57 protein-coding genes, 1 pseudogene and 1 other annotated feature (1 of these 59 running past the window's edge) are annotated in these 57,671 nt (G+C 36.4%); of the genes and pseudogenes, 8 read left to right on the forward strand and 50 right to left on the reverse strand.

The features are described 5' to 3' along the window. Positions 1 to 144: 144 nt before the first annotated feature. The 6 genes from trxA to zapA all read right to left on the reverse strand — a co-directional run bounded on the left by trxA (position 145) and on the right by zapA (position 6,091). On the reverse strand, positions 145 to 459 hold the full coding sequence (gene trxA / locus GGQ92_RS13235; RefSeq protein WP_184249819.1) for a thioredoxin: 315 nt from the start codon (positions 457 to 459) through the stop codon (positions 145 to 147). Positions 460 to 670: 211 nt separating this feature from the next. Continuing rightward, positions 671 to 1,075: a DUF350 domain-containing protein gene (locus GGQ92_RS13240; RefSeq protein WP_184249824.1), complete on the reverse strand. Its 405-nt coding sequence runs from the start codon at positions 1,073 to 1,075 to the stop codon at positions 671 to 673. Positions 1,076 to 1,100: 25 nt separating this feature from the next. Beyond that, positions 1,101 to 3,452, reverse strand: coding sequence for an endonuclease MutS2 (locus tag GGQ92_RS13245; RefSeq protein ID WP_184249827.1), 2,352 nt, complete (start codon positions 3,450 to 3,452; stop codon positions 1,101 to 1,103). Positions 3,453 to 3,482: 30 nt separating this feature from the next. Continuing rightward, positions 3,483 to 5,198, reverse strand: coding sequence for a DNA polymerase/3'-5' exonuclease PolX (gene polX / locus GGQ92_RS13250; protein WP_184249832.1), 1,716 nt, complete (start codon positions 5,196 to 5,198; stop codon positions 3,483 to 3,485). A gap of 75 nt (positions 5,199 to 5,273) precedes the next feature. Continuing rightward, positions 5,274 to 5,822, reverse strand: a complete 549-nt coding sequence (locus tag GGQ92_RS13255; protein ID WP_184249835.1) for a CvpA family protein — start codon at positions 5,820 to 5,822, stop codon at positions 5,274 to 5,276. A gap of 8 nt (positions 5,823 to 5,830) precedes the next feature. Next, positions 5,831 to 6,091 carry a cell division protein ZapA gene (zapA, locus tag GGQ92_RS13260; protein WP_184249838.1) on the reverse strand — a complete coding sequence of 87 codons (261 nt, stop codon included), beginning with the start codon at positions 6,089 to 6,091 and terminating at the stop codon, positions 5,831 to 5,833. A 148-nt stretch (positions 6,092 to 6,239) separates the two neighbouring features. On the opposite strand from zapA, the gene rnhC reads away from it, so the two are divergent. Further along, the gene (gene rnhC, locus GGQ92_RS13265; RefSeq protein WP_184249841.1) at positions 6,240 to 7,160 is read left to right on the forward strand and encodes a ribonuclease HIII; all 921 of its coding nucleotides are present in this window, start codon (positions 6,240 to 6,242) and stop codon (positions 7,158 to 7,160) included. Between the two features lie 182 nt (positions 7,161 to 7,342). Here rnhC and pheT read toward each other — a convergent pair whose 3' ends face one another. The 3 genes from pheT to GGQ92_RS13280 form a co-directional block, all read right to left on the reverse strand. After that, positions 7,343 to 9,769 (reverse strand): phenylalanine--tRNA ligase subunit beta, encoded by a 2,427-nt coding sequence (pheT, locus tag GGQ92_RS13270; protein WP_184249844.1) that lies wholly within the window; start codon positions 9,767 to 9,769, stop codon positions 7,343 to 7,345. A gap of 17 nt (positions 9,770 to 9,786) precedes the next feature. Next, entirely contained in the window at positions 9,787 to 10,821 is a 1,035-nt protein-coding gene (gene pheS, locus GGQ92_RS13275; protein WP_184249848.1) for a phenylalanine--tRNA ligase subunit alpha, read from the reverse strand. A gap of 415 nt (positions 10,822 to 11,236) precedes the next feature. Continuing rightward, the gene (locus tag GGQ92_RS13280) at positions 11,237 to 11,986 is read right to left on the reverse strand and encodes a TrmH family RNA methyltransferase (RefSeq protein ID WP_184249851.1); all 750 of its coding nucleotides are present in this window, start codon (positions 11,984 to 11,986) and stop codon (positions 11,237 to 11,239) included. 95 nt (positions 11,987 to 12,081) lie between these two features. On the opposite strand from GGQ92_RS13280, the gene sspI reads away from it, so the two are divergent. Both sspI and GGQ92_RS16540 read left to right on the forward strand, forming a co-directional pair. Then, positions 12,082 to 12,288 (forward strand): small acid-soluble spore protein SspI, encoded by a 207-nt coding sequence (sspI, locus tag GGQ92_RS13285; protein WP_184249855.1) that lies wholly within the window; start codon positions 12,082 to 12,084, stop codon positions 12,286 to 12,288. Between the two features lie 176 nt (positions 12,289 to 12,464). Beyond that, the gene (locus tag GGQ92_RS16540; protein WP_281380468.1) at positions 12,465 to 13,091 is read left to right on the forward strand and encodes a lytic transglycosylase domain-containing protein; all 627 of its coding nucleotides are present in this window, start codon (positions 12,465 to 12,467) and stop codon (positions 13,089 to 13,091) included. Between the two features lie 45 nt (positions 13,092 to 13,136). Here GGQ92_RS16540 and GGQ92_RS13295 read toward each other — a convergent pair whose 3' ends face one another. Both GGQ92_RS13295 and GGQ92_RS13300 read right to left on the reverse strand, forming a co-directional pair. Further along, on the reverse strand, positions 13,137 to 14,219 hold the full coding sequence (locus GGQ92_RS13295) for a M42 family metallopeptidase (protein WP_184249858.1): 1,083 nt from the start codon (positions 14,217 to 14,219) through the stop codon (positions 13,137 to 13,139). Positions 14,220 to 14,233: 14 nt separating this feature from the next. Further along, positions 14,234 to 14,719 (reverse strand): dUTP diphosphatase, encoded by a 486-nt coding sequence (locus tag GGQ92_RS13300; protein WP_184249861.1) that lies wholly within the window; start codon positions 14,717 to 14,719, stop codon positions 14,234 to 14,236. A gap of 118 nt (positions 14,720 to 14,837) precedes the next feature. On the opposite strand from GGQ92_RS13300, the gene GGQ92_RS13305 reads away from it, so the two are divergent. Further along, positions 14,838 to 15,224 carry a sigma-w pathway protein ysdB gene (locus tag GGQ92_RS13305; protein WP_184249864.1) on the forward strand — a complete coding sequence of 129 codons (387 nt, stop codon included), beginning with the start codon at positions 14,838 to 14,840 and terminating at the stop codon, positions 15,222 to 15,224. On the opposite strand, the gene GGQ92_RS13310 is transcribed toward GGQ92_RS13305, so the two are convergent. The 24 genes and pseudogenes from GGQ92_RS13310 to GGQ92_RS13425 form a co-directional block, all read right to left on the reverse strand. Beyond that, a complete protein-coding gene (locus tag GGQ92_RS13310) occupies positions 15,221 to 15,796 on the reverse strand; it encodes a TVP38/TMEM64 family protein (RefSeq protein WP_184249868.1) in 576 nt (191 codons plus the stop codon). The genes GGQ92_RS13305 and GGQ92_RS13310 overlap by 4 nt on opposite strands. Before the next feature lie 46 nt (positions 15,797 to 15,842). Further along, the gene (locus tag GGQ92_RS13315; RefSeq protein WP_184249872.1) at positions 15,843 to 16,109 is read right to left on the reverse strand and encodes a DUF1294 domain-containing protein; all 267 of its coding nucleotides are present in this window, start codon (positions 16,107 to 16,109) and stop codon (positions 15,843 to 15,845) included. A gap of 348 nt (positions 16,110 to 16,457) precedes the next feature. Then, a complete protein-coding gene (rplT, locus tag GGQ92_RS13320) occupies positions 16,458 to 16,814 on the reverse strand; it encodes a 50S ribosomal protein L20 (RefSeq protein WP_184249875.1) in 357 nt (118 codons plus the stop codon). A gap of 41 nt (positions 16,815 to 16,855) precedes the next feature. Beyond that, positions 16,856 to 17,047 carry a 50S ribosomal protein L35 gene (rpmI, locus tag GGQ92_RS13325; RefSeq protein ID WP_184249878.1) on the reverse strand — a complete coding sequence of 64 codons (192 nt, stop codon included), beginning with the start codon at positions 17,045 to 17,047 and terminating at the stop codon, positions 16,856 to 16,858. A gap of 49 nt (positions 17,048 to 17,096) precedes the next feature. Beyond that, on the reverse strand, positions 17,097 to 17,690 hold the full coding sequence (gene infC / locus GGQ92_RS13330; protein WP_184249880.1) for a translation initiation factor IF-3: 594 nt from the start codon (positions 17,688 to 17,690) through the stop codon (positions 17,097 to 17,099). Between the two features lie 46 nt (positions 17,691 to 17,736). Beyond that, positions 17,737 to 17,881: a sequence feature (ribosomal protein L20 leader region), on the reverse strand. Positions 17,882 to 17,995: 114 nt separating this feature from the next. Beyond that, positions 17,996 to 19,939 (reverse strand): threonine--tRNA ligase, encoded by a 1,944-nt coding sequence (gene thrS / locus GGQ92_RS13335; RefSeq protein ID WP_184249883.1) that lies wholly within the window; start codon positions 19,937 to 19,939, stop codon positions 17,996 to 17,998. 414 nt (positions 19,940 to 20,353) lie between these two features. Continuing rightward, positions 20,354 to 21,178, reverse strand: coding sequence for a putative sporulation protein YtxC (locus GGQ92_RS13340; protein WP_184249886.1), 825 nt, complete (start codon positions 21,176 to 21,178; stop codon positions 20,354 to 20,356). An 88-nt stretch (positions 21,179 to 21,266) separates the two neighbouring features. Next, positions 21,267 to 22,202, reverse strand: a complete 936-nt coding sequence (gene dnaI, locus GGQ92_RS13345; RefSeq protein ID WP_184249889.1) for a primosomal protein DnaI — start codon at positions 22,200 to 22,202, stop codon at positions 21,267 to 21,269. Positions 22,203 to 22,212: 10 nt separating this feature from the next. Continuing rightward, on the reverse strand, positions 22,213 to 23,577 hold the full coding sequence (locus tag GGQ92_RS13350; protein WP_184249892.1) for a replication initiation and membrane attachment family protein: 1,365 nt from the start codon (positions 23,575 to 23,577) through the stop codon (positions 22,213 to 22,215). A 21-nt stretch (positions 23,578 to 23,598) separates the two neighbouring features. After that, positions 23,599 to 24,060, reverse strand: coding sequence for a transcriptional regulator NrdR (nrdR, locus tag GGQ92_RS13355; RefSeq protein WP_184249895.1), 462 nt, complete (start codon positions 24,058 to 24,060; stop codon positions 23,599 to 23,601). A gap of 23 nt (positions 24,061 to 24,083) precedes the next feature. Beyond that, positions 24,084 to 24,473, reverse strand: coding sequence for a cytosolic protein (locus GGQ92_RS13360; protein ID WP_184249898.1), 390 nt, complete (start codon positions 24,471 to 24,473; stop codon positions 24,084 to 24,086). Positions 24,474 to 24,671: 198 nt separating this feature from the next. Further along, on the reverse strand, positions 24,672 to 25,043 hold the full coding sequence (gene speD / locus GGQ92_RS13365; protein WP_184249902.1) for an adenosylmethionine decarboxylase: 372 nt from the start codon (positions 25,041 to 25,043) through the stop codon (positions 24,672 to 24,674). Between the two features lie 28 nt (positions 25,044 to 25,071). Then, positions 25,072 to 25,668, reverse strand: a complete 597-nt coding sequence (coaE, locus tag GGQ92_RS13370; protein WP_184249905.1) for a dephospho-CoA kinase — start codon at positions 25,666 to 25,668, stop codon at positions 25,072 to 25,074. A 17-nt stretch (positions 25,669 to 25,685) separates the two neighbouring features. After that, on the reverse strand, positions 25,686 to 26,264 hold the full coding sequence (locus tag GGQ92_RS13375; protein ID WP_184249908.1) for a manganese efflux pump: 579 nt from the start codon (positions 26,262 to 26,264) through the stop codon (positions 25,686 to 25,688). Positions 26,265 to 26,356: 92 nt separating this feature from the next. Then, positions 26,357 to 27,181, reverse strand: a complete 825-nt coding sequence (mutM, locus tag GGQ92_RS13380) for a DNA-formamidopyrimidine glycosylase (protein ID WP_184249912.1) — start codon at positions 27,179 to 27,181, stop codon at positions 26,357 to 26,359. 16 nt (positions 27,182 to 27,197) lie between these two features. Next, the gene (polA, locus tag GGQ92_RS13385; RefSeq protein ID WP_184249915.1) at positions 27,198 to 29,834 is read right to left on the reverse strand and encodes a DNA polymerase I; all 2,637 of its coding nucleotides are present in this window, start codon (positions 29,832 to 29,834) and stop codon (positions 27,198 to 27,200) included. A 189-nt stretch (positions 29,835 to 30,023) separates the two neighbouring features. After that, positions 30,024 to 30,959 (reverse strand): protease modulator HflC, encoded by a 936-nt coding sequence (hflC, locus tag GGQ92_RS13390; protein WP_184249918.1) that lies wholly within the window; start codon positions 30,957 to 30,959, stop codon positions 30,024 to 30,026. After that, positions 30,940 to 31,932, reverse strand: a complete 993-nt coding sequence (gene hflK, locus GGQ92_RS13395; RefSeq protein ID WP_184249921.1) for an FtsH protease activity modulator HflK — start codon at positions 31,930 to 31,932, stop codon at positions 30,940 to 30,942. Before hflK ends, hflC begins: the two co-directional genes overlap by 20 nt. 192 nt (positions 31,933 to 32,124) lie before the next feature. Further along, a complete protein-coding gene (pnpS, locus tag GGQ92_RS13400; protein ID WP_184249924.1) occupies positions 32,125 to 33,510 on the reverse strand; it encodes a two-component system histidine kinase PnpS in 1,386 nt (461 codons plus the stop codon). Continuing rightward, positions 33,510 to 34,205, reverse strand: a complete 696-nt coding sequence (locus GGQ92_RS13405) for a response regulator transcription factor (RefSeq protein WP_184249928.1) — start codon at positions 34,203 to 34,205, stop codon at positions 33,510 to 33,512. The genes pnpS and GGQ92_RS13405 overlap by 1 nt, the downstream gene beginning before the upstream one ends. Before the next feature lie 144 nt (positions 34,206 to 34,349). Further along, positions 34,350 to 34,565, reverse strand: a pseudogene (locus GGQ92_RS13410) (IS200/IS605 family transposase); the annotation flags it as partial. Positions 34,566 to 34,768: 203 nt separating this feature from the next. Further along, positions 34,769 to 36,034: an NADP-dependent isocitrate dehydrogenase gene (gene icd, locus GGQ92_RS13415; RefSeq protein ID WP_184249931.1), complete on the reverse strand. Its 1,266-nt coding sequence runs from the start codon at positions 36,032 to 36,034 to the stop codon at positions 34,769 to 34,771. A gap of 55 nt (positions 36,035 to 36,089) precedes the next feature. After that, a complete protein-coding gene (gene citZ / locus GGQ92_RS13420; protein ID WP_184249934.1) occupies positions 36,090 to 37,205 on the reverse strand; it encodes a citrate synthase in 1,116 nt (371 codons plus the stop codon). Positions 37,206 to 37,413: 208 nt separating this feature from the next. Continuing rightward, entirely contained in the window at positions 37,414 to 37,881 is a 468-nt protein-coding gene (locus GGQ92_RS13425; protein WP_184249937.1) for a DUF441 domain-containing protein, read from the reverse strand. Positions 37,882 to 37,960: 79 nt separating this feature from the next. On the opposite strand from GGQ92_RS13425, the gene ytvI reads away from it, so the two are divergent. Next, positions 37,961 to 39,091 (forward strand): sporulation integral membrane protein YtvI, encoded by a 1,131-nt coding sequence (ytvI, locus tag GGQ92_RS13430; protein WP_184249940.1) that lies wholly within the window; start codon positions 37,961 to 37,963, stop codon positions 39,089 to 39,091. Here the strand turns inward: ytvI and GGQ92_RS13435 are convergent. The 7 genes from GGQ92_RS13435 to GGQ92_RS13465 form a co-directional block, all read right to left on the reverse strand. Continuing rightward, a complete protein-coding gene (locus GGQ92_RS13435) occupies positions 39,072 to 39,467 on the reverse strand; it encodes an FxsA family protein (protein ID WP_184249943.1) in 396 nt (131 codons plus the stop codon). The two genes, ytvI and GGQ92_RS13435, sit on opposite strands and share 20 nt — an antisense overlap. Before the next feature lie 115 nt (positions 39,468 to 39,582). Next, on the reverse strand, positions 39,583 to 41,346 hold the full coding sequence (gene pyk, locus GGQ92_RS13440) for a pyruvate kinase (protein WP_184249946.1): 1,764 nt from the start codon (positions 41,344 to 41,346) through the stop codon (positions 39,583 to 39,585). Positions 41,347 to 41,375: 29 nt separating this feature from the next. Next, complete coding sequence (gene pfkA, locus GGQ92_RS13445) at positions 41,376 to 42,335, reverse strand: 6-phosphofructokinase (protein ID WP_184249948.1); 960 nt, start codon at positions 42,333 to 42,335, stop codon at positions 41,376 to 41,378. A gap of 277 nt (positions 42,336 to 42,612) precedes the next feature. After that, entirely contained in the window at positions 42,613 to 43,578 is a 966-nt protein-coding gene (gene accA / locus GGQ92_RS13450; RefSeq protein ID WP_184249951.1) for an acetyl-CoA carboxylase carboxyl transferase subunit alpha, read from the reverse strand. Beyond that, the gene (accD, locus tag GGQ92_RS13455; protein WP_184249955.1) at positions 43,556 to 44,434 is read right to left on the reverse strand and encodes an acetyl-CoA carboxylase, carboxyltransferase subunit beta; all 879 of its coding nucleotides are present in this window, start codon (positions 44,432 to 44,434) and stop codon (positions 43,556 to 43,558) included. The genes accA and accD overlap by 23 nt, the downstream gene beginning before the upstream one ends. A 133-nt stretch (positions 44,435 to 44,567) precedes the next feature. Then, positions 44,568 to 45,125 carry a FadR/GntR family transcriptional regulator gene (locus tag GGQ92_RS13460; RefSeq protein WP_184249957.1) on the reverse strand — a complete coding sequence of 186 codons (558 nt, stop codon included), beginning with the start codon at positions 45,123 to 45,125 and terminating at the stop codon, positions 44,568 to 44,570. A 308-nt stretch (positions 45,126 to 45,433) separates the two neighbouring features. Next, a complete protein-coding gene (locus tag GGQ92_RS13465; protein WP_184249962.1) occupies positions 45,434 to 48,721 on the reverse strand; it encodes a DNA polymerase III subunit alpha in 3,288 nt (1,095 codons plus the stop codon). 241 nt (positions 48,722 to 48,962) lie between these two features. On the opposite strand from GGQ92_RS13465, the gene ytrH reads away from it, so the two are divergent. Together ytrH and ytrI are read left to right on the forward strand one after the other, a co-directional pair. Continuing rightward, on the forward strand, positions 48,963 to 49,295 hold the full coding sequence (gene ytrH, locus GGQ92_RS13470; RefSeq protein WP_184249965.1) for a sporulation membrane protein YtrH: 333 nt from the start codon (positions 48,963 to 48,965) through the stop codon (positions 49,293 to 49,295). Beyond that, positions 49,295 to 49,804: a sporulation membrane protein YtrI gene (ytrI, locus tag GGQ92_RS13475; RefSeq protein ID WP_184249968.1), complete on the forward strand. Its 510-nt coding sequence runs from the start codon at positions 49,295 to 49,297 to the stop codon at positions 49,802 to 49,804. Before ytrH ends, ytrI begins: the two co-directional genes overlap by 1 nt. Before the next feature lie 111 nt (positions 49,805 to 49,915). On the opposite strand, the gene GGQ92_RS13480 is transcribed toward ytrI, so the two are convergent. After that, positions 49,916 to 50,860: a DHH family phosphoesterase gene (locus tag GGQ92_RS13480; protein WP_184249971.1), complete on the reverse strand. Its 945-nt coding sequence runs from the start codon at positions 50,858 to 50,860 to the stop codon at positions 49,916 to 49,918. Positions 50,861 to 51,070: 210 nt separating this feature from the next. Between GGQ92_RS13480 and GGQ92_RS13485 the strand changes: the two genes are divergently transcribed. After that, the gene (locus GGQ92_RS13485; RefSeq protein ID WP_184249974.1) at positions 51,071 to 51,376 is read left to right on the forward strand and encodes a YtpI family protein; all 306 of its coding nucleotides are present in this window, start codon (positions 51,071 to 51,073) and stop codon (positions 51,374 to 51,376) included. A 62-nt stretch (positions 51,377 to 51,438) separates the two neighbouring features. On the opposite strand, the gene GGQ92_RS13490 is transcribed toward GGQ92_RS13485, so the two are convergent. From GGQ92_RS13490 to GGQ92_RS13520, 7 genes are all read right to left on the reverse strand, one after another. Further along, positions 51,439 to 52,752: a DRTGG domain-containing protein gene (locus tag GGQ92_RS13490; protein ID WP_184249977.1), complete on the reverse strand. Its 1,314-nt coding sequence runs from the start codon at positions 52,750 to 52,752 to the stop codon at positions 51,439 to 51,441. A gap of 267 nt (positions 52,753 to 53,019) precedes the next feature. After that, a complete protein-coding gene (locus GGQ92_RS13495) occupies positions 53,020 to 53,700 on the reverse strand; it encodes a metal-dependent hydrolase (protein ID WP_184249980.1) in 681 nt (226 codons plus the stop codon). 99 nt (positions 53,701 to 53,799) lie between these two features. Next, positions 53,800 to 55,353 (reverse strand): polyamine aminopropyltransferase, encoded by a 1,554-nt coding sequence (locus GGQ92_RS13500; protein ID WP_184249983.1) that lies wholly within the window; start codon positions 55,351 to 55,353, stop codon positions 53,800 to 53,802. Between the two features lie 34 nt (positions 55,354 to 55,387). Continuing rightward, the gene (locus GGQ92_RS13505; RefSeq protein ID WP_184249986.1) at positions 55,388 to 55,783 is read right to left on the reverse strand and encodes a DUF350 domain-containing protein; all 396 of its coding nucleotides are present in this window, start codon (positions 55,781 to 55,783) and stop codon (positions 55,388 to 55,390) included. Positions 55,784 to 55,807: 24 nt separating this feature from the next. Then, a complete protein-coding gene (locus GGQ92_RS13510) occupies positions 55,808 to 56,461 on the reverse strand; it encodes a DUF4247 domain-containing protein (protein WP_184249989.1) in 654 nt (217 codons plus the stop codon). A 155-nt stretch (positions 56,462 to 56,616) separates the two neighbouring features. Then, positions 56,617 to 57,282, reverse strand: a complete 666-nt coding sequence (locus GGQ92_RS13515) for a PspA/IM30 family protein (protein ID WP_184249992.1) — start codon at positions 57,280 to 57,282, stop codon at positions 56,617 to 56,619. Between the two features lie 12 nt (positions 57,283 to 57,294). Further along, positions 57,295 to 57,671, reverse strand: the 3' portion of a protein-coding gene (locus tag GGQ92_RS13520; RefSeq protein ID WP_184249995.1) for a DUF4178 domain-containing protein. The gene runs 133 nt beyond the window's last position; only the last 377 of its 510 coding nucleotides appear in the window; its start codon lies off the right edge, out of view — the gene reads right to left on this strand; the stop codon is at positions 57,295 to 57,297.

The raw sequence follows: 57,671 nt of genomic DNA on the forward strand, positions 1-57,671 counted from the left end.
ACGGACACCCTTACGATTAGCTAACCACTACTTCTGCCTTCGTGGCTCGGGACTCTCACCCTAGAGATTACACCCATGCCGGGCACACTAAAAAAGTCCCTTATTACAGCACAAGGCTATAATAAGGGACTTTGTCATTCTGTTTTAAGCATGTTTGTTGATAAGTTCAACTAATGCTTCTTTTGGTTGGTATCCAATTGCTTGGTCTACAACTTTTCCATCTTTGAAAAGAAGAAGTGTAGGGATACTCATAACTCCAAATTTACCTGCAGTTTCTTGATTTTCGTCAACATCTAGCTTCACGATTTTAACTGTGTCGCTCATCTCACCATCTATTTCCTCAAGCACAGGTGCAATCATTTTACAAGGTCCACACCAAGTTGCCCAAAAATCTGCTAAGACTAAACCTTCACCAGTTTCTTGACTAAAATTACTGTCAGTTGCGTGTACAATTGCCATTTAAAAGGCCTCCTTTATCTATCCATTTTCCATTTCAAGTATACCATCCATTGGAAAAAGGACATAATACTTTGCTTATAGTTTACCTTTGTTTACAATTTATAAACATTATATTGAATAAAGAAAATATATTCCAAGTCCTATAAATAAAATCGCTACAACAATTAAGACATAGGCTAAAGTTCTCACCTAGCTATCACTCCTTTGATTGTTAGATACTGGCGCCGATAATGTATGAAAGACCTACGGATATTATTAGCGAGATGAAAGCAACAGCCCGATTGTCCTTACCGATTTCTTTATCCACATCAATCGTTGGAGTTAAAAATTCGAAAATAAAGTAACCAATTAGTAACATAACAAAACCAAAAGATCCCCATGCCATCATCTCAAGGACGGAATCGTTGTGCGCTATCGAGTATCTAAAAATATTTGCGATTCCGAACATTTTACCGCCTGTTGCCATCGCTACACTTAAATTACCTTTTTTAATCTCATCCCAATTTTTGTAGGATGTCACCAATTCAAAGACAACTAAAAAAACTAAGATACAAAGGATGGCTACACTGTAGTTTGCAGCAGTTTCCACGTACGTATTTGTCCAAAAACCTGTCATGATTCTTTCTCCTCCTAGTGATACACTATTTCAATTCTAAAACAGTAACACCAAGTCCACCTTCGTTCATGTTCCCATCCTTTGCTGTAGCGATGCGTGAATGTGTTCGTGCAAAATCCTTTACTCCTTTTCTTAGAGCGCCTGTACCCTTTCCATGGATAATAGAAACTTTATGATAGCCAGCTAATAACGCATCATCAATATACTTTTCTAGCTGCTGGAGCGCATCTTCAAAACGCTCTCCTCGTAAATCCAGCTCCGGCTTAACATGATAACCTGATCCTTTTATCGATGTTAAAGGCTTTTCTAATGTTTTTTCTTCTCTTCGAATAAATAATAAATCATCGCGTTTTGCCTTCATTTTCAATATCCCGATTTGAATTTGAAATTCATTTTTTCCTGTTTGTTCAACGATTGTACCTTTTTGATCAAGTGTAAGAAGCTTCACTTCGTCTCCTGGTTGTAGTGCTTTCTTTTTAGCGTCTGCGGTTTCTTTCGGTTTTTTATTAGACGTTTCTTTAGCCAAATTCGGAGATGCCTGATCAAGTAATTTTTTCGCCTCAATCCATACATGTTCCTTAAAGTCAGCAGCTTCTTGTCGTTCTCTAAGTTCAGCAACAATTTGTTCCGCTTCTTCTCTAGCTTTCTCCACTGCTTTTGAGGCCTTCTCTTCTGCCTTCTTCATTAACTGATCTTTCTTCATTTCGTAATCAGACCATTGCTTCGTTAAATCGGCTCGTAATTCCTGCGCTTCTTCTAGGATAAGACTCGCTTCCTCATAAGCCTTTTCCGCTTCCTTACGAGATTTCTCTAGGGAACCAATCATTGTCTCTACACTTCTTGAATCTGTGTCAATATGCTTTGTCGCCTCTTTAATAATCTCGTCACGTAATCCTAATCGTTTTGAAATTTCAAAAGCATTACTACGACCTGGAACGCCAATCAATAAACGATAGGCTGGTTTTAACGTTTCTGTATTGAATTCGACAGACGCATTCACTACATTCGGACGGTTATACCCGTATGCTTTTAATTCTGGATAGTGGGTTGTAGCTACAACTCGAGCATCTTTCTGTATTGTATGATCCAAAATAGCCATAGCTAATGCAGCACCTTCTTGCGGATCTGTTCCAGCACCTAGCTCGTCAAATAACAATAAAGAATTTTGATCAAAATTGTCTAATATATCCACAATATTGGTCATATGAGAAGAAAACGTACTTAAACTTTGTTCAATAGATTGTTCGTCTCCTATATCTGCGAATACTTGTGAAAACACGGCCATTTCGCACCCATCTAGAGCAGGTATTTGTAACCCAGATTGCGCCATTATAGTACATAAGCCAATCAGCTTCAATGTGACGGTCTTCCCTCCAGTATTCGGACCTGTAATCACGATTGCAGTAAAGTCCTTTCCTAAATCAATATCGTTAGGTACGACTTCGTCCACTGGTATAAGCGGGTGCCGTGCTTGTCTTAATTTAATTACACCATCTTGATTCATCTTTGGCTTACTAGCTTTCATTTCATGACTCAATTTTGCTCTAGCAACGATAAAGTCTATATCTGCCAATATCTCCACATTGCTTCTTAAAATAGCTTCATCCTCTGCAATACGTGCAGACAATTCTCTTAAAATACGTTCTATTTCTAATCCTTCTTCTGATCTAGCTTCTTGAAGTGCATTATTTATTTCCACAACCGCCTGTGGTTCCATAAATAAGGTCGCACCTGAAGAAGATTGGTCATGAACAATGCCGCCAATTGCAGATTTGTACTCCTGTTTCACTGGTAACACATATCGATTATTACGAATCGTGACAATAGCATCTGATAACATTTTTGATTTCGTTCTTGTAATATTCTCTAAGCGATCTCGCACCTTACTCTCGCTTGTTCTTATTTTTGAACGTAAGCTTCTTAACTTACTAGAAGCGCCATCCATCATATGCCCATGATCATCAATTCGATTTTTTATTTCACGTTCCAATTCTCTTAATGGAATATAGTTATCAAGTTTTTCGTTTAATAGCGGTGTATCCAAATCCTCTATCTGTTCAATGAATTGTTTCAATTGTCTGCCACTGTACATCGTCTGAGCGATTTCTAAACATTCATGCGTATTTAAAATACCGCCAATTCCTGCTCGCTTGATACTTGGCTTGATATCGTAAATTGTTCCGAGTGGCACCTGACCTTTAAGACGCAGGATTTGGAACGCTTCATCTGTTTCATTTTGCAAATGTATTACGTGATTAAAGTCGTGAGAAGGAACTAATTGTACTACTTTTTCTTTACCAAGAGGAGATACTGCTTTTTCCTCTAGTTGACTCTTAATTTTATCAAATTCTAGCACCTTCAGTATTCGTTGGTTCATTCTCGAACCTCCTGTGTTGTTCATTAATTACTACTCGTTTTTTAAATATGACATTAAGAATTCCTTCGTCCAAGTGTTTACAACAGTTTTCTTTTTTAGTTTACCTCTTCTAGCTGTTCCACATCCATATTTCATATGCTCAAGCATCGAGTAGCTATGTGCATCCGTATTAATAGCAATAGATACACCTTTTTCTTGAGCAAGTTCTACCCATTTTGCTGCTAAATCTAAACGATTAGGGTTTGCATTTAACTCTAGAATGGTATTTGTTTCTTTTGCTTTATCTATTAACCATTCTACATCAATTTGGTATCCATCTCTTCTTCCAAGTAATCGTCCTGTTGGATGTGCAATCATGTCTACATGTGGGTTATTCAACGCAGTCTCAAATCTCTTTTTTATTGTGTCCATATCTTGATTAAAGCTAGAATGAATCGATGCAATTACGAAGTCTATCTCTTGTAAAATTTCATCGTCATAATCAAGTGAACCATCTGGTAAAATATCCATTTCAATCCCCGTAAATATATGAATATCATTATATAGCTTTCGGACTCGTTCGATTTCTTCCCTTTGCTTATACCATCTTTCTTCTGTTAATCCATTGGCAACACGTAAAAATTTAGAGTGGTCTGTTATTGCAATGTATTCATAACCTTTCTTTCTCGCATATTGAACCATTTCTTCAACCGATTGACCACCATCGCTCCATGTAGTGTGCATATGAAGGTCGCCTACAATATCATCCTCCGAGATCAATTCAAGTTCTTCTTTAGTGAATTCTAATTCTTCTTTACCTTCTCTTATTTCTGGTGGGATATATTGCAAACCAAAGCTTGCAAAGAAATCCTCTTCCGTTTTGAATGTCGTGATTTCATTCGTCTCTATATCTTCAACACCGTACTCGCTAATTTTCTTTCCTTGCGATTTAGCTAGCTGTCGCATAAGGACATTATGATCCTTCGAACCAGTGAAATGATGCAATGTCGTAATAAATTCTTCATCTGTCACTAAACGAAAATCAACATTTATAGGGTATTGACCAGTAGCTATGATCGAAATTTTAGTATCGCCTGCAGCGATTACCTCTTCCAAATCTTCAAATGCCAATAATTTTTCTTTAACTGTTTGTGTATCATCTGTTGCAATGATGAAATCAAGGTCTTTCACGTCTTCACGATACCTTCTCATACTTCCAGCGATCGAATACCTTTGAATTTCTTTTATCGTATCTAAATAATTCTCCACTCGCTCTTTAATCGTTAAGGCGATTGGCAGCGCAAGCCTAGCTGGTCTTTTCCCAACATTATCTAGTGCCTCTAGGATTTTTTCTTCTGTCTTCTTTCCAAAACCTTTTAATACTTGAACTTTACCTTGTTCACAAGCTTGTCGTAAGGAAGTCTCGTCAGTAACTTGTAACTCTTGATATAGCTTAGATAATTTCTTACCACCAAGTCCCGGTAACGTTAGTAGTGGAATTAAGCCCTTAGGTATTTCATCTTCTAACTGCTTCAGAGTTTCGGATTGATTCGTCTGGATGAATTCCGTTATTACTGCAGCTGTTCCTTTTCCAATCCCAGGTAAAGCTGTAAAGTCATCAATCTCTGAAAGTGAGCGATCATCTCTTTCCAAAGCTTGAGCTGCCTTGCGATATGCTGAAATTTTAAATGGGTTTTCTCCTTTTAACTCCATGTATATTGCGATTTTCTCTAGTAATCGAATGACATCTTTTTTATTAGTAGACATTAAATTCCTCCTCCGAATACAAACATAAGTTGCGATTTAAATACCCTTGCAGCATCTTCGTTGCAAGGGCACAGTTTAGTTACTAAACGGGTTGTTTTCAAACCAATACGTCATCATTTTCTCTGATAAGACTGGTGTTTTTTCAATCATAAACGTAGCTAAGCTCGATTGGTCTATCATAGATTGAATGAATGGGATAGGAGCTAGTGCTATGATAAAAAGGATGATGAATGCAATAAGATATACTTCAAGAAAACCTAACAAGGCACCTAGCCCACCATTTACAAAACGAATAAAAGGTAAATCCGCAATAAAATCTAACATTGTAGCTATTATTTGCAAAATAATCTTCGTTACAAAAAATAGTGTCCCGAAGGCAATCGCATTATAAAAAGCACCTTCTAGTGGAAATGAAGATAAAAACACACTCCAATCAGAATCCTCTAATAAGTTAGGGTATGGTATCCACATTTCTAACTTTGAAGCCAATGAACTATAATATCTTGCTGCTACAATAAATGCTATAATAAAACCTGTTAAATGGAGAACTTGTAGAATAAAACCTCTCCGTAGTCCGATGAGAACACCAGACAATAATAAAAATAATAATATGATGGTTAACATAACTTTTTTTAATCCTCTTTCTCATCTATTAGTTTCTGCAAAATCTCATAATCTTCTTGTAGTTTCATATAATCGTTCATTGTATTTAAGGCTGTTAGAACAGCTAACTGCGTTGTATCTAATGATTTATTTTTTTCATGTATTTCTTTCATCTTATCATCTACTAAACCTGCTATTAATCGAATATGCTCCGATTTTTCATTTCCTACAATTGTATAAGAGCGTCCCTTTATATGTACTGTTGTACGTTTCACTTTATCCTGGGTCATCATTATACCCCTTTCCGACAAATAACCTCAAAAATAATATTAACATGAAGCACCCATTATGAAAACTATCTTGTTAAAGAACTTCTTTGATATACTAGTGAAAGTAAGACATTTTGTATATGGATTTATTGATTTGGGAGGTATCCAAATGAGCAATACGGTCGTCGTTGTCACAAATGATACAATAGAAAAAATGAAACAACACTACCATTCCTTTCTTGTAAATGCACCGAGTCACGCACTGTTTATGGCAAAGAAAGGTAATGTAACGATTACTGCATATCGTTCCGGTAAAGTACTCTTTCAAGGTGGCGGAGCAGAAAATGAGGCTTCACCATGGAAATCTGAAGGAGCAATCGACAAGAAAAAAACTACTACAGTCGCTTCTTCAAACATCCCTTCTAGTTTATTACAGAGTAGCCACATTGGAACCGATGAAGCAGGGACAGGAGATTATTTCGGACCAATAACGGTTGCAGCAGTGTATATTAAACAAGCATCCATCAATTTACTGAAAGAGATCGGTATTGCAGATTCAAAAGTGTTAAAGGACCAACAAATTAGCGAGCTAGCCAAAGAAATCGTCAGCCAAAAAATACCTTATTCTCTGCTTACATTAGATAATGTGAAGTACAATAAACTTCAAAGAAAAGGATGGAATCAAGGTAAGATTAAGGCGATGTTGCATCATCATTCCATCGAAAAACTTCTTGTAAAAATTAAAGGCATGCCTTTAGACGGAATATTAATTGATCAATTTTGCGAACCACATGTTTATAAAAGATATATCGGTTCGGAAAAATTATCTTTACATGATCATACATACTTTATGACGAAAGCAGAGAGTCATTCCATCTCAGTAGCAGCAGCTTCTATTATTGCACGTGCAAAATTTGTAAAAGAAATGGACGCACTCTCCAATAAACTAGGAATAACAATTCCAAAAGGTGCCTCTCGTAAAGTTGATGAAACAGCTGCTTATATTATGAAAAAATATGACGAAGATGTGTTAGCATCCGTTGCAAAGTTGCATTTCGGTAATACGCAAAAAGCAAAAAAGTATATGTAAACTCCCATACTCTGTTTAAAAGAAATACTCGGGGTAATTTTCCCCGAGTATTGTTATACGTAATTAAGTTTATAGTGAGCAAGGCGCATACACTTTTCTTACTGTCTAGTTTCTGCGCCTACCCCCTCGAGGTCTTAAGTAATGCTAGTCGGGGGTGAATAAGGCGCATACACTTTTCTTTGTTAGCTTCTTAGTTCTGCATTAAATTCATTTTTCACTGCTTCTAAAATACGTTCATATGATTCTTCTACTTCTTTATCTGTTAAGGTGTGCTCTGGGTCTTGGTAGAATAAACTAAATGCCATTGATTTTTTAGTTTCTTCAAGATGTTCCCCTTGATATACGTCAAACACTCGGATGGACTGTAAAATGTCACCACCAGCATTCTGGATAACTCGTTGTATGTCTCCAGATTGAATCGTATGTTCCACTACAAGCGCTATGTCTCTCGTAATTCCCGGATATCGTGGAATGTCAGAAAAACTAGGTTCATTTTCGTGGATATCAACTAAATAGTCATAATCTATATCGAACACATACGTTTCATTCAAATCATACTCTTTTTCAAGTAATGGATGCAGCTGGCCTGCAAATCCGATGACCTTATTATTTATCGATAGCTCTGCTGTTCTACCTGGGTGCATATTCTCTATCTTTGTTGCTGTGTACGTAACATTCACATTTAATCTTTCAAATAATTCATCTAAGATACCTTTCACAACGAAAAAGTCAACCTTTTTCTTCTCCTGTTGCCAAGGGTGTGTCACCCATTCTCCTGTTAAAACACCTGATAAACGAAGATTTTCTTTCGGCTGTTTTGTTACTTTCTCTTCATTGGAAATAAAGACACTGCCAATCTCATACATCGCGATATTTGTCTGCTTTCTAGCTATGTTATAGGATGCAGAATCAAGCATCTCTGGTAATAAACTTAGACGAAGAACACCATGATCCTCACTCATTGGCATCGCTAATTTGACCTTTGATACTGCTACATTCTTCACATCTGGACTTATTAATTGTTCGGATCTAGCTTCGCTCGTTAACGAGTAGGTAACCGTCTCAGATAAACCAGCACCTTCTAAAAATCGTTTAACATATCGCTTGAGCTCCTGCTCTTTCGTTAGACCACCAGCATTCCCCTCACCCGTAGGCAATGTATAAGGTAAATGGTCGTATCCATAAATTCTTGCTACCTCTTCGACCATGTCTTCAAATATACGAATATCCTGACGGCGAGTAGGTGCATGAACAATGATTTCTCCGTCTGTCTTTTCATAGTTAAATTGCAATTTTCTAAGGATATCTATGATTTCTTCTTCGGATATTTCTGTACCAAGTCGATTGTTGATTCTTGAAGTTTCAATCGTTACCGTTTTTTCTGTTTTATCCAATTGATCGAATTCGGCATTTCCAGCAAGCACGCTACCATTCGCGTATTCACTCAATAGCTGACAAGCGCGTTCACCCGCAAGTCGAACACGATTTGGATCTACACCTTTTTCAAAGCGAGTGCTCGATTCACTTCTTAAATCAAACTCCTTTGATGCACGACGAACGATTTGACCTTCAAAATATGCTGCTTCCAACAGTACATTCGTAGTTTCTTCTGATACTTCTGTGCTCTGTCCACCCATTACACCTGCAAGTGCAACAGGATCTTTGCCGTCAGTAATTACGAGATGTTCTGTATTAAGTTTACGCTCTTGACCATCTAAGGTAACCAATGTTTCGTTTTCCTTTGCTTTACGAACTACTACTTCGTCAGACGAGAATTTATCAAGATCGAATGCATGTAATGGTTGACCATACTCAAGAAGTACATAGTTCGTAATATCGACCACATTGTTAATTGGTCGAATACCAGAAGCCATTAGATAGTTACGCATCCATAGAGGAGATGGGCCAATCGTTACGTTTTTTATTACAAATGCTGCATAATAAGGATTCTCTTCTTTCGCTTCAACCTTAACGGAAATAAGATCTGTTGCCTTCTCTACAGTCTCTTCGTAGCTTGGCTCCGGTAATTTTACAGGTACATCTAATATTGCCGCTACCTCATATGCCATTCCTAACATACTTAACGCATCAGATCTATTCGGTGTTAAATCAAGTTCCAAAATATAATCATCTAAATTAAGTAATGGTGTAACATCTGCTCCGATTTCCGCATCCGCATGAAATACGTAAATGCCGTCAGCACTTTCTTTTGGTACATATTTCTCATCAATTCCTAACTCCTGTAGAGAACATATCATCCCATTTGATTCAATTCCACGTAATTTCACTTTTTTAATTTTGAAATTACCGGGTAAAACAGCTCCAGGCTTTGCTACCGCTACTTTCTGACCTTGCTTCACATTTGGTGCACCACAGATAATTTGGAGTGTTTCTTCACCTGTATTTACTTGACATACATTCAATTTATCCGCGTCAGGATGTTTTTCACAACTTTCCACGTAACCAACTACTACATTTGTAGAAGGGCTAGCAAATCGCTCCATTCCGTCAACTTCGATTCCCGATTTTGTGATTTTTTCTGCAAGTTCTTCTGGTGATATACCATCTATATCTACATATTGTTTTAACCAATTTAATGAAACTAACATATCTCGTCTTCCTCCTTCTAAGCTTTATGATATTGATTTAAGAAACGCACATCATTCGTATAGAAATGACGTATATCGTTCACACCATACTTCAACATTGCAATACGTTCTGGTCCCATTCCGAATGCAAAGCCAGAGTATACTTTCGGGTCATATCCTGCCATTTCTAATACTCGTGGATGAACCATACCGCCACCTAAAATCTCTATCCAACCAGTTTGTTTACAAACGTTACATCCTTCACCATGACAAACTTTACAAGAAATATCCATTTCAACAGAAGGCTCTGTAAACGGAAAATAACTTGGACGTAAACGTATTTCACGATCTTCACCAAATACTTTCTTTGCAAATCGGTCCAAGACACCCTTCAAATCACTCATTCTTACATTTTTGTCTACATATAGTCCCTCGATTTGTGTAAACTGATGAGAGTGTGTCGCATCATCTGTATCACGACGGTACACTTTTCCTGGACAAATCATTTTTACTGGTTTATTACCACCTATTGCATTCATTGTACGTGCCTGTACAGGGGAAGTATGTGTACGCAATAAAAGCTCTTCCGTAATATAGAAGGAATCTTGCATGTCACGTGCTGGATGTCCTTTTGGTAAATTTAAAGCCTCAAAATTGTAGTAATCTGTCTCAACTTCCGGACCTTCTCTAACCTCGAAGCCCATTCCAATAAAGATATCTTCAATTTCTTCGACAATACTAGTCAGTAGGTGTGGTCCTCCGGAAGGTGCAGGTCTTCCAGGCAATGTAACATCTATCGTCTCTTCTGCTAATTTCTTTTCTATTTCCTGCGCTTCAAAAACTGTCTTTTTCTGTTCAATTGCTTGTGCTATTTTTTCACGAACTTTATTTGCTAGCTCACCTATAACCGGTCTTTCCTCTTTCGATAATTTCCCCATACCTCGGAGTACTTCAGTAATCGGTCCTTTTTTACCTAAATATGCAACTCGAACATCCTGTAATTCTTTTGCATCAGATGCGTCGTCTACCTTTTGTAACGCTTCGACTTGCAATTCTTCTAATTTTTCTCTCATCTTTTTAACCTCCTATTATTTCATCGTTTCTTTACCAATTTTCTTTACCAAATAAAAAAAGCCTCTATCCCTTGATAAAATATCAAAGGGACGAGACTTCGTTCGCGGTACCACCCTTGTTGATACATCCACTTAAATAGAGAATATATCCACCTTCATTCGATAACGGGACGAACCCGGTACACCTTTACTCTTATGAGGTCCTGGTGCCTGCTCCAGAGTGAAATTTCAATCTATGTGCGCCAGCAGTATTTTCAGTCTGGATCCTGCTTCCCTTTAGACGCATGGTCATAGTTTACTTGCTCTTTCAATGCATTATAGTTATTTATATGAATATGTACTACTATAGTATAAATCAAGCTTGCCTCTAGTTTCAAGTTTATCTTCTTTGTTTACTTTATTCAATACGTTTTTATCATTTTGCTGTTGAATTTGCAATATGATACATTAATATACCAGCTGCCACACTAACATTTAGTGATTCAGCCTTTCCGTACATTGGGATTTTCACATTTTTTGACGCCTTCTCTAATATAGATGTAGAAACTCCTGCTCCTTCATTACCTAAAATGAGAGCTAATTTTTCAGGTACTTTTACGTCCGTATAGTACTCCGCATTATCCAACGAAGTCGTCCATATTTCAAATCCAGCTTCTTTGAATTCGCCAATATAGGAATGAAGATCTCCCTCCATTACAGATAAATGAAAAACCGAGCCCTGCGTTGAACGGATTACTTTATCATTATACAAATCGACCGTTCCTTTACCTAGAATTACGGTATCAAAACCTGCCGCATCTGCAGTTCGAATTATTGTTCCTAAGTTGCCAGGATCTTGTATGCCATCCAAGAGCAAATGTTTTGAGCCCGTTGCAGCCGATACGGATTGTTTGCGTACGATTGCCGCTATTCCTTGAGGCGTTTTTGTTTCGGTTATCGATGTAAAAACATTATCTGTAACAGCATAGCAAGTATACATATCTGCCCACTCTGGTAAGGAATAGCTTTCCTCATAGATAATTTCACTTATTTCCCAATCACTCGAATGAGCTTCTTCAACTAAATGAGTACCCTCGATTAAAAAGATACCTAATTTGTCCCGTTCCTTTTTCTGTTTTAATTTTCGCCATTCTTTTACTTTTGGATTTTGTACCGATGTTATCATCATAATCACCCTTTATTAGCATTGTTCATATCATACATATTTTCTAACCTATTGGTCAAACTATGAGCGACGAATTGATAACGAGGTGATGAATGATGGATTTAAATTTACGGCATGCTATTAAGTCCAATATTAACGGAAATGATGTTTCTCAATTACAAGCAACTATTGTAGACGCAATTGAAAGCGGCGAAGAAAAAATGCTACCAGGCTTAGGGGTATTATTTGAAATCTACTGGCAGCAGGCAAGTGAAGACGAGAAACAAGCAGTATTAAAAGGGTTAGAAGATGCGGTAAATTAATAAAAAGCAACAGTTGTTAATGAGCAAATTGCCATTAATAGTCTGTTGCTTTTTTATATGTCTAGATGTATAGTAAATATAGTAGAAAGTGACTAGTGATGTAAGTACTTTTACCGTAATAAAGAATTAATATAGGTTAATTTATTCATATGTAAAAAATAAAGGAGGACTAGCTGTTGAATATTAGAGCCATCGTTCAGCAAATGCAACCACCTAGTCTTAATAATGTTTTTCCAACAACGACAAACAATTCAAATTTCAATCAAATATTCTCACAACTTTTGAGTTCACCAACTATATATTCAAACCAAAATATACCGGCAGCTTACTTTTTAGAAAACTCTCCATCCCAGAGACAACAGGCAACAAATATGATGAACTTTTTTCAGACTGATTTTCAGTTAAACCCTACTGCTACCTCAGTTCCTCAAGATATAGAAGGAATTGTCGAGCAAGCATCTCAGCAATATGGAGTAGATAAAAAATTAATTCATGCTGTCATTCAACAAGAATCAAATTACAAGGCAGATGCTGTAAGTCATGCTGGTGCACAAGGCCTAATGCAATTAATGCCAGGTACAGCACGTAGTCTAGGTGTTCAAGATCCTTTTAATCCAGTTGATAATATTTTTGGTGGTACTCGTTACCTAAAGGATATGCTTGAACGATATGACGGTAACAAAGCTATGGCTTTAGCAGCTTATAATGCTGGACCAGGAAATGTAGATAAATACAATGGAATACCACCATTTAAGGAAACACAGCAATATGTACAAAAAGTTATGGGAAACTATTTGGCATAAAAAAAGAACTTCACGGCGGAAGTTCTTTTTTTGTGTCATCTTTTATTATTCAAACGTAATTGTATGAACTTGATCTTTGTCTAACTTTTTAATTACTTCAACAATTAATTTAACTGCATTTGCAAAATCATCATAATGAAGAATTGCTGCGTGTGTATGAATATAACGAGTAGCAATCGTAATCGAAAGTGCTGGCACACCATTTGCTGTTACATGAATCGATCCAGAGTCGGTTCCTCCACCAGGCATAGAAGAATACTGATAAGGGATATTGTTTTCATCCGCCGTTGCAATCACAAAATCTCTTAAACCTTTATGCGAAACCATAGAAGCATCATAGAGAATAATCTGTGGACCTTCGCCTATTTTACTGTCTGCTTCTTTTTCAGAGATACCTGGAGTGTCCCCTGCAATTCCGACATCTACTGCAAACCCAATATCTGGCTGAACTGTATACGTTGCAGTTTTTGCTCCACGTAGTCCTACTTCTTCTTGGGCAGTAGCTACACCGTAAACAACGTTCGGATGGTTCTCATCCTTTAATTTACGCAATACATCAATTGCAATTGCACAACCAATTCGGTTATCCCATGCCTTTGCTAATAATAGTTTATCATTTTTCAGCGGCGTAAATTCAAAGTAAGGCACTACAGAGTCTCCTGGACGAACACCGAATTTTTCGGCTTCTTCTCTACTTGTTGCACCAACATCAATGAACATATCTTTAATATCGACAGGCTTCTTACGTGCCTCCGCCGATAAAATATGTGGAGGTTTAGAACCGATAATTCCTGTAACATCTCCATCTTTCGTTAAAATCGTTACACGCTGTGCTAGCATTACCTGACTCCACCAGCCACCAACTGTTTGAAAGTAAATAAATCCTTTATCGTCGATTCGTGTAACCATAAATCCTACTTCATCTAAATGACCTGCAATCATAATTTTTGGTCCTGTTGCGTCTCCGGATTTCTCTGCAATTAAGCTACCTAAATGATCTGTGTATACTTTATCTGCATAAGGGCTAATCCACTTTTTCATTACTTCTCTTGCTTCTTTCTCATCTCCAGGAATAGCTCTTGCATCTGTTAGTTCTTTCAGCATTTGTAAACTTTCTTTTTCTGGCATATTGGTACCTCCTATTAATATCCTTGCTCTTGTCTTTCAAAATTTATTTTATTTTTCTTTAAATAGGCTTCCTGTATATCATTTGCTAAAAAGCCTAATTTATTTCCTAATGTTAAGTACGTAGAAAACAACTGTTCATATGTATCAACTTGCTTTGTTAGCTTGAAGTGGTGTATTGCTTCGAACACATCATGGAAAAGTGTTGTCAGATTTTCCGTAGAGTTTTGACCCTCTAAGTTAACATTCTCTACCCCTATCTCAAGTCCTAAAGATAAAATAAAATGAATGCCATCTACATATTCCTCTGCGATTACAGAACGATCGCTTGGTGGCTTTAGACTCCAAAACTTAAAACATCTTGTTTCATTAGCTAATTCCCCTACTTCCACAAGTAAAGCCATTACTTTTTTTTCAAATAAAGGTTCATCTTCTAAGCCATGTTGCTTTTCAATGTAAAAATCTAACTGCCTTTGCATCTTAAATAATGACTGCCAGTCCATTTTCCTCTTCCTTTGCTTCTGTCTTCATTTTATTTTATCATCTATATAGAACTTTTTGAAACCTTTCACCTTTGTTATTCGTAGAGTAATTATAAAGTCACGTCAGGAGGGCATATACATGATTGTCATCTTACTTCGTATTCTTATTCTTTTCGCAATAATTGTATTGTTATATACTGCTTTTAAATATATTATTAGCCCACGGAGAAAATTAGAAATTGCACAAGAAAAGGAAGAATTTTATTTTTACGATGATTCTTCGAACACTCAGAAGAATTTCTTAATCACGTATAAAGGATTTTTATTCGAAGGGGAAAAATATCTTGGTACTACTGAAAATGCATTTGAAGTAGTCACGATTATCATGCATACAAAAACCCCTGAACGATTAAAGGGGTTTGAGAGAAAAGATTTGTATTTTTTGGAGCAAGAAATACTTATACGATATCCGCATGCTGAAATTGATTGGAAATATCCGATGAATCGGCTCGAAATCCGGGATTAGGTAGATTGCGAAGAGAAAAATTGGTCCCATTTTATATGTATTTGTTTTTTCCGTACAGCAAAAGCAAGCATAACAATAACTACTGTTATAAAGACAACGGATAACATAGATAACGCTTGGAGGGCTTTACCTAGCGACGTGTAAAATACAGTAGCTGGAATGATACTAAACATACTCGTTCGCAAATAAGAGCTAAAGCTCTCTGAATTTTCATAAATAAAAAAAGATAACAGATGAAAATGAATAAAGGGTAAAAGTCTAAGTATTACGATTTGAGTTGAATTAATTGTATAGTGTTTCCCAAAGAATGCTTTCCCTGCTTTACATAACTTCTTCTCTAAAGATGGAATACTTCGAATAAATAGATAAAAAATCATGCTTGAGAAGGTTAACCCAACAATCGAATAAATGGTACCTGCTAATGGGCCAAATAGTATTCCACCTGTTACACATATAACTAAAACAGGCAAAAAAGTAACAGGTCTGATTACATGAAGAAAGATAAATAAAATAGGTGCCATTAAGGTGAAACTTTCACCTACAGTTAACTGATCAATCCATTCCACCTGCATGAAACCATCTCCTTCTATGTTCATTAATATGACAGTAGACGAGCTGTTATGACATGAACTCGTGGAACTGCCAATAATATAGAAGGATAACCTGGCCAAAGGTTAAGAGTGGCAATAACAATGTAAAGGTTACGTGTTTCGTTTTGTGGCGGAAAAGAAACATACCTATGGTAGCTCCTAATGCTCCCCCAACAATAGCTATGAACCATATTCGTTTTTCAGGTATTCTCCACTTTTGTTTTTTAGCTAAGTACTTATCCCATTTCATAATGAGCAACCCTATTACATTAATAACAACTAAATATAATAACATCTTCTCCAACTCCATATAAGAAAAGTGTAAGCGCCTTGTTCACCCCCGACAAGCTTAAGTAAGGCTTGATGTGGCGTTCTGTTCTTTGCCACAGAATAGCATTACTTAAGACCTCGAGGGGGTAGGCGCTGAAACTGGACAATAAGAAAAGTGTAAGCGCGTTGTTCACCCCCGACAAGCTTAAGTAAGGCTTGATGTGGTGTTCTTTATCATTGCTGCATAGCATTCCTCAGACCTCTTAGGGAGTAGAGGCGGAAGCTAGACTTAATCTAGGTAAATTTTACACTTTTTTATTTTTGAAAAAAAACGAACGATCTCCATTAAGAAAATCGTTCGCCTCGTTGTTTATTATTTTAAAGCAGCTTTTGCTTGTTCAGCTAACTGAGCAAATGCTTTTTCATCATTAATAGCTAAGTCAGCTAACATTTTACGGTTCACTTCAATACCAGCTAACTTTAAGCCATGCATGAAACGGCTATAAGAAAGGTCATTTAGACGCGCTGCCGCATTAATACGTGCAATCCATAATTTACGGAAGTCACGTTTTTTCTGACGGCGGTCACGATAAGCATACTGACCTGATTTCATTACTTGTTGTTTTGCTGTTTTGAATAATGAATGTTTTGAACCATAATAACCTTTTGCGAGTTTTAAAATACGTTTACGACGTTGTCTCGTTACTGTTCCACCTTTTACACGAGCCATGATAATTCCCTCCTATATGTCAACGATCTATTGAATTTTATTTATGGTAGCATTTGATTAATGCGTTTGTAATCTCCTGAAGATACGACAGCTGATTTACGTAGCTTACGTTTCTGCTTCTGAGATTTGTTTGCGAATAAGTGACTTGTATATGCATGAGAACGTTTCAGTTTCCCAGTACCTGTTCTTTTGAATCGTTTAGCAGACCCTTTGTGTGTTTTCATCTTTGGCATGATTAATTCCTCCTTATAACTAATGCGTATGCTTCTTTTGACAAAGGTTTTAGTTCTTTTCGCCAGTTGAAGGTGCAAGCATCATAAACATACTGCGTCCTTCCATCTTAGCTCTTTGCTCTACTGTAGCAATATCCTTACAAGCTTCTGCAAAGCGTTCTAATACCTTTTGTCCAAGCTCTTTATGGGTAATTGCACGTCCACGGAAACGAATGGAAACTTTCACTTTGTCTCCCTTATCTAAGAATTTCCGCGCGTTACGTAGTTTTGTATTAAAATCATGTTCTTCAATACCTGGGCTGAGGCGAACCTCTTTCACGTTAATAACTTTTTGCTTTTTACGCGCTTCCTTGTCTTTCTTTTGTTGCTCAAAGCGATATTTTCCATAATCCATTATTCGACATACTGGCGGTTTCGCTTTTGGAGCTACAAGTACTAAATCTAGATTACGAGTTTCAGCAATTTCTAACGCTTCTTGACGAGATTTGATCCCTAATTGATCCCCATTTGCATCAATGAGTCGCACCTCACGAGCACGGATATTCTCATTGACATTCACATCTTTGCTAATATTCAGCCACCTCCGAATTTTATTTGAAACTAATGGAACATGATCAAGTGTCAGACAAGTATTTATTTTCATAAGAGAAAATAAATGTTATTTCACACTTAAAGTTCTTTTTCATAACACAATAAAAAAAGTGCGGTGCATATACTTATACGCATACTGCACCCACACTTCTCCAATTAAAATTACATTTCGTCGGATATCATATACCTGTCAACTACATACCGTGTCAATCAGGTGAGAAGCGGGTGCTTCTACTTGTCTTTGATCATATTCTTTTCACTCTTACTACCTTATCACACCTATCGACTATTGTCAATAAACATTATATTCAAAGCCTTTACTCACTAAATAAGACTTGTGAAAAGCGGAATGACTTTTTATTTTCGCAATGTGCGCTCGCTAATTTCTGCTGTAATGGACGCTTTGAAAGCCTCAAGACTTAATGTCTCTGAATCTTTTTCTCCATATCGACGAACATTCACTGCCTCTGCTTCCACTTCTTTATCTCCAACTACTAAAGCAAATGGAATTTTTTGAGTTTGTGCTTCGCGAATTTTATAACCTATTTTCTCATTTCGTTCATCCACTTCTACACGTACCCCTGAAAGACGAAGCTGATCTTCTACTTTTCTTGCATAGTCCATATGAACATCATAGGAAACAGGTATAATACGTGCTTGGACAGGTGCAAGCCAAGTAGGGAAGGCACCTTTATATTCTTCGATTAGGAAGGCAACAAAACGTTCCATCGTTGATACGACACCTCGGTGAATAACAACTGGGCGATGTTCTTTCCCGTCTTCACCTATATACGTTAAGTCAAAACGTTCTGGCAGTAGGAAATCTAACTGTACGGTAGACAATGTTTCATCTTTTCCTAGTGCAGTTTTTACTTGTACGTCTAATTTTGGACCATAAAAAGCAGCTTCACCCTCTGCCTCGACATACTCTAATTCCATCTCTTCCATCGTTTCTTTTAGTAAAGCTTGTGCTTTTTCCCACATCTCATCGTTATCAATATATTTCTCTTTATTTTCTGGATCACGATAAGATAGACGGAAATAATAATCTTCAATACCAAAATCCTTATAAACATTTTTAATTAAATCTACTACTCGAATAAACTCATCCTTTAATTGATCAGGGCGTGCAAAGATATGAGCATCATTTAATGTCATTCCACGTACACGCTGTAATCCCGCTAGCGCACCAGACATTTCATAACGGTGCATTGTGCCTAATTCAGCTATACGAATCGGTAATTCACGATAACTATGAAGCTCGTTTTTATAAACCATCATATGGTGTGGACAGTTCATCGGTCGAAGTACTAAATCCTCATTATCCATCTCCATTACAGGGAACATATCATCTTGGTAATGATCCCAGTGACCACTTGTTTTATACAAATCCACACTACCTAAGACGGGTGTGTACACATGGTTATAACCCAATCTCTCTTCTAAATCAACAATGTAACGCTCAATTGTACGACGAATTGTCGCACCATTCGGTAACCACATTGGTAATCCTTGACCTACTTTTTGGGATACAGTAAAGATACCTAATTCTTTTCCTAATTTACGATGGTCACGTTCTTTCGCTTCCTCACGTATACGTAGATATTCTTCTAACTGGCCTTTTTTCTCGAAAGCAGTTCCATAAATTCTTTGAAGCATTTTGTTATTGCTATCTCCACGCCAATAAGCACCAGAAATATTTAGCAGTTTGAATATTTTTATTTTACTAGTACTAGGTACGTGAACACCACGACATAAATCGAAAAATTCACCTTGCTCGTAGATCGTAACTTGTTCATCTTCAGGAATTGCATCTAATAGTTCAAGTTTTAATTCATCGTCGATTTCTTCGAAAATAGCTTTTGCCTCATTTCTAGAAACTACTCGACGTTTAATTTCTAAATTTTCATTAACGATTTGCTTCATTTCCTTTTCAATACGCGGTAAATCTTCTGGTGTCAGACTTTCTTCCATATCTATGTCATAATAGAAGCCATTTTCAATTGTTGGGCCAATACCTAATTTTACATTTTTAAATAGTCGTTTGATCGCCTGTGCCATAAGGTGAGCTGTCGAATGTCGTAAAATTTCTACACCATCTTCATCTCTCGCAGTTATAATTCGTATCGCTCCATCTTCTTCTAACGGAGTACGTAGGTCATAATAAGTCTTACCCACTTGAACAGCTAAAGCTTGCTTTTTTAAGCCAGGAGAGATAGATGCTGCAATATCTTCACCTGTTGTTCCTTTATCAAATCGTTTAATCGTTCCATCTGGAAATGTAATGTGTATTTCGCTCATTTTTCTACTCCTTCTTTCTTATAGTCTCTTAATACTTAAAAACTTGATTTTAAACTTTGCAATCTTCTGTCCAAATAGAAAAACGCTCATCCCCCATTTCTAGAAAATCTAGAAAAAAGGGACGAGCGTATAGCACGTGGTTCCACCCTAATTCCCATGACAAAATCTCATGGCTTATTAGAACCGATAACGATGGCTATTCGCTACTAATTACAAGAAGATACCTTCAAAAGTAGTGCTCGGAGGTGGTAATAGTATGGGGTTGTACAGGAGCTTTCAGCCTTGACTCCCTTCTCTAATGTACACCGTTCATCCTATCTTGCCCTCGTCATAACATATAATTTTCATAAGATTGTATGTTCATTATTATAACGATTGAGATTATAGAAATCAAGTATTCTTTGAGTTTTCCTCTCATATAGGGAATGGAAAATATTCTAAAGGCATAAATTCTATTCGTTCCTGAAAAATATTCATAATAGAGTGAGTATAAGGCTCATTCGAATTTTCACCATACATATAGATTTTATTAGGTGATAAGACGATGAAAGGTGAAATGTACCAATCATCTTCTGGAAGTCCTAGCACAAATAATGGGAAATTTTCCTTCATCTCGTTCATTTCTTCCTTTGTAATTTGTGTACCATTATCCCTGTAAAATTGGAGAGGATCGTTTTGTATCACGTGTATAATTTCATGAATAGGTTCTCTGTTTTTTACAAACTCTCTTAGCGTATGGACAAATGTCTGATAATCTTCTTCCCGTTTATACTCATCAATAGCAAATCCTACTACTTCTGTAAGCTCGTCCATGTAATGATGGAGACGAAAATGAACGATTGAATTATAATGCACTTCCTCTTCATTAAGATGCATTAGAAAAATGGTCATTAATGTATCTCTTAATTGATGGTCATGTATTTTTTCCTCATAGTATGGATTATCTTTCTCTAATATAGCATGAGTGATTTCTGTGATTTTTTCGATCTCTTCAGAATTAGAAAATAGAAATTTTTTCTTTAATATGTCCTGTATGTAGTACGATTCCTTGTTCTCGATAAATAGTTTTGTACATGTTTTGGCAACGGATTCCTTAACATTTTCTTCATTATCACCGCTTACTCTTACCCTATTACCTTGACCCCTTCGTCTTATGACTTTTAAATCTGAATTATCTTGTCTAAATAGATGATAAAAATTATCTGCTTCACCAATCTCCTCGAAAAACAACTCCAGCATTCGCGATCACCCTCATAACTTAAACTGATATATTATATGGAGGGATGATATAAAAAATAACCATTGTCTCTATTTAGACAATGGTTATTTATTCGTCTGACCGATGACGTTCATATAACTCTATTGGTTTACTCAATTGACGAACACGTTCGATGATTCTGCCAGCTTTTATCGTCTCAACTTCTCCCCTATTTGAGGTAGACAAATGTGTTTCTAATTGATTTAAATCATAATTTGAAGTGAAGAAAACAGGTAAATCCTCCATCATTCGATGTTGAAGTATGGAACCTAATATCTCGTCCCTAAACCACGCCGACATCGATTCAGCACCTATGTCATCTAACATAAGAACTGGGACTTTCTTGAAACGGTCAATCTTTGCTTGTAGGGAATCATCCTTAATGGAAGATTTCATTTCCCGAACTAATTCTGGCACGTATATTAAATCAGATGGAATATTATATTTTTTTAGCTCATTCGCAATTACACCTAATATATAGGATTTTCCGGAACCGAAAGGACCGTGTAAATATAAACCTTTATGAAAATTACCTGTGGAGTAATCCTGTACGAAATGAATTATTTCCTTAACTACTTCTTTACGTTCAAGGCTCTTCGTATTCAATTCTTCTAGTTTTGCTCTCTTAATTTGTGATGGCATATATAAGCTTTGGACGAGTGCTTCTTTTGCTTTTTCATCTTCATCAGCTATTTTATTTTTACATTTTTCATAACGGATAGAGACATGTTGGTTCTCTACTCCTAGATGTGGTGTATAACCTTTTACTATGTTAATACAACCTTCAAGATTCGGGCAATCGGCACAATTTTTTGAAGCATTTTGAAACTCATACAGCTTCATCAAGTTTTTGTTAATTGCCTCTTCATCCAATTCCAAATGCTCGCTTAAAAATTGTTTTATGTCAGGATCATTTAATACACTTCGTCTTCTATCCTCAAAAGTTTGTTGAATTCTTTCATTCGATTTCATCCAATTTTTCATAGCTGATTGTATTGGTTCCATGCCTATCACCCTATTCCTGGTTTGCTTGTTGCTTTAAATAATTGTTCAATAATTCATCCGCTTCTGTAGCTTGTTTTTCCCTATCTAGCTCATTGGAAACAGATTTTTTTATTGTTGATTGGTTTCGATTTTTATACCAATCCGGTACGATATCTTTTTTATTGGTTGTGAAATTACGCTTTGATGTCGTCTTCGGTTTGTTTTTCCACTGTTGGTATTTTTTATTTTCTGACTTAGCTAAAGTCATCGCTTGTCTTACTGTTTTGACATTTTTTCGCGCCCAGTGACTTGCGATAGTTTCTAGATAATTTTTAGATAGCTTCATATCCGTTTTTAATAGAACGTAATGTAACAAAACATTCATAACACCTGCATTTAAACCTTGCGAAGTCATCACGTCACTAACAATTTTCAGATCCTGAGTAGATGCAGCTTTTCCATCTGCTAAATCTTCAAGTAATTGTTTCGGTGAAATGGTTTCAAGTCTCTCAATCAATTGTTCTTCTTTTGTCTTCGGCTTAGCACTTGCTTCCGTTGCTATAAATGCTTTTAATGGTTTTTCCGTTATTTGAATGGATGCTTTTCTGCTAGTTTGGATAAAATCCGTACATGCAGCCTTAAATTCTGAAATGTTTAATTCATTTTCCTCTGTAATAGCCCACAATAGAGCTTTTTCAATCTCTTGATCCGTTAAATTATATGCTGCAGCCATTTGAATCATTGTTTCGCGATTTTGTTCCGTTAAAATTTTCTCAACAGGCAACATTCGTTGCTTAAGTATTTGCTCAAGCCATTGGAAGTCGATGGATCTTTCAATAGGAATCTTATGTGTACTATCCTTGCTTACGATTGAATCATGCGGCATTACTTTAGCTAAACGGAATACCTCTTCAAAAGTTGCTGTAGTTTCTTTCTTATCCTGTCTGTTTTCATCAGTTCTCGTGAATAAAGATTTTACTTGTTTATAACGTGTGCTTCCTAATTGATGATATAGAAGATGACTTAGGAAATCATTCGCAAAAAAACTCCTACCGGTATGAGGTATATGTAGAACATAGTGATACAGTTTACCGTCCTCATCGTATTGTTCAAATGTCTGTAGAAGGCCGATAGCCTCCAATCTCCTACGCGCTCGATAGATACGGTCTAAAGGTAATCCCAGATAAGTCATTAACCCGTGGTGTGTCTGTCTGTCGCTAGAATTGTTTAATTGGCTCTCTGTAAATAATGTCTGATATAGAACAATAGCTTCCACGCCTATGAGAGGCTGATATAAATGAGTTAAGACAAAAGAAAAAGACATGGGCATCTCTTGCTCTAGTTCTGTTGTATACAATTCAGATGGAAGTATTTTCCCAATATCTCCTAAGCTCATTAATATAACCCCTTAACCAAATTATTTTTTGTCGTGATGTATTAATTCTTTTAATTCTTCCATAAACATACTGATGTCTTTAAACTGGCGATAAACAGAGGCAAAACGTACGTAAGCTACTTCATCCACACCAGCTAAACGGTTCATAACCATTTCTCCGATTTCATTGCTTTGAACCTCAGAATCTCCTCGGTTTCTTAATTCTTTCTCGATGTCAATTGTAATGGATTCTAGTTCCTCAATCGCAACTGGTCTTTTTTCGCAAGCGCGAATCAAGCCTCTCATCAACTTGTCTCGACTAAATTCTTCTCTAGTACCTTCTTTCTTTACTACAACTAAAGGTACTTCTTCTAATCGTTCGAATGTAGTGAAACGGAAATGACATGATTCACACTGCCTTCTCCGTCGAATCGATCTACCTTCTTCAATTGGCCTAGAATCTAGTACTTTTGTATTTTTATATTGGCAATGTGGACAGCGCATAGTTCTACATCATCCTTATCTACTTATTCGTTCGTCCCAATGTAATCCAATTCTTTTTTTATCTCATCGTACAGCTTTGTAATTAACTTATGACTATAACCGAGATCAAACGGTACTGCTGACTCTGTAGTAGCAGATATATCTATTGCAGTACGATAAGGTTTAACCATAATAATTGTTAAAATAACAAATACTTTTCTACCAGCTTTATAGTTAAAGCTCATCTCACCATGATCCTTGGAAATCCCTACAATTTCACAGCCTTTCATATTACGAAAGAGAGGTTCTAGTTTATCAAATGCTTTATCTTTGGTTGTTTTAAAATAATGAGTTTGCAATGCTGGATCCCAATGCTTATCTCTCGTTTCTGAATGATTATTAAAATTTTTATTAAACCAATTACGAAAAGACATGTATTCTACCCCTTTATTATGGATTGTTACTACTTATTTTAACACGTTTTTAGCAAGAACACGATTAAAGTCTATGAATTAGCCTACTAAATAATAACTTTTCGTATATTAACGATAAACAATAAAAAACGACATACAAATATAGATATGACCGCTCTATGAGTAAAATCATATCTGAATAAATAGTTATATAATAAACTATGGCTGTATTTGGGGTTGAATCTTCCCCATTCCCCTCGGTATTTCAATTTTTTCTATTTCTTTTGCTTCGAGCTGATTCGTAATATAGTCCGTCGCTATATGAGGGTTTATCGTCTCCCCACACGTATAAACATCAATACTCGCGTAACCACTCTCTGGAAAACTATGTATCGTTAAGTGAGATTCTGAGATGATGACGACACCACTAACACCATCAGGTGCAAATTGATGGAAAGCAACCTCGCGTATTTCTGCACCGGATTTCAATGCAGCATGCACAAATATTTTCTCCAATTTTTCTAAGTTGTTTAAGATTTCTTTGTTACATCTCCAGAGCTCAGCAATGACATGTCTTCCTTTCGTATCCATCGTCGATTCCCTCTTTTAAAGTTTCTATTTATTTTAGTGACCATTTTTCAAGTATCGTTTCCAATTGTTCTTTTGAGGAGCTTTTCGACCCACTGTTGTCAATCCACTCATCAGCTAATTTCTTTTTCTCCTCAGCATCCATTTGAGCATTCATTCGATTCCTTGCCTCTTCTTCCGTAAATCCATTTCGTTTCATAAGACGTTGTAGCCTTATTTCTTCTTTTGTATAAACAACAAGAGTTTTATCAACTAAATAGGTTAATTTATTTTCAAAAAGAAGAGGGATATCCATCACAATATGTTTATAGCCTTCATCGAGTAGCTTGTCCTTCTCCTCTACCATACGCTTGCGAATAGCTGGATGAACGATGTTATTTAATTGCTGGCGTTTGGCATCATCTTGAAAAACAATTTTACCTAATTTTGCTCGATTTAACTCTCCGTTATCTAATACTATTTCTTCACCGAAAATATCGACGAGCTGGGAAAGCGCCATTTCTCCCGGCTCGACTACTTTTCGTGCGATTAAATCAGCATCAATTATAGGAAAGTGATACGTTTCATGTAATATGTTCGCGATCGTTGTTTTTCCGCTAGCTATATTTCCTGTTAACCCAATAATCATCGTAAATCTCCTTCAATTTAAATTACTAGTTTAATTATTCCAAATAAAATTAAGAGGCATCCTGGTAAAACGGAGATCTTCTCAAATTTGTTCCATTTTCTAAAATGCTTACCGACATGAATTCCTACTGATAAAATAAGTACATTTAATAATAACAAAACAACCGACGTAATAAGTGGTTGAGCACCTAATAAAGAGATACTTATTCCAGTACCGATTGAATCTAAAGAGAGTGCAAGGCCAATTATGAATGGCTCTGTACCATTTATAAATCCAGAATTATCTCGGTCACCATTTAATGGCTTCTTCAAAATGTTGAATAATGGAAAGCGGCTATGTTCGACGGGTTTTAAGGCAGTTAGAATAAAAGACATTCCGATAAAAATAAGTAAAAATGCTCCTAACATTTCGGTTACTTTTAAAGATAGAAATAATAGCAACCATGTTCCCATTTTCATCGAAAAGTAAAAAACGATTCCAACTGTTAATGCAATCTTCATCCGCTGAACAAAAGATATTTGTACCCCTGACAATCCATACGTATAGGCTATAATAAAGCTATCTATACTAATAGCTAATAATAGGAAATATAGCATCGTCTCATAACTCCTTCTCTTTATTTACAGTAGTATATGAGACGCTATATCAAGGAGTGATGACCATTTACCGAATCATGAAATTACATTTTTTAAATTGCTTGGCAACTTGGACAATAATGTGTTCCTCGACCATGTACTTTGATTTTTGTAATCATATCTCCACAAACCTGGCAGGCTTCACCCTCTTTACTATACACCGCTAATTCTTGTTGAAACATACCAATTTGGCCTTGTGAGTTAACGTAGGATCGAATTGTTGTACCACCTTGTTTAATTGCTTTATTCAACGTTTCCACTGCTGATTGATAGATAATTAGGATATCTTTATCTGTCAAATGAACTCCTTGCTGTAAAGGGTGGATCTTCGCTAAAAATAATGTTTCATCTACATAAATATTTCCTAATCCTGCAATGACCGTTTGATCTAGTAAGATATTTTTTATACATCGTTGGCTACTTTGTACTTTTTCGGTGAATGTCTTAATGGAGAAATTACCCGATATAGGTTCTTCTGCCAGCTGAACTAAAGGTTTTGCATTCTGTTCCTCACCTTTTTTGAACAAGTGCATCGTTCCAAATTTCCGTACATCACGATATCTTAAGTCCGTATCGTCAGTAAAATGAAAGATAACATGTGTATGTGGCATTAATTCTTCAGCAGAAGGAAAAACACCATACTTCCCTTCCATCCGTAAATGAGACACGAGCACAAAATCATCTAAATCAAATAACAAAAACTTCCCTTTCCGTCGTATATCTCGAAAAGTTTGACCAACGACCGTTTGATGAAACATATCTGGTTCCGGTTGTTGAATAATTTTTGGCCAGTGGATACTCACACTTTCAATTTTCTTTCCAATTACTAATTCCTTTAATGTTTGTCTAATTGTTTCTACCTCTGGTAATTCAGGCATCTTTATTTTCTCCTAACTATTTTGCATCATACCAAGTCTCTCCATACGATACATCTACTTTTAATGGAACATCTAAGTCCAATGCTTGCTCCATCACGCTTACTACTAATTGTTGTGTTTCCTGAAGTTCGTCTTCTGGTACCTCAAGGATTAACTCATCATGTACTTGTAAAAGAAGTCTAGATGAGAGTTTATTCTCTTTTATTTGCTTATCCAATTCAACCATCGCTAATTTAATAATGTCAGCAGCAGTTCCTTGGATTGGTGTGTTCATCGCTGTTCTCTCAGCGAAGCTTCGCAAATTGAAATTTCGACTCGTTATCTCTGGTAAATACCTTCTTCGATGCAACAGGGTTGTTACGTAGCCTGTTTGCTTTGCTTGCTGAACAATTTCTTGCATGTATTGCTTGACACCTTCATAACTTTCTAAATATCTATCAATGAATTTTTTCGCTTCTTTTCGCGTAATACCTAAGTTTTGCGATAAACCATAATCACTAATACCATAAACAATCCCAAAGTTAACCGCTTTTGCTTGGCGTCGCATATTGGATGTTACTTCGTCTTCACTTACATGAAATACTTCCATCGCCGTACGTGTGTGGATATCCATATCGTCTTTGAACGCTTGCTGGAGCTTTTCATCTCCTGCGATATGTGCTAGTACACGCAATTCAATTTGTGAATAGTCCGCAGCAAGAATTTTCCAACCCTTTTCAGAAGGAATAAAAGCTTGTCTAATTTTCCTGCCTTCCTCAATACGAATAGGGATATTTTGCAAGTTTGGTTCGATGGAGCTTAATCGACCAGTTTGTGTCAATGCTTGGTTGAATCTAGTATGAATTTTATCGTTTCCTTTGTTGATTACTTTTAATAAACCTTCTATATATGTTGAATCGAGCTTTTTAAGCTGTCTGTATAAAAGTAATTTCTCTATAATTGGGTGTTTTCCTTCTAATTGCTCCAACACATCAGCAGCAGTAGAATAACCCGTTTTTGTTTTCTTAATAACAGGAAGTTCAAGCTTTTCAAATAAAATAGGTCCTAATTGTTTCGGTGAGTTAACATTAAATGGTTCACCAGCCAACTCTTGAATTTCCGCCTCTAACGTTTCAAGCCGTTTCTTTAATTCTACACCCATTTCTTCTAGTCTTTCCTTGTCCGCTTTTACACCGAGAGCTTCCATTTTCCCTAGTACTACTGCAAGAGGTAACTCTAAATCTAGAAGAAGATCTAATTGTTTATTTTCCTCCAATGATTGTTCGAGCTTTTCTTCTAAGGCAAAGATTAAACTCGTTTTTCTAACGATATGTTCTTGCCATATCTTATCATCATCAGGAAGTCTTAACTTCGCCCCTTTACCATAAACCTCTTCATCAAATAATACTTGTTTCTCCCCGAATCGGTGGCTAATGGCAGGAATGTCGTGATTGTTTTCAGACGGATCAACGATATATGACGCCAATAACAAATCGAACGAAATACCTTTTGCACTCATTCCTAATCTATTTAATAATACCGTAATTTTTTTAGCGTCAAATACCACTTTCGTAGCTTCTGGATTTTCTACCCACTCTTTAAATTCTTTTGACTCCTCAAGAATAGAAACTGGGATAAAGTAGTTTCCTTTCTCATTAACAAGTGCAGCTCCATGAATTGTTTCTGTATGATAATTATCACCTAATATTTCCATATGAAACGCACTTTTATCCGTCAGTATCTCTTCCGTTATTTCCTCAATCACATTATACGAAATGGATTCCAACTCTATTTCTTCTTGATGTTCTTCTTCCCCATCGACCCGTTTCAGTAAGGATTGAAAACCTAATTCAAGAAAAATTTCTCTTACTTGTTCTTCTTGATAACCATCGTATACTACCTCTTCAACCTCTATCTCAACAGGGGCTGATTGATTAATTGTTGCTAATTCTCTACTCATAAATGCATTATCTTTATGATTCGTGAGATTTTCTTTTAGCTTTTTACCAGATACTTCTTCTATATGTTCATAAACAGACTCTAGTGTTTCATATTGCTTTAGTAATTTTATAGCTGTCTTTTCACCAACTCCAGGTACTCCTGGAATATTATCTGACTTGTCCCCCATAAGCGCCTTTAAGTCAATTACTTGCTCAGGCGTAATTTCCATCTCATCCTTGAGAAGGCTCGGAGTATATGTTGCAACATCGCTGATTCCTTTTCTTGTTACCTTTACTTTCACGTTTTCTGAAACAAGCTGAAGCATATCTTTATCTCCAGAAATAACTTGGACTTCCCATTCCTTTTCCTTCGCCTGCTTAGAAAGGGTACCTATAATGTCATCCGCTTCATAGTTCTCTAGTTCATAATGTTTTATATGAAAAGCATCTAACAACTGTCGCAATAGCGGGAATTGTTCACTTAGTTCAGGTGGAGTCTTCTGTCGACCTCCCTTATATTCCTTAAAGGTCGCATGTCTGAAAGTTGTTTTACCAGCATCAAATGCAACCATTAAATGTGTTGGCTTTTCTTCCTCTAAAAGTCGCATAAGCATAGTGGTAAAACCATATACGGCATTCGTATAAACACCTTTATCGTTGTTTAATAGCGGCAATGCAAAAAAAGCACGATAAGCAATACTATTACCGTCAATCAGAATTAATTTGTTTTTCATTTGGCCCGGACTCCTTTTTAATGAAATGTTTGTTCTTATTTTATCATGTTTAGAAGAACTTATCAGCGTTAAGCTCTAGCCACCTTGCTCCTATCCTTTCCATAAAGTGTAACGCGAAATTTACTTAAAATTAAAAGAACTTGATCAAAAACTATATGAAGTTCTCAATCAAGTTCTAGTATTAAGTTATTATTCTATATATCCCATTAATAAATCTGCGTAAGGAGAGCCTTGTGGAATAATAATTGTTGTTTCTCCGTCGATTGTTTTCTTGTAAGATTCTAACGTACGATATAACTGATAGAACTCAGCATCTTGGGAAAAAGCTTCATTGTAAAGTTTTGCTGCTTCCAATTCACCTTCTGCTCGAATTTCTTCCGCCTCTGCATTCGCCTTAGAAAGCATTTCGGTTACATCTTTATCCGCATTTGCCATAATCCTATTCTTTTCAGCTTCACCTTGTGATAAATATTGCTGTGCTTGAGATTCACGCTCGGAAATCATACGATTAAAAACGGATTGTTCGTTCTCTTGTGGTAAATCCGTTCGTTTAATTCTTACATCATCCACCTGAATTCCGTAATTATTGTTACTCAACAGCTCATTCACTCGCTCAGTAATCCTCGTATTTAAATCACCACGTGTACTTTCTTCATCATTAATAATCTGATCATAATTCAACGCACCTAATTCGGTGCGGATAACAGAGAAAATAAACTCTCCCATCCGTGTCTCGGCATTGATTTCCGTACGTGCGTTTTTAATCATCGCTTCAGGGTCTGTAATTTCCCATACAGCATAGTTATCAATGATCATTCGTTTTTTATCAAGCGTGTTAATTTCTCTTTCCGTTACATCGTAAACTAATTTCTTTTTAGGTAATGTTGTTACTGACTGTAATAAAGGAATACGGAAGTTCAATCCAGGTTCATCTACAGTACGTACAACTTCCCCGAACTGACGAACAACTTTATATTCTCCTTCTTTCACAACATACATACTACTGAATAAAATCAATAGTACTACAAGTGTAATGAGGAGAGAGACGCCTATCTTCACATATCGTCTTATTTCTTTTGGAGAAAGCTTTTTTGGTTGATACGTATTATTGTTGTTCGTTTCCATTAGTCTCTTCCTCCTCTTGTTCAGTATTGTCATCCGCATTGTCTGTTACTGGACCTGGTGCTGCTCCTTGCTGTTTGCCCAACGGTAAATACTTTAATGTATTTCCATCATCGTTCATTATATAAATCTCTGCACCTGGTAACACTTGATCTAATGTTTCTAGGACAAGACGTTGCTTCGTTACCTCTGGATCATTTTCATAAGCAGCATAAAGAGCATTAAACGCTGCTACATTTCCACGAGCATTTTCTACTCTTGCAATCTTATCTCCTTCTGCACGAGAAATAATTGCATCCTTTTCTCCGAGCGCCTCTTCGTACTTCTCATTACGATATTTCTCTGCTTCGTTTTCTTTCGTATTCATGGTTTCACGAGCATCTGTAACTTTCATAAACGCTTGTCGTACTTCCTCATTTGGAAGATCAACCTCTTGTAATTTAACATCTTGAATCGCAATTCCAACATTATAATCATCCATTATTTTTACAAGTAATTCGAGCACATCATTCTCTATTCTTGCTTTTCCATCGGTTAGTGCCTCATCAATATTAGATGAGCCTATAATACTTCGCAATGCTGCAGATGTCCCGTTGTATAGGACTTGTTCTGGGTCTTCCGCATAAAATAAATATCTTGCTGGATCTACAATCTTCCACTGTACAACCAAATCCGCCTGCAGAATATTCTCGTCTCCGGTAATCATTCGAACTACATCTGCACTTTGTTGTTCTTCTGGATCATAACCAAAGTTTAAACTAAATGTTTCCGTGGATACCTTTTCAACAGATTGAATCGGCCAAGGTAGCTTGAAATGTAAACCTGATTCAGTTGTACTCTCCTCTGCCTTTCCGAAAGTGATTAACACTGCTTGTTCCGATTCATCTACGGTATACCAGCCGGTAAGTAAAAATAAACCAAGAAAGATAACAATAACAATTATCCCTATCGTCTGGTAAATTTGTTTTAATGTCATTCTCTTTCCCCCTTTGTATGTACTCTTCTATTATATACGAACAACTAGTGTAAAAGTTTCATCTCACTCATTTTTACGCAAAATAATGAAAAAGTAAGCTATCTGGAAGTTTGTTTTTATTCTTTATTCTCTTATCAGCAGACAAAAAGACGGTACTATTAGTAGAACGTACTAATAATATCGTCTAAACGTTTATCTATCATGGAGTATCGGTAATTGTATAATGAATTCTGTTCCTTTGTTTACCTCACTAAACACACGAATATCTCCTTCATGTGACTCAACAATATGCTTCACAATAGCTAAGCCAAGTCCCGTACCCCCAGTGTTTCTACTACGAGCACGGTCTACTCGGTAGAAGCGTTCAAATATCCGCGATTGTTCTTCTTGAGGGATACCGATACCTGTATCTTCAATTTTCCATTCCAGATACGTTTCCTTTTTATGAATCAAAATTCTTACTTCGCCATCTTCTGGTGTGTAATTAGTAGCATTGATGGCTAGATTAAGAAGTACTTGTTGCAAACGGTCTGGATCCCCGTAATAGGAAAGATTCGGTTGTATCTCAGTGTACAGATGAATCTTTTTCTTTTCAGCTTGGTCTTTAATCACCTTTAATGGTGTTTCTATCCATTCATCTATATGAAAATGTTCATAATTTAATTGTATGCCTTCCCTTTCTAATTTTGTTAATTCGAGTAAATCATCAATCAATGCCTGCAGTCGCTTACTCTCATTAAATATGATTGTTAAAAATTGATTGTTTATCTCCTTATTATTAGGAACTTCTTCTAATAATGTTTCCGCAAATCCCCTGATGGAGGTAATCGGTGTTTTTAATTCATGGGATACATTTGCTACAAAGTCTTTTCTCATCTTTTCGACACGTTTTAATTCTGTAATATCATGAAAAACGAGGACAACACCTTCTAGTTCCTGTTTTTCACTCATTACTGGTGCACTAGTTACTTCGTAATAATGAGGATAACTATGGGAGGTGTGTGTGAATTGACCAGTAACCTTTTCTTCATACAGAAAGGTTTCTTGAACAACCCGCTGAACTCCAGGATCTTCAATAATCTCATAATAGAGATAACCTAGCAGTTTATTCGTATCTCTTGAAAAAATATCTTTAATTTTACGATTTACTAAATGGACATAACCACGTTCATCAATTAACATGATTCCACTTTCCATGTTATTGATTACTGTTTCCCATTGTATCCCTTGTATCTTCTCATGGATAACAATTTCTTGGAGGTCGCGTGCAAGTTGGTTAATCGCATTGCTTAAATCGTGTGCTTCACCATACGATTTCACGTAGGTCCTTACCTTATAGTTACCTTTAGCTAGTTCATTCGTTGCGATTGCTGCAGCCTTAATCGGCTTTACATAATTCTCAAAGATATTATATGTAAGGATAAGTACAATGAAATAAGCGATAACAACTGCTGTCATAATAAGAATACGTTCTTCTAAAGTTAGTAATGGAGCAATAACCGCTCCTAAGAACAGGAATACAATCGTTATTAACACAATGTATCTCGTAAACAAGCGCGTATCCCGTTTTCCATCCATTAGGAAGGTTCCTCCATTTTGTAGCCTAGTCCACGAATAGTTTTAATATAAATAGGCCGTTTTGTATCTGGTTCAATTTTCTCTCTAAGATGACTAACATGGACGTCCACAATCCGTGTATCTCCGGCAAAATCATAATTCCATACAGCACTTAATAACTGATCTCTTGAAAGTACTTTCCCTTTATGTTGTGCTAAATAATGAAGCAGTTCAAATTCCTTTCGAGTAAAATGAAGCGTTTCTTCTCCTAATGTAGCCTCATATTTTTGTGGAAAAATAGTTATGTCGCCTACCGTTATGGAGGTTGAGATCTCTGAATCTTCACGTTTCCTACTTCTACGAAGAATAGCTTTCACTCGTGCTACAACTTCTTTTGGACTAAATGGTTTTGTTAAGTAATCATCCGCACCTAGCTCCAACCCCAAGATTTTGTCAATTTCTTCATCTTTAGCTGTTAACATGAGAATAGGTGTTTCAATTTTTTCTATTCTTAGAGCTTTACAAACTTCCGTACCGTCCATACCCGGTAGCATAAGATCTAGGATGATGAAATCATAACCTCCTGTTTTTGCTTTGTTTAAGCCTTCTACTCCGTCATAAGCTGCTTCTGTTTCAAAACCGGATTTTTCCAAGTTATACTTAAGTAAAGTTACAATCGATTGTTCATCATCAACTATTAAAACCTTATCCGCCATTGTAGCACCTCTCTATTTTTATGCTTACCTTAATCATACATTGTGTTCCTTGGAAAGTGAATAGGTATTCCATACGAAAAGCAGCTATCAATGTAAAATTTCATTTACAATTCTAATAAATTTTTATAAATGCTCACTTACAACTCAAAATTCATATTGTTTATTGTTTTTTTGTCCTTTAAACGGATCAAACTCTTCGAACATTGTTAATTGGTCCGTCATGTAATCTTATTTTAGCTGATTCCTAATATATTCTTGTATTTTCTTCCTATTTCTACCCACCGTATCTACGTAGAAACCACGGCATCAAAACTTGCGATTTCCGTATTTATATTTGAGATTCGCGTGACGATCAATTACACTAGTAAGCTATGACATAACTAAATCTTACAATATTAAAGGCGAACAATTATAAAAAGCATACAAACTGAACTGATTCTAACGAATCATTTGGTTTTTAGTATGATTAAATAATTCTGTCTCAGCCTCTTTCAAAAACATATAAAAAAGCTGCCAACGAGTTCACGAACAACTTGTTGACAGCTTATTTGATGGATAAATAATTATCCCATATTTTTAATTAATTCATCAGCAAATCCAGAACATTTAACTTCTTTCGCACCGTCCATTAGACGTGCAAAGTCATATGTTACAACTTTAGATGAAATAGTTTTCTCCATAGAGTCTGTGATTAGTTTGGCAGCTTCAGTCCAACCTAGGTGTTCAAGCATAAGTACACCAGATAGGATAACGGAAGATGGGTTTACTTTATCTAATCCAGCATATTTAGGAGCTGTACCATGAGTTGCTTCGAAAATAGCGTGTCCAGTGTCATAGTTAATGTTTGCACCTGGAGCGATTCCGATTCCACCAACTTGTGCAGCTAGTGCGTCAGAAATATAGTCTCCGTTTAAGTTCATTGTAGCTACAACGCTATGCTCTTTTGGACGTGTAAGGATTTGTTGTAAGAAAATATCAGCGATAGAATCTTTTACAATAATCTTACCTGCTGCTTCTGCGTCTGCTTGTGCTTTGTTTGCAGCATCTTTTCCATCTTTCTCAACAATGCGGTCATATTCCGCCCATGTAAATACTTTATCTCCAAACTCTTCTTCTGCTACTTCATAGCCCCACTGTTTAAATGCACCCTCAGTAAACTTCATAATGTTACCTTTATGTACTAAAGTAACATTTTTATAGCCATGATCAATTGCATACTGAATCGAAGAACGTACTAGACGTTTCGTTCCTTCAGCTGATACAGGCTTGATTCCGATTCCAGAAGTTTCAGGGAAACGGATTTTATCAACGCCCATTTCGTCCTGTAGGAATTGTACGACTTTCTTAACTTCATCTGAACCTTCCTGCCATTCGATCCCTGCGTAAATATCTTCTGTATTTTCACGGAAGATAGCCATGTCTACATGCTCAGGATGTTTAACTGGTGATGGTACACCATCAAAATAGCGAACTGGACGTAAGCAAGTATATAGATCTAATTCTTGACGAAGCGCAACGTTCAATGAACGGAATCCTCCACCGATTGGCGTTGTTAAAGGACCTTTGATTGCAATTTTATAGTCACGGATTACATCAAGTGTTTCTTGTGGAAGCCATTCGCCAGTTTGATTAAACGCCTTTTCCCCAGCAAGTACTTCTTTCCACTCGATTTCTTTTTCACCGTTATAAGCTTTTTCTACTGCAGCATCAAGTACTCGGCTTGCTGCTGCCCAAATATCTGGACCTGTTCCATCTCCTTCAATAAAAGGGATAATTGGTTTATTTGGTGTTTGAACGACACCATTCTCTACTGTAATTTTTTCACCCATTATTACGATTCCTCCTACGCATAAAGTAATATATATCACTTTCTATTGAAAATGATTAACGATTGTTTATATCTACATATTCTTGTTTCTGTGGACCTACGTATTCTGCACGCGGACGTATGAGACGATTATTATCGTACTGCTCAAGAATATGTGCTATCCAGCCGGAGAAACGGCTAATTGCAAAAATTGGTGTATACAAATCATGACTAATGCCAAGACTATGGTACACAGAAGCGGAGTAAAAATCAACATTTGCAGGAAGGCCTTTTTCATTTTTGATAAAGTCTTCAATCTGCACAGACATTTCATACCATTTTTCCATGCCTTTTAACGCTGTTAACTCCTTCGACATTTTCTTTAAATGTTTTGCACGAGGATCACCTGTTTTATAAACACGATGTCCCATCCCCATTATCTTCTCTTTATTATCTAATTTCTCTTTAACATAAGGAAGTGCCTTGTCTACTTCGCCAATTTCCATCAGCATTGCCATTACTTGCTCGTTTGCTCCTCCATGGAGTGGCCCTTTTAATGCGCCAATAGCTGCAGTAATACCAGAATATACATCAGACAATGTAGCTACACAGACTCTTGCTGTGAATGTAGATGCGTTTAACTCATGGTCCGCATGAAGTACTAATGACTTATTAATCGCCTCTATTTCAAGGTCCTCTGGTTCTTTTCCATTTAACATATATAAAAAGTTTGCAGCATAGCCTAAGCCTTCCTTAGGTTGAATTACTTCCTTGCCATCCCTAATTCTTGAGAAAGCAGCAACCACGGAAGATACTCTCGCTTGTAAACGAAGCGCTTTTCTCCGGTTTGCTTCTACACTCATATCATCCGCTTCTGGATCTACCAATCCAAGGAATGATACAGCTGTTCGTAATGCTGCCATTGGATGTACACTATGTATATCATAAGATTTAAAATGCTCAATGATTTCATTTGGCAAAGCCATATGTTCAAATAAATCCTGTTTTAATTCCTGTAACTCTTGCTTATTCGGCAAGCGTTTCTTCCATAATAAGAAAATCACTTCTTCAAATGAAGCGTTCTCTGCCAGATCGTCGATTGTGTAGCCAACATATGTGAGTTGATCATCGATAATAGAACTGATAGTTGATTCTGCTGCTACTACCCCTTCTAGTCCTTTCGTTGCTGACATGAAAATCCCTCTCCTTTTCTTATTGATCATACTTATCCTCAAAAGCAACTCTATATAAATGCTTTTGAACATCCCCACGTTTTATTATAAACAAACTAAAATATTTAGTAAATGAAAACGATTAAAATTATCATGTTTCTCTGAACAAACACATAGAATGAAGCAAACCGAAGATGCAAAAACGAAGCTCTTATTTGTTTAACGTATATTAAGTAGATGAGAAAAACGACAGTACTTTTAATAATAGATAGGCTATACCCGCTCCAATAAGTGGACCAACAGCAACTCCTTTAAAAACTACAATCGCGATAATTGTACCAATAACAAGCGCAGTAGTAATCTCGGGTTCATTCGCTAAAAGTCCCAACCCATATTTAGCAATAACAGCGACGAATATACCTGACAAAAGTGCAACCCACGCACGTGGTGTTTGGACAGTTTTCAATAAATCATCCATGCCCACTTCGCCTGTTGCAATTGGGACAAGGACTGCAATAGTTATTACAATAACACCCCATCCTATCCCTTTATCATGAATATAATGTAACCATTTCTCATCTACTTTTAATAATTTCAATCCGAATAAAACGTACACAGCTATCATGATTGCTTGATTTTTCGCTATATACCCTAAAATAAATAATATAATTAATAGAATTGTTGAACTACTAATCATCATGATGCCTCCATACTTTCTCTCACTCAATAAAACTCGTTTATTTTCATACATTTTAGCTTAGAATGGGGGAATTCCCATGTCCTTTCATCCAGTACTAAAAAGAAGTATCAATCTTTTACTAATTTTACTTTTCGTCACAACCATCCTATACTTGGGCTTTTCCTATATCTTTCCTTTTCTTCTAGCTGTTCTTATAGCAATTTGCCTTAGACCTATTATAGTAACTGTTACAAGCCTGTTTCGAATCCCCTATGTTTTGAGCTGTTTGCTCGTTATCTTTTTCTTTATTTTCTTTGTTTTCTTTTTGCTAGGATATCTACTATTCGAAATGTTTCATGGAATTATTTATTTTGCAGATTGGCTACCCACTCATTCTAAAGCATTCATAATTATGATCAGTGATAGTATCAATCAGTTCATAATTCCTTCAATCGAAAAGGCTGGAAGTTGGATAAATACATTATCACCAGATCAGCAGGTTATGATACAAGAACAATTAGAAGATATAGGAAAAAGTATTGCCGAATATATTGGTGTTTGGATTGAAGTATTCTTAAGATCTCTAGGTACACTAATAATCGGTTTTCCCGGTCATTTGACGATGCTATTCTTTGCTACATTATGTACCTTTTTTCTCTGTAAAGATTGGGATCGTTTTATTTACTGGATAAAAAAATACGTCCCTCAATCGCTAGTTATTATTGTCCAATCTTTGACTAAAGAACTAAAAAGGAAGCTGTTCCAGTACTCTGGAGCACAAATTATACTATTAACGATCAATTTTCTCGTTATTTTTATTGCATTAAGTTTGTTTCAAATTCCCTTTGCTTTAACCATTAGTGTATTTATTACAGTGATTGATTTACTACCAATATTGGGGACTGGAATCGTCCTTATACCTTGGGGCATCTATCTTTGGGTAAATGACAGTATAACTCTTTCCATTGGAATGTTCGTTCTCTATATATTAGTAGTTTTACAAAGACAGCTGTTAGAACCTAAGTTGGTTTCCAATGCTCTTGGCATCCATCCTTTAGCATTTATAATTGCAATTTATTTCGGTATAAAAACGCTAGGGGTGACTGGTTTATGGATTGGTCCCTTTATTCTATTTATTCTAACCGCTGCGAAGGAAGCTAAAATTTTTCAACTGATTTGGAATTATATTCGCTATAATCAGTTACCAATTAAAAACGACGAAAAGTAATGTACGTACCTTTTTTTGTCCACTTTCTAGCTAATGCTTGGAAACTTGCTTTAAATGGTCGTCGAGTAATAGGGATTAAAAGAAGTAACCCTACTGTATCTGTAATAAATCCCGGAGAGAGGAGTAATAATCCACCGATTAGAACGCAGATTCCATCAAATATTTGCTCTTCAGGAAATATTCCTTGTCCCATGGATTGTTGCGCTCGGCGAAAAGTATCTAATCCTTGTTGCCTCGCCAACCATGCACCGACAATCCCTGTGAAAATAATTAAAAGCACTACCCACCACGGACCAATTTCTCCACCTACCCATACGAACAGTCCGATTTCTAGAGCAGGTAATATAACAATTAATACTATTAGCCACCGTAGCATACTTTCACCCCATTCACTTCAAGCTATCTATTAAGAATTGTATAAATAAACGAAATATTCACCTGTATTAAATGAAATAGAGAAGAAGGTTTCCCCCTCTTCTCTATACTATCTATTAAAGAACATTTGCATGGCCAGAATAAATATCGCCTTTTAATGCATCGATTGTTATATCTTGTCCATCTTTAATTACTTCCATTGCATTTTCTACCCCAACAATTACTGGAATTCCTATACTTAGACCAACAACTGCAGAGTGAGATGTTAAGCCGCCTTCTACTGTAATAATACCTGCGGCTTTTTCGATGGCAGGAATCATTTCTTTAGAAGTACTATATGTGACGATAATATCGTCCTCTCGTACTTTTAATAATGCTTCATCTGCATCCTTAACAATTACTGCACGTCCATAGGCATTTACTTTCCCTACACCTTGACCTTTAGCTAAAACATCACCAATAACATGAACCTTCAATAGGTTTGTCGTTCCACTCTCACCAACTGGCACACCAGCAGTAATAATGACTCGATCACCACGTTTGAAGTATCCAGTTTCTAATCCACGCTCAATTGCTTCATCTAACACATCGTCTGTTGTAAAGTGTAATTGACCAACAATTGTTTCTACACCCCAAACAAGGGCAAGACTTCTACTAACGCGCTCATCAAATGTCATTGCTACAATAGGTGCTTCTGGACGATATTTCGAAATCATACGTGCAGTAAAACCACTTACTGTTGGCGTTAAAATAGCATCGACACCTAAATTCATTGCAGTATGATTCACAGATTGACTAATTGCATCCGTAATCGTCATGTCAGAAGCTTTTGAACGAGCATCTAACATAGCTTTATGATTAATAGAAATTTCTGCTTTCTGCGCAATGTTGCTCATCGTTTGGACTGCCTCTACTGGATAATCCCCTGCTGCAGTTTCACCTGATAGCATAATTGCATCCGTACCATCTAAAATAGCATTTGCCACGTCAGATGCCTCAGCTCTAGTAGGGCGAGGGTTACGTTGCATGGAGTCTAGCATTTGTGTAGCAGTAATTACTGGTTTTCCAGCATTGTTACATTTTACAATTAGTTCTTTTTGAACAATAGGTACATCCTCTGGAGGAATTTCAACACCTAAGTCACCACGTGCTACCATTAACCCATCACTAACCTGTAATATAGCATCGATGTTGTCGACACCTTCTTGGTTTTCAATCTTCGGAATGATTTGGATATGTGTCGCATTATTCTCTTCTAATAACCCTCTAATTTCTAATACATCTGAAGCACGACGTACAAAGGATGCTGCAATAAAATCTACGCCTTCTCTAATACCAAATTTGATATCCTCTGCATCTTTCTCTGTCATACCAGGAAGGTTAACACTTACGTTTGGTACGTTAACACCTTTTTTATTCTTTAAAATTCCTGAATTAAGTGCAACTGTTTTTAGCTCATTGGAATCTTTTAAAACTTCCGTAACTTCTAATTCAATTAGACCATCGTCTAACAAGATTTTCGATCCTACCTCTACATCGTTAATTAAGTTAGGATAGGTTACAGAGATTCTTTCAGCTGAACCTTCTATATCAGCATCCATTGATACGAATACAGTGTTTCCTTTTACAATTTCCGCCACTCCATCTTTTAAGATTCCAGTACGGATTTCTGGCCCCTTCGTATCAAGCAAAATAGCTACTGTTTTACCTAGTTTTTTAGATGCTTTTCTAATGTTTTTAATTCTGTTCCCATGCTCTTCAAAATCTCCATGAGAGAAATTCAATCTTGCAACATTCATTCCTGCCTCAATTAGTGCTTCCAGTTTATCAATGGACTCTGAAGCCGGTCCAATTGTACATACTATTTTTGTCCTTCTCATCCTATATCCTCCTCAAGCCATTGCTCTCCTTAAATAGATAGCTGGTTAGAAAGCTCGTACATTTTCATATTAATATGATGCTTTTTATTTAGTATTTCGTTAATGTCATGGTGTACCACAACATTATTTTGGATCCCTACCATTCTACCTCCGATACCTTCCATCAAGAGGTCTACTGCACGGGCACCAAGTCGACTCGCAAGCACACGATCAAAGCCAGACGGTGAACCGCCTCGCTGAATATGTCCTAATACAGTCACTCTTGTTTCCATGTTTGTCTCATCTTTAATACGCTGTCCATATTCTACCCCACTACCAACACCTTCTGCTAGCAGAATAATACTATGCTTCTTACCACGCTCTTGCCCGCGTTTTAACTTAGCAATAACATTTTCAAAATCTTCATTTCTTTCAGGGATGATGACACTTTCTGCACCGTTTGCTAAACCTGCCCATAGTGCTAAGTCGCCTGCATCTCTTCCCATTACTTCTATTACATATGTACGTTCATGTGAAGTTGCAGTATCACGAATTTTGTCCACCGCATCAACAATTGTATTTAGCGCTGTATCAAATCCGATTGTAAAGTCTGTACCAGAAATATCATTATCAATCGTCCCAGGTACACCAATACAAGGAAAACCTTTTTCTGTTAACTTTTGCGCTCCTCTAAAAGTCCCATCTCCACCAATTACAATAAGACCTTCTAAGCCTATTTTCTTCATTTGTTCGATGGCACGCATTTGACCTTCATCAGTCCTAAAATCATCTGAGCGTGCAGAATATAAAATAGTTCCTCCACGTTGGATAATATCACCAACGGAACCTAACTCCATTTTCTGAATATTGCCTTCCATCAGACCATCGTAACCATAATAAATTCCGTAAATATCCAGATCATGATACAAAGCCTTACGTACGACAGCTCGCACCGCAGCATTCATTCCTGGAGCGTCTCCTCCACTTGTGAGAACACCAATTTTCTTCATATGATTCACCTCTTTTTGTGAAAGAATAGATTGTCCTTTCTTTCATAATCCCCAATTACTCTCTACTTTAAACAATAAGATTACCACATTTCATTATACATTAATATGAGGATAAAGACACCTGAAAACCATCCTATTCCTTGAATTAAACAATTCGTATATTTTTATTTCCTATTTATAGCATCTATCATTCTAAGTATTTTACATTTGTGTTGTAAAGAAGTTTCGAATCCATGAAAAAAGCTATCCAGTCAATAGACCAAGATAGCTTTTTGTGTTACACCTCTGTAGGTATTTTAATCTCCCCGATGGTTTTGTATCTCTCCCAACGACGTTCAATCAGTTCTTCACCTGACATATCCCTCAAGTCAGCAAGAGATTCTTGAATAACTTTTTCTATATTGGCAGCTTGTACACCTGGACTTCTATGGGCACCACCCAGCGGCTCCTCGATTATTTCATCGATTACACCTAAACTCTTTAAATCTGGTGTCGTAATCTTGAGTGATTCCGCTGCTTTTTCCGCTTTCGCAGAATCTTTCCATAATAGTGCTGCGGCTCCTTCTGGTGAAATAACAGAATAAGTAGAGTTCTCTAACATGTGGATATGATCTCCAATCCCTAAAGCTAGAGCTCCCCCACTTCCTCCTTCTCCAATTACGATACAAATAATCGGGACTTTCAATCCTGCCATTTCAACCAAGTTTCTCGCGATTGCTTCACTTTGACCCCGTTCCTCTGCTGCTTTTCCAGGATAAGCACCTTTTGTGTCAATGAACGTAATGATCGGACGATTGAATTTCTCTGCTTGTTTCATATGACGAAGTGCTTTTCGATACCCCTCAGGATGAGGCATACCAAAATTTCGGTGGATATTGTCTTTCGTGTTTTTTCCTCTTTGTTGTCCAATCACGGTTACTGGCAAGCCATGAAACCTTGCAATACCAGCAACTACAGCCTCGTCCTCACCAAAAAGTCGGTCGCCATGGAATTCGATAAAATCAGTAAATATTTCGTCAATGTAATCAAGAGTTGTTGGTCGTTCTGGATGTCTTGCAATTTGGACACGTTCCCAAGGTTTCAAATTGCCATAAATATGTTGTTCTAATTTTTCTAGGCGTGCTTCCATCTTATTAATTTCTTCCGTTAAGTCGATATCACTATCTTGTGTTAATTTCTTTAGTTCCTCAACTTTATCTCTCAATTCAACAATTGGCTTTTCAAATTCCAGTACTTGTTTCAAAATCCGCACCTCCTGTCTGATGAATCGATAAGATAGTTCCAAGCGTATCTCTCATTTCACATCTCGGAATAACTTTGTCTAATTGTCCGTGTTTCATTTGAAATTCTGCTGTTTGAAAATCATCCGGAAGTTTCTCACGAATCGTCTGCTCAATAATTCTTCTACCGGCAAAGCCAATCAATGCTCCTGGCTCGGCAAAATTGTAATCACCAATAGACGCAAAGCTTGCAGAAACGCCACCTGTAGTAGGATTGGTCATAACGGATATAAATAGTCCATTCTCGCTATGAAGACGTTGAATAGCTATGGACGTTTTTGCCATTTGCATTAAGCTAAGAATTCCTTCCTGCATTCTGGCTCCTCCAGATGCAGCAAAAACAATAACAGGAATTTTCTCCATTCTGGCATTTTCAATTGCTCTTGTAATCTTTTCTCCTACTACAGAACCCATGCTTCCCATTCGGAAACGAGCATCCATTACAGCGACAGCTGTTCTCACACCATGAATCGTACCTACACCGGTTACTACAGCCTCATTTAACCCTGTTTTCACACGATCTTTTTGTAATTTGTCTTCATATTGAGGAAAATCTAATGGATTCTCTGATAAAAGCTCTTTATCCCATTCTTCAAAAGTTCCCTCATCAAATAAACTGTCTATGCGCTCGTAAGCAGTAATCATATGATGATGACCACAATCTGGGCAAACGTTTAAGTTCTTTTGCATTTCTTTCTGATAATATATTTTTTGACAACCCTGACATTTTTGCATTAACCCTTCTGGTACATCCTTTTTTCCTGCTTCGCTAGGTATCGAAGCGTATCTCTTCTTTTTGCCAAATAAATCCTTCAACAAGGAAAATTCCTCCTTTAGCTCACTAAAACAATATATTCGAAAGTCACGATTGTTATACATTAGATTATGGCTCGATTAAGTTGATAAACAAGCTAATGGACTTACTTCATTCAAGAGCATTTATGATCAAAAATTATTCTAACTGCATAATGACTCGTTCATATGGATAGTTGTACTTCACATCTGTTTTTAAGCCTTCTTCAAAATCTTGCATTAATCGCCATATATGAAAAATCAATTGGTTATCAGCATAGTTAAAAATTCTCTCAAAAAACAAATGATGCTTCTCACGATCAGATTGATTGCTATTAATTATTCGTTTTAGCTCATCTAGTTCACTAGGTACAATTTTAACCTTTGCCTTCTCAATAGCGAAGTTTTCTAATAACTCTATCGCTTCTGTTAAATTTTCGACAGTCTGCGTGTCTTGTAATACGAAAGTTGCGAGTAATTGCATCACCTGAAAACTTTTATAGTCACGTAAATATGTACCTTCACCTCTACGGGTTACGATCATCCCTAAAAGTTCGATAGCTCGCAGCGCTTCTCTAACTGACGACCTGGAGGCATTAAGCTGGGTAGCTAGTGTTCTTTCTGACGGAAGCTTGTCTCCTGGCATGATGCCTTCTTCTTTTATTAATCTATGAATTTCATCAAGTACCTCTTGATAAACTTTTACTTGTTGCACCATCCCGTACCCCCTAACTAGAAAAGCGTAGGCGCCTTGTTCATCCCCGACAAGCTTAAAATCTCGAGGGGATTGGTGTTAAAGCTGGGCAACTTTCTTGTCTTTTTAAAAAGGCACCACACTGGTCAGACCAGTTCTCGTTTAACTATTACATTATACCAAATCATTAGTTGATGTAAAGTATCGATATGTTCTTCTCTCCTTCGATTATTTTCTTCATTCTCTGACAAAGCCAAATAAATATATGTTCATTTATATTTGATTAAATAGAAAAAAGCCGCTTCAGATATCGAAACGACTCCATTCATCCTTTACTCTTCTTGTTTTATCGCAACATTTTGTTCTCCAAATTGCCGCTTCAATTCATCTATTACATACCATGAATTTGTAAGCTTATAAGAATCTGCAAGTTTGTAAAGCTTTTTGTTTGATTCATCATAAAAATAAATCGGTGAATTTCCAGGGTGCTTTATGACGAGTTGCTGGAGAATCTTTGTGACTTTGTCTTTTATTTCTTCCCTACCCCTTATATATATACTAGATGTTTCAACGGAAGCTTCTCCTAAGTTATAAGGTTCGATAGTTCGTACGATTACTTGCAACTTATCATTTCGCTCTTCCAATCTTCCTTCTATATATACAAAGATATCTTCCTTTAACCAATGATTCACTTGACGGAATAGTTGAGGAAATAGGACCCCGTCTATCTCTCCACTCTCATCATTGAACTCAGCAAAAGACATTGTTTCACCTTTTTTTGTACGTATGACTCGAAGTGATTGAACAGCTACCGTTAATTTAACGTTTTTCTTCCTCTTTTGATTCGTGATGGTATCGTAACCAATCCTTTTAAGTTGTGGTCGTACTTCTTGTAATGGATGATCGGACAAGAAAAAACCAACTGTTTCTTTCTCCATCATCAATTGACGAACAATCGGAAATGGCGCAATTTCCGTATAGGCCGTGTTTAAATCAAGGTCGTCTTGAAAAAAATCAAGCTGATCTGCAAATTCTTTAAATAACTCTCCTTGTTCCATCGCTTCATCTAATGTAGCGAGTAATGTGGCACGATTGTCATGTGTTTCATCAAAAGCGCCGGACAGTATAAGCGTTTCAATCATCGAACGATTTAATTTTGATGTTGGTGTACGCAAGCAAAAATCAAACAAACTTTTAAACGGTTGTTTTTTCCTAATTTGGATTAGTTCATGGATGGCTTGAAATCCAATACCTTTTAATAAACCTAGCCCAACTCGAATTGCCTTACCCTCTATTTTAAATTTACCTATACTTTTATTTATCGAAGGAGGTAGGATTGTAATTCCATGATTCTTCGCTTCTCGAATGTACATCTGAATTTTATCTATATTCCCTATATTCATACTTAAGATTTCCGTATAAAAAACCAAAGGATAGTTTGCCTTAATATATGCTAGTTGATAGGAAATCACACTATAGGCAACTGCGTGACTTCGGTTAAATCCATAATTAGAAAAACGATAAATCCATTGAAATATTTCCTCTGCAACATTTTTGGTATAACCGTTCCGCTCACAGCCTTTTACAAACTTATCTCGCATACTTCCCAACGTTTTGCTTTCCTTCTTGCTGACAGCTCTTCTTAAAATATCGGCTTCTCCATACGTAAAGCCGGCCATCTTATGAACAATTTGCATAATTTGTTCTTGATATACTAAAACGCCATTTGTTTTTTCAAGAATCGGCTTTAAATCACTATGAAGATATGTGATTGGTTGTTGACGATGTTTTCTCTCTATATATTGCGGAATAAATTCCATTGGACCTGGACGATATAATGCGTTAACTGCTACAATATCTTCAAACTCTGTCGGCTTAAGTTCACGTAAAACATTTTGCATTCCTTGAGATTCCAATTGAAAGATACCGTTCGTTCCGCCCTGTTGTAGTAAGGCGAACGTTTTCTCATCAGTAAAATCGTTCCTACTCAAAGAAATAGGAGTACCATAATGATACTCAATTTGATTTTGCATTCGTTCTAATAATGTTAGATTTCGAAGTCCTAGAAAATCCATCTTTAATAAGCCTATTGCTTCTAAATCCCCCATATGGAATTGGGTTAATAGCGTCCCATGGCTAGATGGTAATGTTGGTGTATATTCAACGAGTGGTCGATCGCTAATAATCACTCCGGCTGCGTGTGTGGATATATGCCTTGGCAATCCTTCCAACCGATGAGCGATTTTGAATAACAATTGTAACTGTTTCGATTGTTTAATATAATCAACTAATTCTTGCGACCTTTTAACTAATTCTGGAATAGTTCCATTTGCATCCCTTGGCAACGTTTTTAAAATATATGCCGCATCTTCTTCTTTAATTTCCATCACTTTGAATAACTCACGTAGTAAAGATCTAGCAGCAAAAGTCCCAAAAGTAATAATCTGCGCCACATGCTCTGTTCCATATTTTTCTGTAACATACTTAATAACTTGGTCTCTCTTCTCATCCGAAAAATCAATATCAATATCTGGCATCGAAACACGTTCTGGATTTAAAAATCGCTCGAATAGTAAATCATACTTTATTGGGTCAACCGTCGTTATATCTAATAAATAAGATATTAGAGAACCTGCTGCAGAACCCCTTCCTGGTCCGACCATAATATTCGCTTCTTTTGCATATTTAACGAAATCCCAAACAATAAGGAAATAATCACTAAATTTCATCGATTGAATAACTTCTAGCTCGTAGTCTAAGCGTTGCACTACTTCATTCGGTTCTTCCGGATACTTTTTCTTTAGTTCTTCTCGACAAATTTTTTCTAGATAACTATCAGCCGTTTCAGACAACGGAACCGAGTACTTTGGCAATAGTTGCTGGTTTAAAGGAATGTTCACTTGGCAAGATTCTGCAATCTGAATCGTATTTTCAATAATGCTAGGATATGCTCCCCATGCCTGATTCATTTCCTCCATCGTTAGTAATTTGGATCCTTCTACTGTCTGAGTATGCTTATCTATAACCGTGTCATTCGCTATCGCTCTAAGCGATTGTAATGGTAGCTTGTCTTGTTCTTCTAGATAACGAACATCTGAAGTATAGACAGCTTTCACTCTCTTTTCTTCACAAAACTGAATAAGCTGTTGCTTGTCCTCGTTCCACGTCGGTAACCCAATGATTACGGAAGGGTTAGTCTCCATCAGTTTGTGAATAAGATGAGAGGAATCATTTACGGCCATTCCCCATTGCTGTATTGGTAAAATTGTATATATATTCTCTTCGGCTTCTAACCATTGCTTCCAATCTAATGTTTGTTGCTGTTGAAACGTGGAACTGAACGCAAGTAGGTGTTGATAGCCTTTGTTGTTCTTTGCTAAACCAATCGCAAAGAAAGACTCATCATCCAGTGTAAGCTGTATCGTAATGCCGATAATAGGATGTATATTATGTGCGATACATTCTTTATAAAAGGAAATAGCGCCGTGAAGAACACTATTATCTGTTAGAGCTAAGTGTTGATAGCCTAATTCTTTTGCATGTTTTACAAGTGGCTTAATTTGAATGGTGCTCTGGAGCAAACTATAGCCTGAAGTAACTTGTAATTCTGTTAACCCCATATGTGTCCCCACCCTCTAAATGATAGCGATATGTATCTAACTCTTATCGCTACGTTATCTTTCATGATTTAAAATATATTCATTAATCGTTTATTCTTATTAGTATTTTTTCTCCTATCTTCTATTATAGCAAATTAGAAAAAGAGGATTAATCTCTATGTTTAAAATACCGTTTTAATCATGCAAGCGTGATATAAAACATATATATAGTACTAGCCTATTGGATCGGAGGAATCCGGCTTTGGAGGAGCGATTTATTTCAACGTTAGTTCAATGTTATTTTATTGCCTTTGGTGTAATGATAGGTGGCTCATTAATTGGTAGTATAGGTGCTTTCGCTGTAGGTGAAGCGCCATTTACACAAATTTCTCGTATTGCAAAAAGCTTACGAATTTGGGCAATTGTTGCTGCTATTGGTGGTACATTTGATGCGATTTATAGTTTTGAGCGTGGTTTTTTTGAAGGTTCTACGATCGATATCGTAAAACAAATCATCTTTATCATCACAGCTATGGGCGGTGCACAAACTGCTCTCCTCATCATTGAATGGCTAATTCAGGAGGAAATTCAATAATGCATATCCCCCCTTATTTTAAGCGGCCAGCATGGCAACGTTTCTTTGCAGGTTCTGTTGTTGGTGCAATATGTGCCTATTTTGTCTTTTTATTTATATTCGGTGAACTGCAACAAGAGTGGATAGAAGAAAATCTTAGTCTTCGTACATCACTACAAGAACTAAACCAAAGCTACGAAACACTATTAAAAAATCACGAGGCATTAGATAAAGAATCAAAAGAAGAAATGACATTACAAGAGGTAGAAATAGAATTTACTAATTTAAAGGAGTTAAAATTAGAGAACGATCGGATTATGGTTCAATTACTAAAAGACTCCATTTCAGAAGAAACAAGTCACTTGTTAGGTAAACCTGTAAATGAAGTAAATACTGCTCTAGATTTGTTAGTCTCTAGTATCGAGAACAAGACGTTAGAAGTAGATGATTTTAAATATAGAGGTACAGTCAAGAAATTAGTAGTAGCGAATAATCTTCATTTATCGATAGAACTAGAAACTGCTAGTTAACAATTTTAAAGAGCCAGGACAATACATTCAAAAGCAGCGGGAACCGAACGATTTATTTGAAATCGGAGCGGTTCCTACTATTATAATTATTAAATCCTATAGGGTATTTTATTAGCCATAATATTCGTCAGAGGCATTTTCTAATTCTGTAAGGACCTCTTCCATTTGGTCCCAGTTATATATTTTTGCTCCTGCAGCAAGTGGATGACCTCCACCTTCAAATTTCGCTGCTACTGTATTAATAACTGGCCCTTTTGAACGAAGGCGCACTCTAATACAATCATCTTCTTCTACAAAGATTCCCCATACATTAATACCTTCTATATCTCCAAGCACACCTACTACAGCACTTGTTTCATTTGGCTGCAAATGGAATTCCTCTAGTAATGCTTTTGTAATTTTTACGTGGCTGACACCTTTTCTAGAGATGTGAACATTTTGAAGTATATAACCTCTTAGTCGAGCAATATCTATCGTCGTTTTATACATCTCCTGATACATTTCTGTCCGATCAAACGAATACTTCACTAATTCGGCAGCATATTCAAATGTTCGATTAGTAGTGCTTGGAAATAGGAATCTCCCTGTATCTCCTACTATTCCACAGTAAATTAATTTTGCTGCACGATTATTCATAACTAATTGTTCTTTATTGTCCTCGTAAAATTGATAAATCATCTCACTTGTTGAACTTGCATCTGTGTCCACCCATTGAATATCACCATAAGCATCAACGACCGGATGGTGGTCAATTTTTATCAATTCTTTTCCTTTTACATACCGAGTATCAGATATACGTTCCTGATTAGCTGTATCACAAACAATCACTAACGCATCTTCAAAAATCGTGTCAGGGATTGTATCCATTTTCGCCAAGAAATGAAGGTACTCCTCTTCTTCTCCAACTACAGCTACCTTCTTTTCAGGAAAGCTCTCTTTAATAATTTCTGCTAAAGCGTTCTGTGATCCATAAGCATCAGGATCGGGACGCACATGACGGTGAATAATAATTTGGTTGTATTCTTTTATTTTGTCTAGTATTTGTTGAGTAATCATTCATTTGCTCCTTCAGTTTTTCATTTCATACTATGCATATTCCGTTTAAATCTTAAAATAAACAATAGCTATTCTAATTAATATTTTGTGCCTTCTTTTCTACTCTATAACAAAATAATTGTCTTGCATACTCATTGTATTTAAATTTCTGGTATTTGAATCCTATTAAAGCTAAAATAATATAGTAGGGAAATGGAAAGGGGTTTTGAATTGATAGGCTTAATCATTATTTTCTCCATAGCGTTCTTTATGTTTATTTATTATAAAGTTAGAATACCGAAGGAACCTGAGCCAGTAAAAAAAGAAATTATGAATGCAAAAGCAAGGATCGCATTAGGTTTATTTATCGCTGGATATGGAGTGAATCAATACATATTCTATATGACCAAACTTTCGTTATACATTGGTATCGTCTTTGTCATCGTAGGAATTGTACAAATAGTAGCAGGCTTCAATCGTTTTCGTCATTATAAGGGTGAGTGGAAAAAGATATCGGAGAGAACCTCTAATACGTAATTCTCTCCAAGAATTTTCTTCGGCACAGAGGGAGAGTAATCCTCTGTGCTTTTTTGTTAAGATTATCGATCGATTAGTTGCGCCATTAACAATGATTTACCGACGATTTTTCTTCCATCAACTGCTTCTATATCAATTTTCGCTGATTTCCTACCAATATCAATAATACGTGGACGGAATTCTACAATCGTATCTAATTGTATCGGCTTCAAAAAATATACGGTAATATTTTCAACAACAAGATCACCTTTTTTTAACTTTCGAAGCATCCGTCTTGCTGCTTCTATTGCAAACGACACAAACACACCATAGGATAATGTACCCAATTGATTCGTCATTTGTGGCGTTATTTTTGCACTATATTTAGGGTGTGATACATCGGAATTCACTTCTTCAAAATAAGTCGATACAATATCATCAATCGTCTCTCCAACTTGTGGTTGTTTTTGGATATGTTGTAATGCCTTTAAAACATCTTGACGTGATATCAAACCTTCTAATTCATGGTGATTGTTCACAACAGGCATGATTTCGATCCCTTCCCACACCATCATATGGGCTGCATAGGCGAGAGATGTTTCCTTTAAAACGGTTAATGGATTTTTTGTCATAACGCGCTCAATAAGTAACTCTCGATCCTTTCCAATAACATCCTTAGAGGTAACCACACCAACCACTTTCTTTTCTGTATCCACAATTGGATAACGAGCATGCGTCGTTTCCTCTTCCATTTCATACCATTTTGATACTTTATCCTTCATATGAAGATAGTAAGTCTTCTCAAGTTTCGTATATATATCTCCTACTAAAACGATTTCTTTCTTAATTAATTGGTCGTATATTGCTCGATTTATCATAGCAGCTACAGTAAAAGTATCATAGCTTGTTGAAATAATAGGCAATTCCTTCATATCTGCTAAACGTTTTACTTCCTCACTTGTATCAAATCCACCCGTTATAAGTACCGCCGCACCTTCTTGTATTGCTAATTGGTGTGCCTCTGTTCGATTTCCGACAATTAACAACGAATCTTTCTCTGTATAACGCATCATTGCATCAAGCTTCATCGCACCTATAACAAATTTATTTAACGTCTTATATAAGCCTTCGCGACCACCAAGTACTTGGCCATCCACTATCCCTACTATTTCTGCAAATGTAAGGTTTTCAAAGTTTTCTTTCTTTTTCCGTTCTATTCGAATCGTTCCTACCCGTTCAATCGTACTTACTAATCCACTATTCTCTGCTTCCTTTATCGCACGGTAAGCAGTTCCTTCGCTTACATGTAATTGTTTTGCAATTTGCCTAACGGAAATCTTGCTACCTACTTTTAAGGAATCAATATAGTCTAATATTTGTTCATGTTTCGTAGCCAATCGTCGCTCACCGTTCTTTCACTGTACTAATAATTTTAATCTTACTTTTATTATACAGTTCTCTGAAAAAAGATTCAATTCCCTGCAAAAATTAAATAAAATCAAGGATTAGATTTTATTTAATGTATCACTGTTTTAGCTTAATTATTCATACTGTACCACTAGATAAGTAGTATTATCATCCGTAAAGTGATTTTATACATTGGATACTGCAACTTTTATTTAATTCATCATAACAAAAAAACCTAGACAACATATATCTAGGTTTTAAATATTCAATGTTTCTCCTGGCTTAAGAGCAACACCTTGACCAGTCTTTATTTTTTTAGCAAACGCCTCTCCATCTTGTTCAATAAGTGGAAACGTATTGTAATGAACAGGTACAACTTTCTTGGCGTTTACCCATTCAGCCGCTATTAAAGCATCTTCAGGTCCCATAGTGAAATTGTCTCCTATCGGTAAAAATGCCACATCCACTTCATGAAACTCACCAATTAACTTCATATCAGAGAATAAAGCCGTATCCCCCGCATGATAGATTGTCTTCCCTTCTGCCATAAACAAGATACCTGCTGGCATACCACCGTAAACTTTAGTACCATCCTCATCTTCAAACATGGATCCGTGAAATGCTGGTGTAAGTTTTACTTTACCAAAATCAAATGTATAGCTACCGCCAATGTGCATCGGATGGGTGTTTAATCCTTTTGAACCTAAATAAACAGCCAATTCATTTGGAGCTACTACTAAACAGTTTGTTCTCTTGGCTATTGAAACCGTATCTCCAACATGATCGTTATGTCCATGAGTGAGTAAAATAACGTCTGGATTTTCCTCACCAGCTTTTAAGTCGCTTAATCCATTTCCCGTAATAAATGGATCAATTAAAATAGTATGCCGTTTCGTTTTAATTTTTACACATGATTGGCCATGAAACGATACCTGCAAATCCTAACACTCCTTATCCATTTTATGATTTGAATTGTATATTGATGGTGTATACTCTACCAAACCATTTACCCTAATTGTTTACGCATAAACATATTTTTAATAATATTTCCAAGAATCCTCATAAATCGGAAGAAGAATAGGGTTTATTAACGTATTAATCTCTAGTTCTTTCTTTTCCCCATTACGATCAACAATATTGGCATCCTCATCTTTTCCAAATGTTGTGAGACTCTCTATTAAATCATTCGTAATATATTTCGTTTGCACTTTCTCTTCGATAAATAGCTCAGCGACTTCAACTTCCTTTCTACTTGCTAATACAAATCCCCAGTTACCAAAGCTTGGCACATCCACATGAAGAGGTATCGTAAACAAGCCTGTCGATTCAATTGTATGATGGATTGTCCAATAAACTTCCACAGCAAAAACAGGACTAGTCGCTTGTATCATAGCTGCTCCCCAAGGTTGTAGGTGATTGCGCACTAGCGAGTAGAACTCTTTCGTATATAATTTATTAATACTTTCGTTATTCGGATCTGGTAAATCAACAATGATTACATCATAAAGATCTGAACCAGATTTTAAAAATTCAAATGCATCGTCATGAACCACAGTGACCTTTTCATGTTGAAAGGCCTGCTTATTTAATTCTTTTAAAAAAGGGTGTCCGATAGCTAAATCAACTACAGCCGGGTCTAAATCTACTACCGTAATATGCTCAACATCGTCATACTTCAGAATTTCTCTTACCGCTAATCCATCCCCTCCACCAAGCACTAAAATATTGCTCTTTTCAGTTATAGACATAACAGGATGAACTAATACCTCATGATATCGATGCTCATCGATTGAGCTAAATTGTAATCCACCATCTAAATAGAATCGGATATCTTCCCCTTGGCGAGTTAATACTATTTTTTGATACGTGCTTTCTTCCATATATATAATTGGATCACTATACATCTTTTGCTCTAGTTTGGATGTAAGTGGCTGACCGAACAATAAACCTAATAGCAATAGTATCGCTATGACAGTTCCTATCACAGTATGTAACATGACTCTCTTAATTTCTTTTCGGAATAGGAAAAGTATGACGAGTGCAACAATTAAATTAATACAACCAACAAAGAAAGCAGATTGTATCATTCCTAGCTGTGGTCTTAGAAAGAAAACAAATAGTAAACCTCCTATTAAGCCACCAGCATAGTCAGAAAATAGTACACGAGCTGTAGAACGCTCAAGCGTGACTCCTATTTCATTTGCTTTTCTTATTAAAATCGGGAGTTCTACCCCTGTTAATGCTCCAATTACTAGTGTGATTGTGTAAAGGAATAGTGCATCAATACCATTGGCACCAAATGCTGTCAGGGTAAACATAGTTAAGCTCGAAAAGCCACCAATTAAGGCCACTAAATATTCAATATAAATAAAAGATAGCACCAAATTTCCAGTAACTTTCTCACTTAAACTTGCACCAATCCCCATTCCCGTTAAGAAAAGTGAAATCGTTAATGTATACTGTTTGACGCCGTCTCCTAGTATATAAGAACCGATGGCACCAAATAACACTTCAAATACAATGCCACAAATCGAAACGATACCCGATGCCCAATAAATAAAATTACTTTGTTTTGTCTGTTTTACGTCCATAAAATGACCACTTTCTAAAGTTTACAACTTATCCTTATGTAATAGATGCACCGATTACAAATGCTAATCCAATTGAAACTCCTAGTGAAATAATACCGACAGCGATATTATTATCTTTCAATTGCTCTTCCACAGAAAATTTACGCGTGAAAGCTTCGAATAATAAATAGGCTATCAACTGTAGGAAAACACCAAACGCACCCCATATAATTGTCTCGATGATTTCTATACTATGATATATTGCAAATACTAAGATAATACAGATACCGATAATTTTGCCAGTTATTGAAAGGGCTACTGCTTGATTTCCTTGCTTAATTTCTTCCCAATCCTTATATTGACGTGTCATCCATTCGAATATAAGCAATCCTATTAAAACTGTTACAACTGCTACGATAAAGTAAAGAAACGTTAAAATAAATGGTTCCATATCTATTCCTCCATTCTAATTTGTTTATTTCCCCGCACTTGGGCCACCGCCTCGGAAGGACCCCATACCACGTTGCTTTGTCGTTCCACTTCTATTAGTTGTATAACCTCCATAACAATCATTCGTCCGGCAATATCTACTCCTATTTCTAGACCAATCATCTGCGCCAAGCATAGAGTCGATCAATCGTATTGTAAAGTAGGTAGATAAGAAATTCGGAGAGTAATTATTACGAACAAACTCATCCGTCGCAACCTCAATAATCGTTACATCCGCGTCCACTTCACTATCTTTAATAAATACAAAGTGATCGGGATAAATGAGAATTTGTTGTTGATCTATGTAATCACTGACTTCTTCAGGGTTTGTAGTATGAACTAGTAATTCCGCCAACTCCTGTACGTCAAGTTCAGAAGTAGCATAGACATTAGAAACAGATTGTTCCCCAGAGACACTTTCGATAAATGTAAATGAATTACCAATTATTCCTTCTAAAGTCGGAGCTGTATTATTCTCTAATTGGTTTACTATTTCTTCCCTCGATGGTTCACCAATTAACTGGTCTTTAATCGAATCATTATCGTTATAGGAAGAGAATTCTGTATAAGAGGAATTACTGCAACTTGCTAATAAAACTAGTGATAAGAATACGATTCCCCCTAAAACATATCGTTGCAATACCTTCCACCTCCTTACTAAATAATCAACCATTATTTATAATATAATGCATTACGCTAATATTCCAATGTAGTTTTGGGTTTCTTTTAATTTTATGCATGATAAAGTCGGAAAGAACCGTACGTAATGACGGTTCTTTCCATGGTGGTGTCGGGTTATTTACCTAGTTTTTTCTTTAATTCTTCCAATTCACTATCAACACTGCTCTTTTCTAAGTCTTTAAATTCATCATCAAGTGTTTTTGATGCTTGAGAGATATCCTCGGATGTATCTGCTTCTGCTTCAAAACGAAGAACCTTTTCTTCCATTCGTTCAAAACCACGTTTCGACTGGTTATTATCAATGGATGATAAGGAACGATTCATTTTAGTTCGTGCTTTTGCAGATTCGGCACGTGCTTTTAATGAATCCTTCTTCAACTGCATCTGCTGATATTCCTTTTTCATTTCATCTAGCTTCTCACGTAATGCATCAGCGTCTGATTTCGTACGTTCCCAAGATTCTTTTAGACTTACTGCATTTGCTTCATGGTCTTTTTTGTCCTCTAATGCTCGACGTGCTAAGTCTTCATTTCCAGCTTCAATGGCTTGCTCAGCTTGCTGTTGACGTTTTTGTACTAACGCTTCAGCATCATCATACTTACGCTTAAGCATTTTCTCATTCGCTATTTGTTTTGCTACAGCTGTTTCGGCTTCTCGAATATCTTCTGCCATATCTCGCATAAAATGATCTAACATTTTTACTGGATCTTCCGCTTTGTCTAGCATCGAATTCAACTCAGAGCTTACTACTGTTTTTACTCGTTTAAAAAATTGAAACATTTAAATTCCTCCTTAGTTAGAACCTGCAATTATTTTTATTTCAAATGGCTTTATTGGATAGCCAATACTCACTTCTACCTCACTACCCCAGATTTCTATACTAAGAAACGAACTATCATCTTCCTTAGCATATTCAGCATAAGTAACGGTTTGACCTGTAAGATTTTCACTTCTACCCTCACCAGTTACTAGAGCTTCACCCTTCTCTATAAAGTAATATGTCTCATTTTCATATGTGAGTTCATTCGGAATATCTCTAGCGCGAGGTAATTTTATTGGTTTATAAATCCCTAGCTCTACTTCATCATCCATTGAAGCTGAAAGCCAAATCGATTTATTGGCTCCTGTAAGCTGATAACTGAACCATTCATACTTACCTTGTCGATAAG

Origin of the sequence: Gracilibacillus halotolerans, from assembly GCF_014206945.1 — a bacterium.
GTDB lineage: Bacteria > Bacillota > Bacilli > Bacillales > Amphibacillaceae > Gracilibacillus > Gracilibacillus halotolerans.

What these genes read in the sequence shown, in the direction of transcription:
- trxA (WP_184249819.1), bottom strand. Translation starts at nt 459, where the DNA reads ATGGCAATTGTACACGCAACTGACAGTAATTTTAGTCAAGAAACTGGT.
- GGQ92_RS13240 (WP_184249824.1), bottom strand. Translation starts at nt 1,075, where the DNA reads ATGACAGGTTTTTGGACAAATACGTACGTGGAAACTGCTGCAAACTAC.
- GGQ92_RS13245 (WP_184249827.1), bottom strand. Translation starts at nt 3,452, where the DNA reads ATGAACCAACGAATACTGAAGGTGCTAGAATTTGATAAAATTAAGAGT.
- polX (WP_184249832.1), bottom strand. Translation starts at nt 5,198, where the DNA reads ATGTCTACTAATAAAAAAGATGTCATTCGATTACTAGAGAAAATCGCA.
- GGQ92_RS13255 (WP_184249835.1), bottom strand. Translation starts at nt 5,822, where the DNA reads ATGTTAACCATCATATTATTATTTTTATTATTGTCTGGTGTTCTCATC.
- zapA (WP_184249838.1), bottom strand. Translation starts at nt 6,091, where the DNA reads ATGACCCAGGATAAAGTGAAACGTACAACAGTACATATAAAGGGACGC.
- rnhC (WP_184249841.1), top strand. Translation starts at nt 6,240, where the DNA reads ATGAGCAATACGGTCGTCGTTGTCACAAATGATACAATAGAAAAAATG.
- pheT (WP_184249844.1), bottom strand. Translation starts at nt 9,769, where the DNA reads ATGTTAGTTTCATTAAATTGGTTAAAACAATATGTAGATATAGATGGT.
- pheS (WP_184249848.1), bottom strand. Translation starts at nt 10,821, where the DNA reads ATGAGAGAAAAATTAGAAGAATTGCAAGTCGAAGCGTTACAAAAGGTA.
- GGQ92_RS13280 (WP_184249851.1), bottom strand. Translation starts at nt 11,986, where the DNA reads ATGATAACATCGGTACAAAATCCAAAAGTAAAAGAATGGCGAAAATTA.
- sspI (WP_184249855.1), top strand. Translation starts at nt 12,082, where the DNA reads ATGGATTTAAATTTACGGCATGCTATTAAGTCCAATATTAACGGAAAT.
- GGQ92_RS13295 (WP_184249858.1), bottom strand. Translation starts at nt 14,219, where the DNA reads ATGCCAGAAAAAGAAAGTTTACAAATGCTGAAAGAACTAACAGATGCA.
- GGQ92_RS13300 (WP_184249861.1), bottom strand. Translation starts at nt 14,719, where the DNA reads ATGGACTGGCAGTCATTATTTAAGATGCAAAGGCAGTTAGATTTTTAC.
- GGQ92_RS13305 (WP_184249864.1), top strand. Translation starts at nt 14,838, where the DNA reads ATGATTGTCATCTTACTTCGTATTCTTATTCTTTTCGCAATAATTGTA.
- GGQ92_RS13310 (WP_184249868.1), bottom strand. Translation starts at nt 15,796, where the DNA reads ATGCAGGTGGAATGGATTGATCAGTTAACTGTAGGTGAAAGTTTCACC.
- GGQ92_RS13315 (WP_184249872.1), bottom strand. Translation starts at nt 16,109, where the DNA reads ATGTTATTATATTTAGTTGTTATTAATGTAATAGGGTTGCTCATTATG.
- rplT (WP_184249875.1), bottom strand. Translation starts at nt 16,814, where the DNA reads ATGGCTCGTGTAAAAGGTGGAACAGTAACGAGACAACGTCGTAAACGT.
- rpmI (WP_184249878.1), bottom strand. Translation starts at nt 17,047, where the DNA reads ATGCCAAAGATGAAAACACACAAAGGGTCTGCTAAACGATTCAAAAGA.
- infC (WP_184249880.1), bottom strand. Translation starts at nt 17,690, where the DNA reads ATGAAAATAAATACTTGTCTGACACTTGATCATGTTCCATTAGTTTCA.
- thrS (WP_184249883.1), bottom strand. Translation starts at nt 19,939, where the DNA reads ATGAGCGAAATACACATTACATTTCCAGATGGAACGATTAAACGATTT.
- GGQ92_RS13340 (WP_184249886.1), bottom strand. Translation starts at nt 21,178, where the DNA reads ATGCTGGAGTTGTTTTTCGAGGAGATTGGTGAAGCAGATAATTTTTAT.
- dnaI (WP_184249889.1), bottom strand. Translation starts at nt 22,202, where the DNA reads ATGGAACCAATACAATCAGCTATGAAAAATTGGATGAAATCGAATGAA.
- GGQ92_RS13350 (WP_184249892.1), bottom strand. Translation starts at nt 23,577, where the DNA reads ATGAGCTTAGGAGATATTGGGAAAATACTTCCATCTGAATTGTATACA.
- nrdR (WP_184249895.1), bottom strand. Translation starts at nt 24,060, where the DNA reads ATGCGCTGTCCACATTGCCAATATAAAAATACAAAAGTACTAGATTCT.
- GGQ92_RS13360 (WP_184249898.1), bottom strand. Translation starts at nt 24,473, where the DNA reads ATGTCTTTTCGTAATTGGTTTAATAAAAATTTTAATAATCATTCAGAA.
- speD (WP_184249902.1), bottom strand. Translation starts at nt 25,043, where the DNA reads ATGGATACGAAAGGAAGACATGTCATTGCTGAGCTCTGGAGATGTAAC.
- coaE (WP_184249905.1), bottom strand. Translation starts at nt 25,668, where the DNA reads ATGATTATTGGGTTAACAGGAAATATAGCTAGCGGAAAAACAACGATC.
- GGQ92_RS13375 (WP_184249908.1), bottom strand. Translation starts at nt 26,264, where the DNA reads ATGCTATATTTCCTATTATTAGCTATTAGTATAGATAGCTTTATTATA.
- mutM (WP_184249912.1), bottom strand. Translation starts at nt 27,181, where the DNA reads ATGCCTGAATTACCAGAGGTAGAAACAATTAGACAAACATTAAAGGAA.
- polA (WP_184249915.1), bottom strand. Translation starts at nt 29,834, where the DNA reads ATGAAAAACAAATTAATTCTGATTGACGGTAATAGTATTGCTTATCGT.
- hflC (WP_184249918.1), bottom strand. Translation starts at nt 30,959, where the DNA reads ATGGAAACGAACAACAATAATACGTATCAACCAAAAAAGCTTTCTCCA.
- hflK (WP_184249921.1), bottom strand. Translation starts at nt 31,932, where the DNA reads ATGACATTAAAACAAATTTACCAGACGATAGGGATAATTGTTATTGTT.
- pnpS (WP_184249924.1), bottom strand. Translation starts at nt 33,510, where the DNA reads ATGGATGGAAAACGGGATACGCGCTTGTTTACGAGATACATTGTGTTA.
- GGQ92_RS13405 (WP_184249928.1), bottom strand. Translation starts at nt 34,205, where the DNA reads ATGGCGGATAAGGTTTTAATAGTTGATGATGAACAATCGATTGTAACT.
- icd (WP_184249931.1), bottom strand. Translation starts at nt 36,034, where the DNA reads ATGGGTGAAAAAATTACAGTAGAGAATGGTGTCGTTCAAACACCAAAT.
- citZ (WP_184249934.1), bottom strand. Translation starts at nt 37,205, where the DNA reads ATGTCAGCAACGAAAGGACTAGAAGGGGTAGTAGCAGCAGAATCAACT.
- GGQ92_RS13425 (WP_184249937.1), bottom strand. Translation starts at nt 37,881, where the DNA reads ATGATTAGTAGTTCAACAATTCTATTAATTATATTATTTATTTTAGGG.
- ytvI (WP_184249940.1), top strand. Translation starts at nt 37,961, where the DNA reads ATGTCCTTTCATCCAGTACTAAAAAGAAGTATCAATCTTTTACTAATT.
- GGQ92_RS13435 (WP_184249943.1), bottom strand. Translation starts at nt 39,467, where the DNA reads ATGCTACGGTGGCTAATAGTATTAATTGTTATATTACCTGCTCTAGAA.
- pyk (WP_184249946.1), bottom strand. Translation starts at nt 41,346, where the DNA reads ATGAGAAGGACAAAAATAGTATGTACAATTGGACCGGCTTCAGAGTCC.
- pfkA (WP_184249948.1), bottom strand. Translation starts at nt 42,335, where the DNA reads ATGAAGAAAATTGGTGTTCTCACAAGTGGAGGAGACGCTCCAGGAATG.
- GGQ92_RS13460 (WP_184249957.1), bottom strand. Translation starts at nt 45,125, where the DNA reads ATGGTGCAACAAGTAAAAGTTTATCAAGAGGTACTTGATGAAATTCAT.
- GGQ92_RS13465 (WP_184249962.1), bottom strand. Translation starts at nt 48,721, where the DNA reads ATGGGGTTAACAGAATTACAAGTTACTTCAGGCTATAGTTTGCTCCAG.
- ytrI (WP_184249968.1), top strand. Translation starts at nt 49,295, where the DNA reads ATGCATATCCCCCCTTATTTTAAGCGGCCAGCATGGCAACGTTTCTTT.
- GGQ92_RS13480 (WP_184249971.1), bottom strand. Translation starts at nt 50,860, where the DNA reads ATGATTACTCAACAAATACTAGACAAAATAAAAGAATACAACCAAATT.
- GGQ92_RS13500 (WP_184249983.1), bottom strand. Translation starts at nt 55,353, where the DNA reads ATGGACGTAAAACAGACAAAACAAAGTAATTTTATTTATTGGGCATCG.
- GGQ92_RS13505 (WP_184249986.1), bottom strand. Translation starts at nt 55,783, where the DNA reads ATGGAACCATTTATTTTAACGTTTCTTTACTTTATCGTAGCAGTTGTA.
- GGQ92_RS13515 (WP_184249992.1), bottom strand. Translation starts at nt 57,282, where the DNA reads ATGTTTCAATTTTTTAAACGAGTAAAAACAGTAGTAAGCTCTGAGTTG.